Annotated in this window: 43 protein-coding genes, 1 pseudogene and 1 riboswitch; of the genes and pseudogenes, 40 read left to right on the forward strand and 4 right to left on the reverse strand. The window is 44.1% G+C overall.

Features of this window, described 5'->3' with window-relative positions:
• Positions 1-79 precede the first annotated feature (79 nt).
• The 14 genes from ACKX14_RS12145 (at position 80) to gyaR (ending at position 13,627) form a co-directional block, all read left to right on the forward strand.
• Positions 80-1,087, forward strand: coding sequence for a TRAP transporter substrate-binding protein (locus ACKX14_RS12145; RefSeq protein WP_422448001.1), 1,008 nt, complete (start codon positions 80-82; stop codon positions 1,085-1,087).
• 19 nt (positions 1,088-1,106) lie between these two features.
• Positions 1,107-1,583: a TRAP transporter small permease gene (locus ACKX14_RS12150; protein ID WP_422448002.1), complete on the forward strand. Its 477-nt coding sequence runs from the start codon at positions 1,107-1,109 to the stop codon at positions 1,581-1,583.
• A 4-nt stretch (positions 1,584-1,587) separates the two neighbouring features.
• On the forward strand, positions 1,588-2,868 hold the full coding sequence (locus tag ACKX14_RS12155; RefSeq protein WP_422448003.1) for a TRAP transporter large permease: 1,281 nt from the start codon (positions 1,588-1,590) through the stop codon (positions 2,866-2,868).
• Between the two features lie 23 nt (positions 2,869-2,891).
• A complete protein-coding gene (locus ACKX14_RS12160) occupies positions 2,892-3,920 on the forward strand; it encodes a TRAP transporter substrate-binding protein (protein ID WP_422448005.1) in 1,029 nt (342 codons plus the stop codon).
• Between the two features lie 66 nt (positions 3,921-3,986).
• Positions 3,987-4,454, forward strand: coding sequence for a TRAP transporter small permease (locus ACKX14_RS12165; RefSeq protein ID WP_422448007.1), 468 nt, complete (start codon positions 3,987-3,989; stop codon positions 4,452-4,454).
• Between the two features lie 12 nt (positions 4,455-4,466).
• Entirely contained in the window at positions 4,467-5,765 is a 1,299-nt protein-coding gene (locus ACKX14_RS12170) for a TRAP transporter large permease (RefSeq protein WP_422448009.1), read from the forward strand.
• Positions 5,766-5,803: 38 nt separating this feature from the next.
• Positions 5,804-6,553 (forward strand): SDR family NAD(P)-dependent oxidoreductase, encoded by a 750-nt coding sequence (locus ACKX14_RS12175; protein WP_422448011.1) that lies wholly within the window; start codon positions 5,804-5,806, stop codon positions 6,551-6,553.
• 45 nt (positions 6,554-6,598) lie between these two features.
• A complete protein-coding gene (locus ACKX14_RS12180; protein WP_422448013.1) occupies positions 6,599-7,381 on the forward strand; it encodes a 3-oxoacyl-ACP reductase family protein in 783 nt (260 codons plus the stop codon).
• A 132-nt stretch (positions 7,382-7,513) separates the two neighbouring features.
• Positions 7,514-8,209 carry an RraA family protein gene (locus ACKX14_RS12185; RefSeq protein ID WP_422448015.1) on the forward strand — a complete coding sequence of 232 codons (696 nt, stop codon included), beginning with the start codon at positions 7,514-7,516 and terminating at the stop codon, positions 8,207-8,209.
• Positions 8,196-9,263 carry an Ldh family oxidoreductase gene (locus ACKX14_RS12190; protein ID WP_422448017.1) on the forward strand — a complete coding sequence of 356 codons (1,068 nt, stop codon included), beginning with the start codon at positions 8,196-8,198 and terminating at the stop codon, positions 9,261-9,263. The genes ACKX14_RS12185 and ACKX14_RS12190 overlap by 14 nt, the downstream gene beginning before the upstream one ends.
• A 14-nt stretch (positions 9,264-9,277) precedes the next feature.
• Positions 9,278-9,556: a MoaD/ThiS family protein gene (locus ACKX14_RS12195; RefSeq protein WP_422448019.1), complete on the forward strand. Its 279-nt coding sequence runs from the start codon at positions 9,278-9,280 to the stop codon at positions 9,554-9,556.
• 5 nt (positions 9,557-9,561) lie between these two features.
• Positions 9,562-11,421, forward strand: a complete 1,860-nt coding sequence (locus ACKX14_RS12200) for an aldehyde ferredoxin oxidoreductase family protein (protein ID WP_422448021.1) — start codon at positions 9,562-9,564, stop codon at positions 11,419-11,421.
• A 30-nt stretch (positions 11,422-11,451) separates the two neighbouring features.
• Positions 11,452-12,615, forward strand: a complete 1,164-nt coding sequence (locus ACKX14_RS12205) for an iron-containing alcohol dehydrogenase (RefSeq protein WP_422448023.1) — start codon at positions 11,452-11,454, stop codon at positions 12,613-12,615.
• A gap of 25 nt (positions 12,616-12,640) precedes the next feature.
• On the forward strand, positions 12,641-13,627 hold the full coding sequence (gyaR, locus tag ACKX14_RS12210; RefSeq protein WP_422448025.1) for a glyoxylate reductase: 987 nt from the start codon (positions 12,641-12,643) through the stop codon (positions 13,625-13,627).
• Between the two features lie 54 nt (positions 13,628-13,681).
• Here the strand turns inward: gyaR and ACKX14_RS12215 are convergent, their stop codons facing one another.
• Positions 13,682-14,938, reverse strand: coding sequence for a CdaR family transcriptional regulator (locus ACKX14_RS12215; RefSeq protein WP_422448027.1), 1,257 nt, complete (start codon positions 14,936-14,938; stop codon positions 13,682-13,684).
• Between the two features lie 211 nt (positions 14,939-15,149).
• On the opposite strand from ACKX14_RS12215, the gene ACKX14_RS12220 reads away from it, so the two are divergent.
• The 14 genes and pseudogenes from ACKX14_RS12220 to ACKX14_RS12285 all read left to right on the forward strand — a co-directional run bounded on the left by ACKX14_RS12220 (position 15,150) and on the right by ACKX14_RS12285 (position 28,297).
• On the forward strand, positions 15,150-15,293 hold the full coding sequence (locus ACKX14_RS12220; protein ID WP_422448029.1) for a hypothetical protein: 144 nt from the start codon (positions 15,150-15,152) through the stop codon (positions 15,291-15,293).
• A gap of 70 nt (positions 15,294-15,363) precedes the next feature.
• Positions 15,364-15,789, forward strand: a complete 426-nt coding sequence (locus ACKX14_RS12225) for a nucleotidyltransferase domain-containing protein (RefSeq protein WP_422448031.1) — start codon at positions 15,364-15,366, stop codon at positions 15,787-15,789.
• A gap of 499 nt (positions 15,790-16,288) precedes the next feature.
• A pseudogene (locus tag ACKX14_RS12230) lies at positions 16,289-16,366 on the forward strand (hypothetical protein); the annotation flags it as partial.
• Positions 16,367-16,513 carry a hypothetical protein gene (locus tag ACKX14_RS12235; protein WP_422448033.1) on the forward strand — a complete coding sequence of 49 codons (147 nt, stop codon included), beginning with the start codon at positions 16,367-16,369 and terminating at the stop codon, positions 16,511-16,513.
• A 51-nt stretch (positions 16,514-16,564) separates the two neighbouring features.
• Entirely contained in the window at positions 16,565-18,466 is a 1,902-nt protein-coding gene (locus tag ACKX14_RS12240; protein WP_422448035.1) for a sigma 54-interacting transcriptional regulator, read from the forward strand.
• Between the two features lie 155 nt (positions 18,467-18,621).
• Positions 18,622-18,924 carry a UxaA family hydrolase gene (locus ACKX14_RS12245; protein WP_422448037.1) on the forward strand — a complete coding sequence of 101 codons (303 nt, stop codon included), beginning with the start codon at positions 18,622-18,624 and terminating at the stop codon, positions 18,922-18,924.
• On the forward strand, positions 18,921-20,078 hold the full coding sequence (locus tag ACKX14_RS12250) for a UxaA family hydrolase (RefSeq protein WP_422448039.1): 1,158 nt from the start codon (positions 18,921-18,923) through the stop codon (positions 20,076-20,078). Before ACKX14_RS12245 ends, ACKX14_RS12250 begins: the two co-directional genes overlap by 4 nt.
• A gap of 160 nt (positions 20,079-20,238) precedes the next feature.
• Positions 20,239-21,231: a 2-keto-3-deoxygluconate permease gene (locus tag ACKX14_RS12255; protein WP_422448041.1), complete on the forward strand. Its 993-nt coding sequence runs from the start codon at positions 20,239-20,241 to the stop codon at positions 21,229-21,231.
• Between the two features lie 105 nt (positions 21,232-21,336).
• Entirely contained in the window at positions 21,337-22,590 is a 1,254-nt protein-coding gene (locus ACKX14_RS12260; RefSeq protein ID WP_422448043.1) for a four-carbon acid sugar kinase family protein, read from the forward strand.
• A 2-nt stretch (positions 22,591-22,592) separates the two neighbouring features.
• Positions 22,593-23,588 carry a 4-hydroxythreonine-4-phosphate dehydrogenase PdxA gene (gene pdxA, locus ACKX14_RS12265; protein WP_422448045.1) on the forward strand — a complete coding sequence of 332 codons (996 nt, stop codon included), beginning with the start codon at positions 22,593-22,595 and terminating at the stop codon, positions 23,586-23,588.
• Positions 23,589-23,917: 329 nt separating this feature from the next.
• Complete coding sequence (locus tag ACKX14_RS12270; protein ID WP_422448046.1) at positions 23,918-25,015, forward strand: DUF362 domain-containing protein; 1,098 nt, start codon at positions 23,918-23,920, stop codon at positions 25,013-25,015.
• A gap of 73 nt (positions 25,016-25,088) precedes the next feature.
• Positions 25,089-25,511 (forward strand): type VII toxin-antitoxin system MntA family adenylyltransferase antitoxin, encoded by a 423-nt coding sequence (gene mntA / locus ACKX14_RS12275; protein ID WP_422448048.1) that lies wholly within the window; start codon positions 25,089-25,091, stop codon positions 25,509-25,511.
• A gap of 64 nt (positions 25,512-25,575) precedes the next feature.
• Positions 25,576-26,727 carry a pyridoxal-phosphate-dependent aminotransferase family protein gene (locus tag ACKX14_RS12280; protein ID WP_422448076.1) on the forward strand — a complete coding sequence of 384 codons (1,152 nt, stop codon included), beginning with the start codon at positions 25,576-25,578 and terminating at the stop codon, positions 26,725-26,727.
• A gap of 145 nt (positions 26,728-26,872) precedes the next feature.
• Positions 26,873-28,297 carry a S41 family peptidase gene (locus ACKX14_RS12285; RefSeq protein ID WP_422448050.1) on the forward strand — a complete coding sequence of 475 codons (1,425 nt, stop codon included), beginning with the start codon at positions 26,873-26,875 and terminating at the stop codon, positions 28,295-28,297.
• Here ACKX14_RS12285 and ACKX14_RS12290 read toward each other — a convergent pair.
• Positions 28,272-29,537, reverse strand: a complete 1,266-nt coding sequence (locus tag ACKX14_RS12290; RefSeq protein ID WP_422448052.1) for a glycosyltransferase — start codon at positions 29,535-29,537, stop codon at positions 28,272-28,274. The genes ACKX14_RS12285 and ACKX14_RS12290 overlap by 26 nt on opposite strands.
• Before the next feature lie 250 nt (positions 29,538-29,787).
• Between ACKX14_RS12290 and ACKX14_RS12295 the strand changes: the two genes are divergently transcribed.
• Both ACKX14_RS12295 and nth read left to right on the forward strand, forming a co-directional pair.
• Positions 29,788-30,615: a deoxyribonuclease IV gene (locus tag ACKX14_RS12295; RefSeq protein WP_422448054.1), complete on the forward strand. Its 828-nt coding sequence runs from the start codon at positions 29,788-29,790 to the stop codon at positions 30,613-30,615.
• 24 nt (positions 30,616-30,639) lie between these two features.
• Positions 30,640-31,275 (forward strand): endonuclease III, encoded by a 636-nt coding sequence (nth, locus tag ACKX14_RS12300; protein ID WP_422448056.1) that lies wholly within the window; start codon positions 30,640-30,642, stop codon positions 31,273-31,275.
• On the opposite strand, the gene ACKX14_RS12305 is transcribed toward nth, so the two are convergent.
• The gene (locus tag ACKX14_RS12305) at positions 31,272-31,859 is read right to left on the reverse strand and encodes a DUF1405 domain-containing protein (RefSeq protein WP_422448078.1); all 588 of its coding nucleotides are present in this window, start codon (positions 31,857-31,859) and stop codon (positions 31,272-31,274) included. The two genes, nth and ACKX14_RS12305, sit on opposite strands and share 4 nt — an antisense overlap.
• A 79-nt stretch (positions 31,860-31,938) precedes the next feature.
• Positions 31,939-32,784, reverse strand: coding sequence for a phosphatase PAP2 family protein (locus ACKX14_RS12310; protein WP_422448058.1), 846 nt, complete (start codon positions 32,782-32,784; stop codon positions 31,939-31,941).
• 219 nt (positions 32,785-33,003) lie between these two features.
• On the opposite strand from ACKX14_RS12310, the gene ACKX14_RS12315 reads away from it, so the two are divergent.
• From ACKX14_RS12315 to purD, 10 genes are all read left to right on the forward strand, one after another.
• Positions 33,004-34,173: a pyridoxal phosphate-dependent aminotransferase gene (locus tag ACKX14_RS12315; protein WP_422448080.1), complete on the forward strand. Its 1,170-nt coding sequence runs from the start codon at positions 33,004-33,006 to the stop codon at positions 34,171-34,173.
• 102 nt (positions 34,174-34,275) lie between these two features.
• A riboswitch (purine riboswitch) is annotated at positions 34,276-34,378 on the forward strand.
• A 121-nt stretch (positions 34,379-34,499) separates the two neighbouring features.
• Positions 34,500-35,204: a phosphoribosylaminoimidazolesuccinocarboxamide synthase gene (gene purC / locus ACKX14_RS12320; protein WP_422448060.1), complete on the forward strand. Its 705-nt coding sequence runs from the start codon at positions 34,500-34,502 to the stop codon at positions 35,202-35,204.
• A gap of 63 nt (positions 35,205-35,267) precedes the next feature.
• Positions 35,268-35,522 (forward strand): phosphoribosylformylglycinamidine synthase subunit PurS, encoded by a 255-nt coding sequence (purS, locus tag ACKX14_RS12325; protein ID WP_422448062.1) that lies wholly within the window; start codon positions 35,268-35,270, stop codon positions 35,520-35,522.
• The gene (purQ, locus tag ACKX14_RS12330) at positions 35,519-36,232 is read left to right on the forward strand and encodes a phosphoribosylformylglycinamidine synthase subunit PurQ (RefSeq protein ID WP_422448064.1); all 714 of its coding nucleotides are present in this window, start codon (positions 35,519-35,521) and stop codon (positions 36,230-36,232) included. Before purS ends, purQ begins: the two co-directional genes overlap by 4 nt.
• A complete protein-coding gene (gene purL, locus ACKX14_RS12335) occupies positions 36,222-38,435 on the forward strand; it encodes a phosphoribosylformylglycinamidine synthase subunit PurL (RefSeq protein ID WP_422448066.1) in 2,214 nt (737 codons plus the stop codon). The genes purQ and purL overlap by 11 nt, the downstream gene beginning before the upstream one ends.
• Before the next feature lie 5 nt (positions 38,436-38,440).
• A complete protein-coding gene (purF, locus tag ACKX14_RS12340) occupies positions 38,441-39,844 on the forward strand; it encodes an amidophosphoribosyltransferase (protein ID WP_422448082.1) in 1,404 nt (467 codons plus the stop codon).
• A gap of 11 nt (positions 39,845-39,855) precedes the next feature.
• The gene (purM, locus tag ACKX14_RS12345; protein WP_422448068.1) at positions 39,856-40,893 is read left to right on the forward strand and encodes a phosphoribosylformylglycinamidine cyclo-ligase; all 1,038 of its coding nucleotides are present in this window, start codon (positions 39,856-39,858) and stop codon (positions 40,891-40,893) included.
• Positions 40,881-41,522, forward strand: coding sequence for a phosphoribosylglycinamide formyltransferase (purN, locus tag ACKX14_RS12350; protein WP_422448070.1), 642 nt, complete (start codon positions 40,881-40,883; stop codon positions 41,520-41,522). Before purM ends, purN begins: the two co-directional genes overlap by 13 nt.
• A complete protein-coding gene (purH, locus tag ACKX14_RS12355) occupies positions 41,519-43,114 on the forward strand; it encodes a bifunctional phosphoribosylaminoimidazolecarboxamide formyltransferase/IMP cyclohydrolase (protein WP_422448072.1) in 1,596 nt (531 codons plus the stop codon). The genes purN and purH overlap by 4 nt, the downstream gene beginning before the upstream one ends.
• A gap of 46 nt (positions 43,115-43,160) precedes the next feature.
• Complete coding sequence (gene purD / locus ACKX14_RS12360; protein WP_422448074.1) at positions 43,161-44,414, forward strand: phosphoribosylamine--glycine ligase; 1,254 nt, start codon at positions 43,161-43,163, stop codon at positions 44,412-44,414.
• Positions 44,415-44,545 lie beyond the last annotated feature (131 nt).

Genomic DNA, 44,545 nt, shown 5'->3' on the forward strand with positions numbered 1-44,545 from the left:
TTAGTTTTTATTTTTCAAGCCGTATTTGGTTAAATATGGATTGGGGAAAAGGGGGAGTTTTTACACTGGAATCATGTCAATGAAAAATGTAAAAATATTAGCTGTTGTTACAATGATACTTATATTTTTAACTGCTTGTGGCTCAAAAAACTCCGCCACCAGTAAACGAACCTACACTATGAAAATTGGGCATGGTACCGCTGAATCCAGTCTTTATCATTTTGGAGCAGTAAAATTCAAAGAATTGGTTGAACAAAAATCTAATGGGAAAATAAAGGTTGAAATTTATCCAAACGGCCAAATAGGGCATGACAAGGAACTTTTGGAAAAAATGAAACTAGGAGCCATTGAAGGCGGTGTTATCGGTACAGAGCCTATAGCAGGATGGGCGCCTAAAATCCAGGTTATAAACCTCCCATACTTATTTAAAGACAGAGAAACAGCTTACAGAATTTTAGACGGAAATATCGGAGAAGAAATTTTTAAAGATCAGCCTAAGCAAAATGGAATAAGACTTTTAGCGTATTTCGAAAATGGATTTAGACAGGTTACAAACAATACTAGACCGATTAATGGTGTTGCGGATTTGAAAGGTATAAAGATAAGAGTTTCAAATAGCCCCGTATCCATAGCTATATTTAAGGCTTTAGGCGCAAACCCAACTCCAATGAGCTTTGGTGAAGTATATACTGCTCTTGAACAAAAAGTTGTGGATGGCCAGGAAAATCCGTTAGCCCTTATAGAAAGCTCAAAATTTTATGAAGTACAGAAATACCTTGCTATTACCAATCACATATATTCGCCGTGTGTGCTACTGGTCAGTGAGAAATTTTATCAGTCGCTGCCCGATGACTTGAAAAAAGCGGTAGTTGAAGCAGCAAAAGAAGCCAGGGACTTACAACGGAAAGAAAGCCAGAAAAGAGACCAGGAATTGCTTGAAATCTTAAAGCAAAAAGGAATGCAGGTTACAACACCTAATATTGAAGAATTTGCACAGGCTACTAAAGATGTTCACTTGGAATTTGATGACAAGTACGGCAAAGAATTTTATGAGAAGGTCATAAATGAGATAAATTCTGCAAAGTAATTTGGAGGTCAATATTTAAATGACTTTTCTTAAAAAGATTGATGAATTTTTTGAAAAAATAAATATAACAATTGGCAGCATTTTGGTCATAGCAATGGTTGTAGTCGTGGTATTACAAGTTTATTACCGGTACGTTCTGCATAATTCTTTAAGCTGGTCCGAAGAACTAGCAAGGTGTATATTTGCATGGGTGACTTTTTTGGGTGCAGATATAGCTTTGAGAAAGGGCGCCCACATAGGTTTGGATTTAATCGAAAAAAAATTAAACAATGGACAAAAAACGGTGCTAAAGTATATCAAAAACTTTATTATTGGTTTCTTTAGTGCAGCGATGATAAAAACAGGTATTGAAGTGGTCTCTATAACTATGAGCCAAAATCTGCCCGCATTACAGATACCAACGGGATATGTTTATGTAGCAATACCTTTTGCTGGAATGACAATGCTATTGCATGTGGTCTACGATACTTTTAAAGAGATTAAAGGAGTAGCTTAATAATATGGAAGCATTAATTTTGTTGGGTAGTTTTGTAATATTCTTTTTGCTGAATATACCTATATCTTTTGCAATAGGAATGTCGACAGTTTTAACAATCTTGTACAATGGAAAATTTCCGCTTTCCGTTGTTGCCCAGAGCATGGGAACTGGTGTCGACTCTTTCCCGCTAATGGCGATACCATTTTTCATGCTGGCTGGGATAATAATGTCGGAAGGGGGGATAGGTGTAAGGTTAATTGATTTTGCATCGTCACTAGTAGGCTTTGTTAAGGGCGGCCTCGCAATGGTAACGGTAGTTTCAAATATGATAATGGCAGGTATGTCGGGGTCATCTGTAGCAGACAGTTCTGCTACGGGATCAGTATTAATACCAGCGATGCAAAAGAAAGGTTATCCTTTACCGTTCGCAGTTGCAATTGTAGCAAGCGCATCGGTAATAGGAATTATAATTCCTCCCAGTATCCCAATGGTAATTTATGGTGTTATCAGTGGCGTATCTATTGGCCAAATGTTTCTAGCTGGAGCCATTCCGGGTGTTTTGGTAGGGTTAAGCCTTATGGGAGTATCATATTACTATGCAAATAAAGAAAACTACCCACGAGAAGAGTGGGGAGGGTTCAGGAAAATATGGCAGGAGTTTAAAAAATCATTTTTCGCTCTATTGATGCCGGTAATAATTTTGGGCGGCATAATCGGAGGTATTATGACACCTACTGAATCAGCTGCCGTGGCAGTGATATATGCAGTGATTGTCGGCGCTTTTGTCTATAAAGAACTAACAATTAAAAAGGTGCCAAAAATTCTTTTGGAATGCTTAGTGGGAACTGCATCTGTAATGTTTCTAGTGTCAGTAGCTTCAGGATTTGGCTGGCTCCTTGCTAGCGAGCAGATTCCTCAGTTGTTAGCTAAAACTATACTCAGTATTTCTACAAATAAATATATTGTGCTACTTTTGATAAATATACTCCTGTTGTTCACGGGAACTTTTATGGACTTGACTGCAGCATTGATTATTTTAGGCCCTGTATTGGTACCTCTTATCCAGAATGTAGGAATAGATCCAATTCATTTTGGTATAATCATGACAATGAATCTAGGCATAGGTCTTGTAACTCCACCTGTTGGTGTTTGTCTATTTGTTTGCTGTAACATTGCAAAAACAACTATCACTAAAGTTGGTAGAGCATTGCTCCCTGTCATAGCTGCCATGATTGTAGTGTTACTGATTGTCTCATATGTCCCTTCAATAACCATGTTTTTGCCAAAATTAATTATAAAATGAATAAACTAAGGAGGAACATTTCTATGAAAAAATGGTTAGCCTTGTTGTTAATCCCTGTTTTAGCAGTTTCGCTTGTTGTGGGTTGTGGCCAGCAAAAAGCTAGCAATGACTCTAGCAGTGGACAGCAACAAAAAGAAGAGAAGCCTATAGAAATAACATTTGCAATTCATACACCCCCGGGAACCATAGAAAATCAGGCTGCAGAAATGTTTAAGAAAACTGTAGAAGAAAAAACGAATAATGCCATAACCGTCAAATTATTCCCAGGAGCAGTACTTGGAGGCGAGAGAGACAACATTGAGCAAATAAAAACTGGTGAAATTCAGATGAGTATTTTCGGCGACATACTTACATCGATGTACGCACCGGAATATGATGCTACTGTTATTCCATATATTTTCCCTGACATGGAATCGGTATATAAATATTGGAATGGCCCATTTGGAGAAAAGATTGAACTGGCTTTAGAACAGAAAGGAAATGTTAAACTGATTGGTCTAGAAAAAAGAGGAGCCAGAAACTTAACCACCAATAAAGAAGTAAAGACGCCGGAAGATTTAAAAGGCATTAAGATAAGAGTCCCTGAAATTCCGACATGGATTACAGTATGGAAGTCTTTGGGGACACTCCCAACTCCTATAGCCTGGAATGAGGTTTACAGTGCATTACAGACAAAAGTAGTAGATGCACAGGAAAACCCATATGAAAATATTTATACAGCTAAATTGTATGAAGTTCAGAAGTATACCATTAAAACAGAGCATTTGTTTAATATGTTCCACTGGGTTGTGAACAAGGATTTCTTCAACAATCTCAAACCCGAGTATCAACAGATTATATTAGATGCAGTTAAAGAGGCTACGAAGTGGGGAGACGAACAGATGAGCAATAGGGATGCAGAGCTAGAGCAGAAGCTGAAAGAAGCAGGTATGAAAATAATTGAAGTTGATAAAGAAGCGTTCCGCAAGGCGGCTATTCCTGGAATTAAAGAGGTTGCAAAAGGTTGGGCCCCCGGCGTATGGGATGAAGTCAAGGGGTATATTGGCGAATAAAGAAAGCTTTTTGCAAGGAGGATTCAAAAAAGAATCCTCCTTGATGTAAAAAGGGAGTGAATAATTATGCTTAGAAAAAGGCTTCACGACATAGTTAAAATTATGGGAAATGCCCTTTTAATTTTACTAGTGTTTTGTGTTATACTACAGGTTATTTTTCGTTATGTCTTAAAAATTTCGGTACCCTGGACCGAGGAACTTGCGAGAGTAATTACCATATGGTTGACTATAATAGGACTTGCGGTGATAGAGAGCGAAAACACCCAGATTACCACAACATACTTCGTATCAAAAATGAAAGATAGTTATCAAAAGATATGGAAAATCGTCATTGCATTACTTACAATAATATTTTTGTGCACATTTTTTGTCGGCTCTCTTAAAATGTTGCCGCAAGCCAGCAATATAATGCTTGGCTCAATGCCGTTTTTGAAGACGAGCATCATTTATGTTCCGCCACTAATCGCTGTACCTTTGGCAATTATTTTCATTATATATCAAATAAGGGATTTTAAAGAATTTAAAGAAATTTAAGGGGGAACAACAATGGCAATAATGCTTTTAATATTTTTAGGGCTTCTGATATTTTTGTTCATCACGGGGTTTCCCGTCCCATATGCTATAGGCCTGACCTCGCTTGCTGTATTGATTTATGAAAGAGGTATCTTTGGAATACCTTACGAAATGATGGCTCAAAGAATAATTTACGGAGTAAATAATTTCACACTGCTGGCTATACCGTTTTTTTTGTTAGCGGGAAAATTAATGAATACCGGTGGTATAACCAAGAGGATTTTTAAATTTGCAAATACCATCATAGGTTATTTGCCTGGGGGCTTGGGGCACGCAAATATTGTAGCAAGTATAATTTTTGCAGGGATGAGCGGTTCTGCAGTGGCAGATGCTGCGGGATTGGGAACCATAGAAGTGCAAGCAATGCTTGATGAAGGATATGACAGAGAATTTAGTGCGGCCGTAACAGCAGCGTCGTCTACCATAGGCCCCATAATCCCGCCAAGCATACCGATGGTTATGTACGGGGTCATGGGCGATGTTTCCATTGCGGCACTTTTGGTAGCTGGCATTGTCCCAGGTTTATTAATGGGACTTTGCATGATGATAATGGTTTACTACTATGCCATAAAAAGAGGATACCCCAGGAGACCTTTTCCAAAGATAAAAGAAGTTTTACAAAGTTTTTATGAGGCTTTTTGGCCTTTATTGACGCCGGTAATTTTAATTGGTGGAATTTTACTGGGTATTTTCACTGCCACTGAAGCGGCAGCGGTAGCTTCACTTTATGCGTTTATTTTATCAGTTTTTATTTATCGCGAACTGAAAATAAAAGATGTCATGGGGATAGTATATGAAACAGTGAAAGAAACAGCTCTTATACTGTTTATAGTTGCTAACGCTTCTTTATACGGATGGCTGCTGATAAAGACGCAAATGCCCATGATGTTTATGGAGCAAGTATTTAATATCAGTAAAAATCCCCTTATTATATTATTCATTTTAAATATATTCTGGTTGATTGTAGGATGCTTCATGGAAACGAATGCTGCAATTACGATATTGACACCCATTATGATGCCGCTGGCATTGGCTATAGGGATAAATCCGGTTCATTTGGGAGTTGTTATGGTGTTAAATCTCATGATAGGTCTTCTAACGCCACCTATTGGAATGTGTCTATATGCGGTTGCAAGAGTGGCAAAGATAAGTTTTGATAAGATGGTCAAGGCGGTTGCTCCATTTTATATACCTCTGTTTGTCGCCTTAATTTTAGTTACTATATTCCCACAAATATCTTTGTGGCTACCTAATCTGCTTTTGGGTAAATAAATAAAAAACATGAAATAAAAAACATGGAGGGTAATGATATGTTTTCACTGGACGGGAGAATTGCCATAGTAACTGGAGGGGCCAAAGGTATAGGAAAAAGTATAGTATTAGCTTTGAGCAAAGTGGGAGCAATAACTGTAATAGCGGATATAGATGCTCTTAGTGGTCAAGAACTAGAAAGGAACTTGAAGCAAAAGGGATTAAAAGCCGAATTTATGCAGGTAGACGTTTCGGAGAGTGAAAGCGTCAATAAAATGATTGATGAGGTTGTGGAAAAATACGGCAAAATAGATATCCTTGTCAATAACGCCGGGATTCTTCATGACGCCCAAATCACAGATATAGATGATGCCACCTGGGACAGGGTAATAAAAGTCAATTTGACAGGGGTATTTTACTGCTGCCGCGCAGTTGTACCACATATGATTAGGCAAAAATACGGCAAGATAATAAATATTGCTTCAGCTGGAGGGAAATTGGGTTTTCCTTTTGCAGGGGTCGATTATTGTGCGACTAAAGGTGGAATAATGGCCTTGACAAGGCAACTCGCACTACAGATATCGAAGTATGGTATAAATGTAAACGCAGTAGCTCCCGGCACCACCGAGACAGAATTAATTAAAGATAGAAGTGAAGATCAGAAAAGATATATTATATCCCGGATACCGGTGGGAAGAATGGGAAGACCGGAAGATACGGCTGCGGCGGTGGTATTTCTGGCATCTTCAGGTTCAGACTATATAACCGGTGAAACAATCGATGTCAATGGCGGATTGTATATGGACTAATTTTTTAATCTGAATAAAATAAAATGTAATAAGAGGGCGATAGTCATGAATATCAATTATTTTGATAAAATGCGCGAACCTTTTCTAAAAGAAAAAGTTGCACTGATTACTGGCGCTTCAAAGGGTATTGGAAGGGATATAGCTTTGCTACTGGCGCAATTGGGGGCTAAAGTTGTCATAAATTACTCCAAAAATGAAGACAAGGCAATGGAAGTTTTAAAAGAAATACAAGATAAAGGGGGAGAGGCTATAATTTACAAAACTGATGTCAGTATTTCAAAGGAAGTTAACAGAATGGTGGAAGACACTATCGGCAAGTTTGGGAAAATAGACATTCTTGTTAACAACGCAGGGATTACCGATCCAAGGTTTTTCCTGGAGATTAAAGAAGAAGACTGGGATAGGATGATGGGTATCCATCTCAAGGGGGCGTTTAATTGCTGCAAATATATTGTGCCTCATATGATAGAAAGGAGATACGGCAGGATTATTAACATGTCTTCTGCAGTGGCAAAAAGCGGTTCTATTGGTGCAGGAGCTCACTATTGTGCAGCAAAGGCGGGAATTATAGGCTTTACAAAGGCTCTGGCAAACCAGCTTGCTCAGTATAACATCACCGTTAACGCTGTAGCACCGGCCATGATCGATACTGAAATGATTCGGTGGAGATCAGAAGAACTGCTAAAAGAACACATCGAACTAATACCTATGAAGAGGATTGGTACGTGCAGAGAGGTTTCCGAAGCGGTGGCGTATCTAGCATCAGATTTTGCAGAGTTTATAACCGGATATACTATTGACATCAATGGTGGACTTTATATGGACTAAATGTAGTCATTTTCAACAAAAAATATAGCATTTTGTTGGAGAACTTTATTTAAACTGCTGGTAGTTATATTAAGTCGAAGAAACTATAATCATTGTAGAAAAAAATAAAAAATTAAAGTAGGAGTGAATACTATGTCTAATGTGGGCTTTAAGGTTGTAATGAACATAAAAAGGCCCCCTAGAGAACTGGTAGAAAAGTTTAGGGAGTTTTCTACACCGAATATTGCTGACAATATGAACAGATTTTTTTGCGTTGCTTCAGAAATAAAAATGATAAATGAGAAAAAAGATCTGAAGATGGTTGGCACCGCCCTGACGGTTAAAACGCGAATGGCGGATAATCTGATGGTTCACAAAGCTCTGGAAATAGCAAAACCAGGGGATGTGATTGTGGTAGATGCGTCAGGTGATATGAACAATGCCATTCTAGGTGAAATAATGGTCAGGTTGGCTATCAAGAGAAGCCTCGCCGGTTATCTGATCGATGGATGCATAAGAGATTCCGGAGCAATCAAAGAGTTGGATTTTCCTGTTTTTGCAAGAGGTGCAAATCCTAAAGGACCCTATAAAGATGGCCCAGGAGAAATAAATGTTCCTATATCTTGTGGCGGAGTTGTTATAAGGCCCGGTGACATTTTGGTTGGTGATGCTGACGGAGTGGTGGTGATACCCCCGGAAGAAGCTGAAAACATATTAGAAAATACAATAAAGATTGTGGAAAAGGAAAAGTTGATGTTTGAACAGATTGAAAAAGGAACTCTAGATAGGAGTTGGATTGACAAAACACTTAGAGAAAGAGGATGTGAAGTAATCGATGGAATCGAATGAAAATGTAAGGTATATAAATCATAAGTTGATAAAAAAATTCGGAGTAGATCTTTTTGAGAGAGAAGGAGTTCCTACAAATGATGCTCAAATAATTGTCGACAACCTTGTAAAAGCCAATCTCCGCGGGGTCGATTCCCACGGGGTTAGTCGTATACCCATTTATATGAAGCGGTTAAAGCTTAAACTGGTTGAGCCAGTATGTAAGATAAAGTTTGAAAAAAAAGTAGGAAGCGTGGCAGTAATAAATGGTTGTAACAGTATGGGTGCAGTTGTGGGATATAATGCGATGAAATATGCCATTAACGCTGCCAGAGAAAAAGGAATTTTTTTCATTGCAGTTAATAATTCCAATCACTTTGGCACCGCTGCATTCTATTCGATGATGGCTTTGGATTATGATATGATAGGATTTGCCACATCCAATGCTCCTTCAACAATGGCACCATGGGGAGGAATTAAGCCTTTTATTGGGACAAACCCCTTTTCATTTGCCATACCAGCAGGTAAGAGAATGCCAATCGTCATTGATATGGCCACCAGTGTTGTAGCGAGAGGGAAAATAATATTGGCAGAAAAGAATAACCAAAGGATTCCTGAAGGTTGGGCAATTAATAAAGAAGGAGAAGTAACCACAGATGCAAAGGAAGCTCTAGAGGGTTCAGTGTTGCCCTTCGGCGGTCCTAAAGGGTACGCTATATCGCTGTTAATCGACATATTATGTGGGATTTTGTCTGGTGCCGCCTATGGCCCTTATATAGGCAATCTATATGAAAATTTTGTTGAAGCCCAAAATGTAGGGCATTGTTTTGCGGCTATAGATATCAGTAAATTTATAGATGTAGAAGTATTTAAATATCGCATTGATAAAATGATAGAAGAGATTAAAGACTCGCCTAAAGCAAAAAATGTTGAAGAAATATACCTGCCCGGAGAAATCGAGTATAGAACACAAAAAGAAAGACTTGAAAAAGGCATCCCGCTCACATTACCGGTAATTCAAGAACTAAAGGAATTAGGCAGGAGCTATAATGTAAATACAGAACTATTTGATTAAGGGTGCTAAAGCAAATGATTATAAAAATAAATTTATTTCCACCTTACTCAATTATAGTAAAACAAAAAAAGATAAATTTAGAAGTCAAGGGAACTTCGGCGAGTTTAAAAGATGTAATAAAAGAATTTATCAAAAAATACCCTGAGGTTAAGGATTTGGTGCCATGTGTTGAGGATAGGGATAGAGTTTATGGAAATTTAGTTCCGGTAAGAAATGGCAAGGTAGTATTTCTGAATGAAGAAATATTTGAAAACGATGTAATAGATTTTTACGGTTCTCTAAGTGGAGGCTAAATTTTTTGGAAGGGGATGTTAAGCTGATGTATGGTTACTGGAATAAAATAATAAGGATAAATTTGACCAACAAGACCTCCTCTTCAGAAAGTATTAAAGAAGAATTATGGAGAAAATACTTAGGTGGAAGCGGCCTTGGCGCAAAACTGCTTTATGACGAAATCAAGCCGGACACAGACCCCCTTGGGCCGGATAACAAGATATTCTTTTTAACAGGTCCCTTTTGTGGGACGAATATTCCTACCTCGGGGAGGCATGCTGCCGTTACAAAATCACCGCTGACCGGGATTTTTGCAGAATCGGACGTCGGAGGTTCATGGGGATATGAACTAAAGAGAGCGGGATATGATGGCATAATTATTGAAGGAAAAGCCGATAGCCCGGTTTACTTGTATATAGATGATTCAAAAATAGAGATAAAAGATGCTAGACATATATGGGGCAAAGATACTTATGAGACTGATGAATTATTAAAAAAAGAATTGTCACCAGATGTTCAGGTAATGAGCATAGGACCTGCTGGTGAAAATTTGGTAAAATTCGCTGCAATTATGACTGATGGTAAAGACGGTAGAGCCCTGGGCAGGTGCGGCATTGGAGCTGTAATGGGTTCAAAAAATCTAAAAGCTATTGCGGTTAAAGGGGCCAGAAGCGTTAGTGTATTCGATAGAGAGAGATTGAGTAAAACTATCAGGGATATAGCACCGGGAATAAAAGAAGCTACAGTTAATATGACAAAGTTTGGGACCAGCGGTGGGGTTATTGGTCATGAAAGTTACGGAAACTTCCCCTTGGGTAATTGGAAAGTTGGACGTTGGCCGGAGGGAGCTGAAAAAATTTCCGGCCAAAAAATGGCAGAAACCATTCTAGTTAAAAATTACCGTTGTAAAGGATGTATAATAGGATGCGGACGGGTGGTGAAAATTGAAGAAGGACCTTACAAAGGAGTTGATGGGGCCGGACCTGAATATGAGACCATTGGTACTCTAGGCGGTTTATGCCTTATAGATAATCTTGAAGCCATAGCTTATGCTAATGAACTTTGCAACCGTTATGGCATGGATACTATAACCACTGGTGGTGTTATAGCCTTTGCAATGGAGCTTTATGAGAGGGGAATAATAACAAAACAGGATACTGATGGGCTGGATGTAAAATTTGGCAATGCCGAAGCAATGGTGGAATTGGTAAAAATGATAGCAGAAAGGCGTGGTATAGGTAAAATTTTAGCTGAAGGGGTTAGACAGGCTGCAAGAGAAATTGGTGGGCTTGCCGGAGAGTATGCATTACATGTTAAGGGGCTAGAACCTCCTGCACATGATCCCAGAGCGTATAATGGAGTTGCTCTTTCATATGCTACATCAAATAGGGGAGCATGTCACTTGGCAGGATTTACCCATGGTTTTGAGAGAGTGTTTGCTATGCCAGAATTGGGATACGACAAACCCCATGATAGGCTTTTAATTGAGGGAAAAGCCGAGTTTGTGGCAAAGATGCAAAATCTTATGGGTGTTTTCGATTCAATAAAACTTTGTAAATTCATGTTACAAGGAGGTTTAAGAATAAGTACAATAGTTGAATGGATAAAATCTGTAATAGGTTGGGAAGATTATTCCTTTGAAGAGTTAATGATTACGGGGGAGAGAATTTTCAATATAAAAAGGATGTTTAATGTAAAATGCGGTATTTCCAGAAAAGAAGATACACTCCCAATGCGATTCCTTACATTAAAGAGAAAAGGTCCCGGCATTATGGTAAATTTGCCCCATTTAGGTAAAATGCTAAGCGATTATTATGAGTATCGCGGTTGGAGTGAAGAAGGAATTCCAGAAGAGTCTAAACTCAAAGAATTAGATTTAATATAAATAATAATTAATTTTAGGGGGTTTTCGAATATGGATTTAAAGGTATATAAAATGCCTACTGAAATTATAATGGGAAGAGGCGCTTCAGGAAAGGTAGGCGAAAAAGTAAAAGAGTTAAATGCAAAAAAAGCTTTTGTAGTCACAGATAAAGGTGTTATTAATGCAGGTTTATTAAACGGTATTGTAGAATCATTAAAAAGAGAAAATATAGAATACGTATTGTTTGATGAAGTAGAATCCGATCCAGGCATTGATATGATTGAAAGAGCAACAGAGATTGCAAAAAAGTCAGGTTGTGAAATAACCATAGGTGTCGGCGGCGGGAGTTCCATGGATTCTGCAAAAGCTGTAGCTGCAATGGTTACAAATGAAGGAAAGATTTTCGATTATATCGGGATAGGAAAAATTAAAAAACCTGCATTGCCCATCATTGCTATACCCACTACAGCGGGTACCGGGAGTGAAGCTACTTACTGGTCAGTATTAACTGATAAAAAAACAAAATTTAAAACCGGTGTAGGAAGCTGGTACCTGATGCCCACAGTGGCAATAATTGATCCTCTTCTGACTAAGTCAGTACCACCTAAGGTGACTGCATTTACTGGTATGGATGCGTTAACCCATGCCATGGAATCTTACGTCTGCAAAGCGACACAGCCCATCTCCGAGGCCCTGGCGTTACATTCGATGAAGTTAATAGCTCGTAGCTTGAGAAAAGCAGTGGCAAACGGTGATGATCTTGATGCAAGAGAAGATATGATTATGGCGAGCAATATAGCAGCTTTGGCTTTTAACGTTACAAGGTTAGGTCTTGCCCATGCATTTGCATCACCGCTAGGTGCTCATTTCAACATACCGCACGGCCTGGCGAATGCCATTGTTCTACCGCATGTAATGGAATTTAATGTTATGGCTGTGCCTGAAAAATTTGCTGAAATAGCTACAATTTTTGAAGAAAATATTGCTGGCCTTTCGAGGATGGAAGCGGGGATGAAAGCTGTAGAGGCCATTAAAAAATTGATGAGAGACATAGGTATAGTAGAGGGTTTAAAGGATTTTGGCGTGAAAGAAGAAGATTTAAAACCGATTGCGGAAGAAGCCTATACCAGCGGAAATGTGGCAGTAAATCCAAGGAAGTCTACTGTAAACGACCTTATAAAAATACTTGAAAAGGCTATGAATGGTTTGAAATAATATTGAAGAAAGAAGGTTATAAAACATGAAACCAAAAGTTTATGTTACAAGGATTATCCCCGAAGAGGGCCTAAACATCATACGGGAAATTGCCGATATCAAGGTTTGGCAAGAAGAATTGCCACCTCCAAGGGAAGTTTTAATGAAAGAAATTGAAGAAGTTGACGGTTTATTGTCGCTTCTTACTGACAAAATTGATGCAGAATTAATGGATAGGGCAAAAAATTTAAAAATTGTAAGTAATTATGCGGTAGGATTTGATAATATCGACTTAGAAGCAGCTACAAAGCGAGGTATAATGGCGACAAACACTCCCGGAGTTTTGACAGAGACCACCGCGGATTTGGCTTTTGCCCTCTTAATGGCCACTGCCAGGAGAATTGTAGAAGGAGACAAATTTGTGAGAGCTGGCAAGTGGAAAACGTGGGGGCCAATGCTGATGCTGGGGCAGGATATACATGGTGCCACTCTGGGGCTGGTAGGCTTAGGCAGAATCGGATATGCTATGGCAAAAAGGGCAAAAGGATTCGACATGAAGGTTATGTATTATGATCTGGTGAGAAACGAAAAAGCCGAACAAGAATTAGGATTGGAGTTTGTAAATCTTGAAGAACTAATGAAAGAATCGGATTTTGTAAGTGTACACGTCCCACTGACCCCACAAACAAGACATCTCATCAATAAAAAGACCTTAAATCTTATGAAGAAGAACGCCATTCTGGTTAATACCTCAAGAGGGCCCATAGTGGATGAAGAAGCACTTTATGAGGCGCTTGTAAACAATAGAATTGCGGGAGCGGGCCTGGATGTGATGGACCCTGAACCGCCCAGTATGGATAATCCGTTGCTAAAACTTGACAATGTAATACTGTTGCCACACATAGCCAGCGCCAGCGTAACCACAAGGACAAAGATGGCTACTATGGCCGCCGAAAATTTGGTTGCGGGGTTAAAAGGAGAGATACCACCAAATTTGTTGAATGAAGAAGTGTTAAAAAATAGAAAACAGTAAAGAATGATAAGTATAAAGTCTGGTATTCATCCAGACTTTATACTTTATTTAAAATCAATTTATTTGTTTTAATACATTAATTAATAGACCGATTGTTAAGTCAATGGCATCACTAAAGATCCGTGGATCTCGGTTAGTAAGACTATAAATTTTATCAAGCCTGTACAGTAAAGTATTTCGATGAATATAAAGTTCTCTTGAAGCTTTACTGACATTAAGGTTGCATTCGAAAAACTTAAATAATGTTTCTTTTAATGTAGGGTCTAACAGGTCGTTTAAATTATGATTTACTCCTAAATATTTTTCCATAAATTTGTTACAAATTTCTTTAGGAATACTGTCTATTAAAAGGTATAAACCCAAATTATCAATATAAAACACGTTGGTTTTTTGAGAATTAATATAAATTCCCGAATTATTTATAACTTTCCCGATTTGAATTGCTTTTATAGCTTCTTTAAATGACTTTGTCAACTCTCTAACCGAAGGATAATTAGATCCAATGCCAGCATATATTTCAACGCTAGACTTTATTTTTATTTCTCTAATAATGTTTTCACAGGAGCGGATAATTTGTTTTACTTCATGTTTGTAGTTTTTGGAATTTTTTAAGGCAAAAAGGATAGCAAAATTATTATTGCTGAGAGTTACGATAATATCATGCTGGTTATTAATATATTTTTGAATAATGTTCTCAAACTTTTTATTTAGAGATTGGTCAAATTGACCGGAATATGCAGATATATTAGTTTTATCTTCAGTTTTTTCATTATTAGTTACTTTTTCTTTAAAACTATCGATTTCAAAAACAGCGCATACCCGGGGTATGGTTAGATCAAATCCCAAGACCTTTCCGCGCATAATAATTTGCTCATCATCGGTATTATAGAAGTTTTCATGCAGTAGATCATATAAAAAACGCTCTTTTGCACTTAATTCCATGTGTATTTGTTGTATCAGAAAGGTTTGATGTAGCATTAATTCTACCATAGCTTTAACTACTTCACCAAATTGTCTAACTATTACTGGTTCTCCAGTTATGCCTACTACCCCAACTATTTTATCATTAAAGGAAATTGGAAGATTTACCCCAGGCTTAATCCCTTCAGAAAATTTTGCATTCTCTTCAGTTATCTCTATGCTCTTGCCTGTCTTAATAACTTCTTCAGCACCTTTATGGTAAGAATTTACCCTTTTTGGATTTGTACTTGCAATAATAATTCCCATATTATTCATGATATTGATGTCATATCCAATTATTTGTTTTATTTTTTCAACTATATCGGTTGCTAAGGAAGATGTTAAAATCATATAATCTCCTCCTTGTAAATTCCAGACTTTGACTTTCGTGTAGGGGTTCATAGAAAAATGTGCTTTTTGTAGGAGCAATATTTTTTTATTTTATGTTAACTTGGGGTCTTAACATAATAGCGCTGCTCTCAAGAATTAATGACAACAGATTTGTTTTTATATAATTTCTATAAAGCCTGATAAAATCCTGTTTTTTATGTATAAGATTATATTGACAAATTGCACAAATACCCTGCACGAGAGATTTGCAAAATACGGAACGGAATTTGTTGCAGGAGTGGGTTCGCTCTATGATGGGATAGCGGGTTTGAAAAGGTCCTATGATGAAGCCGTCAAGGCCATTGTTAATATATAGTCAATTAATGTTGAATAATTATGAAATTTAACTATAATATAAGTAAGACATTAATTATGGGGTAGATACCATGCCGCTTGAATTAATTACGATTGATCTTGAAAAATTAAAGATCCATATATCCTCAAAATTAATGGGGTTTCCTGAAATACAGGGTGCTTATTTATTTGGCTCTTGCTTGGAAAAAATGAGGCCCGATAGCGATATAGATCTCGGGATTATTTTTGTAGAAAGTCCAAGACAAAAAGTAGATTTACTGATTGAAAAAGTATACTCCTTACTAGGTCGTTTCGATGGTCATCCCTTTGATATAGTTTCGGTACGTGATGTTAATATTATATTGGCTTTTAAAATTTTTCGCCATGGCATACCCGTATATATTTCTGACAATGATAAAGTTACCGATCTAATTGAACAGATTAGCAGAAAACATTCCGATATATATCCTCGTTACAGAAGAGCACTGGAGATTGTAAGCGGGATGAGGAGTGAGTAGCTTGACCGTTGATGTTGAAAGAGCCGTTCTATCCCCATTCTTCATCCAGAAGCCACCAATATGGCACCCACGGCTATAAGCCCAGCGCCTAACCGTTCACAGGACTTACCTTTTCTCCCGGGAAAACCGCCGCCAGAATGGTCAAAGACTAAGTGAGCTTATCAATAGGTGCAACCCGGGCCACTTCGACGAATTTTAATGCGAGAATTTAAGGCCAGAAAATAAAACAGCCATGAAGAAGCACCGGCAATTCCACTTAAGATAATATATATAAAAGTTTTTCTATCGGCTATCACAAAGGTATTTTATTGAGATTCCCCTGAAAAAAGACACCGTATACCAGGAAATAGCCATTATTGGTACATACTGCTGCGGCTGAACATCCCCGTGCTTAAAGCATACTGCCAGACTTTGCTTACATGCACACTGAAAAACTTGAAGAGGTGCATCACGGATAGTGAAATAAAGAAGATTTCATTCACTGGGGCTAAACAAGCTAATTGTTTATCTCGGCAAAGCCGTTAAGTACAGAATTATAATTGTTGACGCAATTGCATGGGATCTGGGGGGAAACCCCGTGCGGATGGAAAGAATAATAGTCGGCAAAGATCCGGTACTGGTGGATACCTACGGGGTGTGGCTTTTGGGTTACTCCAAAGATGAGACTGTCCCCCGGCAAAAGGATATATTAAATTTCTTGGAGAAGATTATTGAGGGAAAATAGTGCTTGCCCGAATTTTGCCATAAGAGTTATTAAAGAGAAAGAGGGTTAACAATGAAAATTGTTTTGATTGCACCTTATAACAACCTTCTGGAGACCGCTGTAGAAGTCAAAAAGGATTTAAATGTGGAGTTTGAAGTCGAATTGGGGGATTTGAGTGAAGGTGCAAAAATTGCTGTGGAATGGGAGAAAAAAGGCGCCGACATAATTATCAGCCGTGGAGGCACTTATAAAATGATAAAAGAAGCGGTGTCTGTCCCTGTGGTAGAAATTAAAGTGAGCCCCTACGACATATTGAGGCAATTTCAAGGCTTGATAGGTTATAGCGGTCTGATCGGTGTGGCGGGGTACTGGAATGTTATATACGGCTGTGAAGTTATCGGAGAAGTACTCGGTTTAAATTTGATAAAGGTGGTTATCGAAAAAGAAGAGGAAGGTCCATTACAGGTGGCAAAGGCGGCGGAAGAGGGTGTCGGCTTGTTTATAGGCGATACCATTGGAGCTCGAAGCGCCGCAAGTCTGGGTTTAAAAAGCCGCCTCATAACATCAGGCAAAGAAGCTCTGGCAAATGCTGTAAATGAGGCTTTCAGACTGGCCGAAGCCATTAGAGCGGAAAAGACAAAAGCCGAGCAGATCAAGACTATAGTTGATTTTGTGCACGATGGAATTATAGCCGTAGATAAGCAGGGGTATATTTCCATCTACAATAAAATGGCTGAAAAAATTTTTAAAAAGTCAGCCCAAAATGCCGTCGGGCAAAAGGTTGAAAAAGTTGTTCCCAATACTAAACTCTATGAAGTTATTAAATCGGGCAAACCTCAATTGGGAGAACTCCAGAAGATTTCGGACATTATGATAGCTACAAACAGGGTGCCGATAATTGTGGATAATGAAGTGTTGGGAGCTGTTGCCACCTTTCAGGATGTAACTTTGCTACAGAGCACCGAACAAAAGATCAGAAGGCAGATGGCTGATAGGGGGCTTGTGGCAGACTACAAATTTGAGGATTTATTGTTTAAAAGCCATGTGATGGAGGAAGTTGTAAAACAGGCAAAACAGTATGCTAAATTGGAGTCTACTGTCCTTATAAATGGAGAAACAGGTACCGGCAAAGAGCTCTTTGCCCAGAGCATTCACAATGAAAGTAAAAGAAAGTTTGGCCCGTTTGTGGCGGTAAACTGCGCCGCATTGCCGGAGAATTTGCTGGAAAGCGAATTGTTCGGATATGCGGAAGGAGCATTCACAGGGGCGAGAAAAGGCGGTAAAATAGGTTTATTTGAACTGGCGCACAGAGGAACCATTTTTCTCGACGAAATCGGTGAGATGCCTCTAAACCTCCAATCCAGGTTGCTTAGGGTAATCCAGGATAAGAGGGTTATGCGAATAGGTGATGATAGACTTATACCCGTAGATGTCAGAATTATCTGCGCCACAAACAGGAATTTATTGGAGATGGTTCGGGAAGGCAGATTCAGGGAAGACCTCTATTACCGTATAAGCGTCTTGACGATAAATCTACCTGCTCTGAGAGAGAGGAAAGAGGATATTGAAATTCTGGTTCAAAATTTCATAAGACATTTTTCATTGAAAAATAATAAGAGTATTTTGGGGATAACGCCGGAGGCCATGAAAATATTAAAATCCTTAGATTATCCGGGGAACGTGCGGGAACTGGAAAACATAATCGAAAGAGCCTGTGCGTTGTGCGAAGGGCAATTTATTACGGGTGAAAATTTAAGATTTTATAATCAAATAAAAAAATCTAACGGTCAATCTTCACCTAAATCGGTTTTTGAGGACAGCCATGATATCAAACCATTGAGAGAAATGGAAAATGAATATATTAAAAATGTGTTAATACATTTTAATGGGAATATCACGAAGACCGCGGAAAAACTGGGTATTGACAGAACTACTTTGTGGCGAAAATTAAAAAATATGAAGTTGCACCATTAATTGATGCAAAACACAATAGAGGTTTTATTTTGCAACAGTAAAATGTTGCAAAATAAAACCTCTTGTTTTATCTATAATTTCTAAATCAATAAAAAGCGCTTTTTAAAGCCTGGCATAGATATTGCAATTTAATGACAGATGGAGGTGATTTTATAATGAAGAAGTTGGCAGTGGTGGCTCACCGCAACGATAACGTAGCCACTACGGTAAAAGACTTAAGCAAGGGGCAGGAAGTAATAGTGGATGTCGATGGCAGGGAGGTTAAAGTAATCTTATTAAACGATGTTCCGTTTGGCCACAAATTCGCGATAAAAGACATCCAGGAAGGTGGAGATGTGGTTAAGTACGGTGAAGTCATTGGGCGGGCGACTAAAACAATTAAAGCGGGCGAGTATGTTCATGTGCACAACATTGAAAGTGTAAGAGGCCGGGGCGATTGGGAGGTTGATAGAAAATGAAGATACAAGGATATGTTAGGCCAGATGGGAAAGTTGGTATAAGGAATCATATCGCGGTAATTCCCTGTTCGGTTTGTGCCAGTGAGGTGGCTATGCGGATTGCAGCCAGTGTGGAAGGCGCTGTAGCACTTCCTAACCAGCACGGCTGTTGCCAGATAGGCGCAGATTTAGAGCTGACTGCAAGGACACTGATTGGATTGGGCAAAAACCCCAATGTGGCAGCAGTTTTAGTGGTAGGATTAGGTTGTGAGGGTGTGCCAGCTGAGAGAGTAGCTAAAGAAATAGCGGCAACAGGCAAAAAAGTAGAATACATTATAATACAGGATTGTGGAGGAACGTTGAAAGCGGAAGAAAAGGGAACTCGTATTGTACGCCAGTTTGCCCAGAAGGTTGCCGAATTAAAGAGAGAAGAGGTTGATATTTCAAATCTCATACTGGCCGTGGAATGCGGCGGCTCCGATACCACATCCGGGCTTGCATCAAATCCAGCTGCAGGATATGTCTCGGATAAACTTATCGAATTAGGCGGGACTTCCATGTTTTCAGAAACTACGGAGATCATAGGTGCCGAGCACCTGCTGGCAAAGAGGGCAGTATCGAAGGAGGTGGGAGATAAACTGATACAAATTGTTCGGAATTGCGAGGAAAAGGCAAAAACAATGGGTGTGGATATGCGGGGTGGCCAGCCTACTCCGGGCAATATTGAGGGCGGTATAAGCACAATAGAAGAAAAATCTCTTGGCTGTATATATAAAGGCGGCACCAAACCGGTTCAGGGGGTTTTGGATTACGGGGAAGCCCCCACGGGTAAGGGGCTTTACATTATGGATACACCTGGCCAGGATATAGAATCAATTACCGGTATGACGGCCGGTGGGGCCCAAATAGTGATTTTCACCACCGGTAGAGGAACTCCGACGGGGTCTCCCATCGCTCCTGTAATTAAAGTCACCGGCAACCCCAACACCTTTAAAAAAATGGAAGACAATATTGATATCAATGCGGGCACTATAGTAGAGGGCGATGAAACAATTAGAGAAGTAGGGGAGAAACTGTTCAGCGAAATGATTGATGTGGTTAACGGAAAACTTACAAAAGCGGAGGCTTTGAAGCACAGGGAATTTGGAATGTATAAACTTATATCGACGTTTTAAGGTTGGCAGTTCTGACGGCTGCCGGCTGTTAACAGCGTATGATGGAGGGTGGGGAGAAGCAGGTCTTTTTTCCAGGTAGTAAAGGAATTCTCCCCCTCAGAACCTTTAGTTTACAAATTAGGAATGAAAATTTCGAAAAAAGACTGGAGGGATAGAATTAATGGGAAGAGTTCCTATTTTAAAGACTATTGAAAAAGTACCTGGTGGTTTAATGGTCGTTTTTTTAATATTGGGTGCCGTTATAAATACATTTGCTCCAGAAGCCTTAAAAATAGGCAGCTTTACGACAGCTTTATTCAAAAATGGTGCTCTACCCCTTATCGCTGTGCTGCTTGTATGCAGTGGTGCTCAAATAACCATTACGACCGCAGGTGTCGCCCTGTGGAAGGGGATAGTAATAAATACTTCAAAGGTAGTATTGGGATGTATAATAGGTATCCTGGTTGGTAAATTGTTGGGCCCCCAAGCGACCTTATTTGGTTTGACTCCACTCGCATTAATCGCTGCTATGGCGAATTCAAACGGAGGGCTTTATACTGCTCTTGCTTCAAAATATGGTGATGAAACCGATATAGGTGCTGTGGCTATAATTTCTACCAATGATGGTCCTTTTTTCACTATGCTGGCGATGGGTATGACCGGTTTGGCGAACATACCCTGGGTTGCGCTTATAGCTGTTATCATACCTATAATTGTGGGAATGATTTTGGGAAACCTGGATGAGGATATGCGTAAATTTTTGGCTCCCGGCGTTATGCTGTCAATACCATTCTTTTCTTTCCCTTTAGGGGCGTCGCTGAATCTCATCGATATAGTGAAGGCTGGGGCTCCAGGAGTGTTGCTTGGCTTATTGACCCTGGTTGTGACGGGTGTAGGTGGGTACTTTGCATATAAATATCTTGTTCCTCAAAATTATCGAAAGAGTAATGCAGTTGGAGCAGCCATAGGGACAGCTGCCGGGAATGCTGTTGCTACTCCCGCTGCTGTAGCTGCAGTTGATCCATCGTGGGTCCCCTATGTTTCAACTGCTACGGTTCAGGTCGGTGCTGCGGTGGTCATCACTGCCATTCTCTGCCCATTGCTGGTCGATTTCCTCGACAAGATGCAGCAAAGGCGAAAAAACAATACGGAAAGTAAAGTGAAATCGCTTTAATTTTGTCTCCTCAAAGTGATTTTGTAAGAATTAATGTGACCAATCTATTTTTAATATATACTTGAATATATACTTGAATCACCACATTTTGGGGAGGAGAAAAAATTGTTCAAGATTATAGTGATAGCCGACGATTTTACCGGGGCCAACGATACGGGAGTACAGGTAACAAAGCACCGTTACTCGGCGGTTACCATAATGAATGAAAAACTTATGACAAAATACAAAGATGTGGTTGATGTTTTGGTGATAGATACAGAAACTAGAAGCGTTCCACCCCCCAGCGCATATCAGAGGCTCAGGGAAGTATCTCAAGCCATAAAATCATATGAGAATGCCGTTATATATAAAAAAGTAGATTCCACTTTGAGGGGAAATATAGGAATAGAAATCAAAGCCATGAGGGAAATTCTGGAGCCGGAGCTTACCGTGTTTGCTCCGGCTTTTCCAAAAAATGGCCGTACTACGGAAAAGGGCATTCATTATGTGAAAGGAGTGCCGGTAGACAGAACCGAATTTGCCAAAGATCCAAAAAATCCCGTAACCACCTCAGATCTAAAACTGATGCTTGAAAGCCAATTAAATACGCCCGTAAGACACAAGACCAGGGAAGAAATAAGGCATGACCTGGAAAAAGGATTGCAAATTGAACTCCGGGATTACAATACTTTTTCCTTCGATGCTCTGTGCGATGAAGACCTACGAACCATTGCTGGGAGTATATTAAACCTGGGAAGAAAAACCCTATGGGTGGGTTCTGCGGGGCTGGCAGAAGCCCTCACTGTTATCCTAAAGGAAAAATCGGGTAAAAGACCGATTTTGGTAATAGCCGGCAGTGTCAGTGAGGTAACTCGAAGCCAGATCTTCAAAGCTGTGGAAGATGGAAATATAGAACTTGTAAGATTGGATGTAAAAAAGGCGTTGACGTCTCCGGCTGACGAGATAAAAAAAGTCACAAAAAAATGTTATGAACACATGGATAAAGGGAAAGATGTTATAATATCATCAGCGACCGATGAGGAATCCATAAAACTGGCGCTTGAAACAGGAAGGCGAAAAAATCTTTCTTTGCCGGAGGTAAGCGAAGCTCTGGCTCAGGTTCTGGGAGATATTACCATCTCGGTAATTGGTGAAAAAATGCCTGGAGGCCTGATTTTGACAGGTGGAGATACGGCTATTCATGTAGTCGGTAAGTTTTCTGTTGACGGCTGCAGGATAAACTCCGAACTTGAACCTGGCATTCCTGAACTGGTGCTCGACGGCGGACCTTATGATGGACTCAGAATCGTGACAAAAGCCGGGGCTTTTGGAAATGAAGATTCCATTCTAAATGCCATAAGATTTTTGAGAGGAGAATAGAAATGAAACCCTTAGTGGGCATAACCATGGGTGACCCGGCGGGAGTTGGGCCGGAAATAAGTTTGAAGTCCGCCGTTTCTGCCCAACTTTCCGGGATTGCGAGGATAGTAATTTTGGGGTCAAGATCGATATTGGATTACTATAAAGACCTGTTAAAAATCCAGGTTCCAATTAAGGAAATAAGTACGCCCGAGGAATTTGAGGAAGGGGTTATAAATCTCCTGGCCGTGAAAGATCTTGATTTGAATGACTTTAAAATAGGCAGGGTATCGCCGCACTGCGGGCGTGCCGCGTACGATTACCTGGAAGCTGGAATAAAACTTGCTCTGGAAGGGAAAATCTCCGCCATAACCACCGCACCCTTAAACAAAGAAGCACTGCACCGCGCTGGGTTGAATTTTGCCGGCCATACGGAAATACTGGCTAAGCTCACTGAAACTCCTGACTATGCCATGATGCTGGTATGTGAAAACTTCAGGGTGATTCATGTTACCACCCACGTCCCTCTTCGAAAAGCCTGTGATATGATAAAAAAAGAGAGAGTATACAGGACAATAAAGCTAGCCCATGAAGCGGTCAAAATGATGGGGATATCACATCCCGCGACGGCCGTAGCCGGATTAAACCCCCATGCGGGGGAGTCAGGGATTTTCGGCAGTGAAGATCAGGAGGAGATATTGCCTGCCGTCCAAAAGGCGAGAGAGGAAGGATTGAAAGTTTTCGGCCCGCTGCCCCCTGACACCGTATTTTTGAAAGCTCTAAAAGGAGAATATGATGCAGTGGTAGCCATGTATCATGATCAGGGTCATATACCGATAAAGCTTTTAGGATTTGAAACGGGTGTAAACATTACAGTTGGTCTGCCGATTATACGGACCTCGGTGGATCATGGGACGGCTTTCGACATAGCAGGGAAGGGTGTGGCCAGCGAAAGGAGCATGGTGGAAGCCGTTAAAATCGCTGCGAAGATGGCTGCTGCAAAAATTAAAAAATATTAAAAAGGGCCCTCAAAGGGCTCTTTTTTTTATGTCATAGTATCCATAGTATCCAGCGAAGCTGTGATTTCTTTGTCGATGAGAGACCGGTATTACTTTATAAGGAATGGTCAAAGCAATAGATTCCAAACTCTAACATAAGCAGGCTGCAGCGCTGTAAGAAAAGCTCATAATATAAGAGCAGAAGAAACCTTTTTTTGTTTATATTATAGTATACCATCATAAAGTTTATGCTGAAGGGATAAAAATGGTGTAAAATATAATCTGCAGGGAAAATTAAAACATATTCTTTTCTACTGAAGATTTCTCATTAAAGAAAAGGAGATATAATAATGGATATCAATCAAATATATGTCACATATGGAGATAAACCTTTCGAGATGGTAAACGAAGTTCTGGAAAAAATAAATATAGAAGGGGAGATTAAAAAAGATTATCTGATAGGAATAAAACCCAACCTTGTGGTGGCCAAACCGGCGGACCAGGGGGCTACCACCTCTCCGGAACTGGTGGAGGGCATCATCTGTTATCTGAAGAAAAAGGGGTTTGACAGAATAGCCATTCTGGAAAGTTCGTGGGTCGGTGAGAATACAAAGAGGGCTTTTAAAATATGCGGATATGAACAGATATCCAGAAAATACAATGTGCCATTATGGGATTTGAAAGAAGACCCCTGGGAAGTAAGGAGGGTGGGAGATGAAGATATAAAAATTTGCAAGAGGGCCCTTGAAGTCGATTATCTTATAAATGTCCCCGTGCTGAAAGCTCACTGCCAGACTTTAATTACGTGCGCGTTAAAAAACCTGAAAGGGTGTATACCGGATAGTGAAAAGAGACGATTTCATTCGATGGGGCTGAATAAACCCATCGCGTATCTCGGCAAGGCCTTAAGATGCGGTATGATAATTGTCGATGCCATCAGGGGAGATCTTACCTTTGAGGAAGGCGGGAACCCGGTGAGAATGGACAGGATAATAGTCGGCAAAGACCCGGTGCTGGTGGATACTTACGGGGCGTCACTCTTGGGCTATTCCAGGGATGAAATAAAATATTTGGATGTCGCCGAAAAAATTGGAGCGGGTTCGTCAGACCTCAAAAGGGCCAGAATAATAGAGCTGAACCAGAACCTCAAGAATGCAGGCAAATTTACACCGTCCCCTGAAGTAAAAAAATTGTCGGAAAAGATAATAGAAAAAAATGCCTGCTCCGCGTGTTACGGCAGCCTCATCCACGCTCTCCAGCGGTTGAAAGAAAGTGGAAGGCTCGGAATGATAAAGGACGGCATATACATAGGCCAGGGCTTCAGGGGGAAATCTCTCGACGGCATAGGAGTGGGCAGCTGTACAGCCGGATGTACCGAAAATATAAAGGGTTGCCCTCCCTCTGCCAGGGATATTTTAAATTTCCTGGAAAAAACCCTGAGAGCTTGAAAGATTAAAAAAGCGTTCTGCCGGAGTAAAATCGGCCGGTAATTTGTGGTATAATTATAAAGGTGAGAAATTAATGGATAAAAATGTTATTATTCCAAAACTGAAGGAGTTCTTCCTTTTAAAAGACAATATTGTTTTTGCCTATCTTTTTGGTTCCTATGCGGAAAATAAGGCTGCAAGGGGTAGCGACATCGATATTGGTATTTATTTAGTCGGTGTTGAAATGGATGATTTTTTTAGATACAAATTGAGATACAAGCACGAATTGGAAGAAATACTTAAAACTTCGGTGGATTTGATTATAATGAACACCGCTCCCCCTTTATTGAACCATGAAATATTTAAAAACGGCATAATTATAAAGAATAATGCTCCTTCCATCCTTTCTCAATTTCGTATGAGAAATTTTTATTTTTACATCGATCAAATGTATATAATTAACAGGTATCTGGATGCGACTAAGAGAAGAATTAAGGAAGTGCTCAGCGATGGTTAAAAGAGAGATCCTTTCAAGACGGCACAAATCCATAATGAGATTTTGGAGGTAAAAATTCATGGTTATAAAATCCGGTCTTATAATGACGCCAGGTCCCACGGAAATCAGCGAGAGGGTGAGGAACGCCATGGCAAGGCCCATCACCAACCCCGATCTGGACCCGGCCTTTTTTGACTTCTATGATGAAACCTGTGATAAACTCAAAAAAATTATCAATACCCGAGAAGACGTGCTGATTTTGAGCGGGGAGGGAATCCTGGGGCTGGAAGCGGCCATGGCTTCCCTGGTGGAACCCGGCGACAGGGTGCTGTGCCTGGCCAACGGTGTCTTCGGCGAGGGTTTCAATGATTTTGCCACACTCTACGGCGGGCAGGTGGTGTTTCTTAAAAAGGAATACGACGAACCCATCACCGCCGGTGACGTCAGGAAATTTCTCTCAAAAAACGGCGGGTTTAAAGTGGCGACGGTGGTTCACTGCGAAACCCCGGCGGGCTTGATAAATCCCATAGATGAAATATGCCCTGTTTTAAAAGAAGCCGGTGCAATAACGGTGGTGGATGCGGTTTCCTCTATTGCCGGTCATGAGATCAGGCCCGACGACTGGGGCATAGATGTGGTTTTGGGAGGGTCGCAGAAGTGTCTTTCGGCTCCCCCGGGGCTTACTTTCCTCTCTGTAAGCCGGGAAGCGTGGCGCAAAATTGAAGAGAGGAAAAGTCCCATTTCAAGTTTTTATGCCAATCTCTTGAAATGGAAGCAAATGTGGTACAAAGATAGAATCTTTCCCTATACTCCGCCCATCGCGGATATTTTTGCCCTATCCGAAGCGGCGGATGCGGTGCTGGAAGAGGGGGATGGGATATATGAGCGCCATGAAAAAGTGGGAAGGGCTGTAAGGGACACTTTAAGAGAGTCGGGATTCAAAATCTTTCCCAAAATAGGGGCTGAAGCCAACACGGTGACCGCTTTCTATATACCCGAAGGGATAAATGACGAGGGTTTCAGGAAACATCTCTGGGACAAATACAATGTCATGATAGCCGGCAGCTGGGGAAAACTTGCCGGAAAGGTGTGGCGCATAGGCCACATGGGTGAAAATGCCCGGGAATACAAGCTTTTCCAGTTTTTCAGCGCTTTTGAAAAAGCATTAAAGGATTTCGGCGTGTCCGCAGGGAAAAGGCTGACTGAAATATATGCCGGTAAAATGGATGCTGACTGATCCGGCACCGGCGAAGGCAAAGCCGTCTTGGGGGAGAATACGAAAAAAAGATTACAAAATAAACTTGATGCAGGGGGGAATAAATTGTGCTAAAATGAAAATACAGCACAGCTCAAGATAGAGGTCATTTGAAAGGAGAATATCCATGAGAAAACGCTATACCGCTTTTATCGCACTTTTGCTTGTGGCCTTTTTATTATTCAGTCCCCTTACATACAGACAGCTGAAAGCCCAGGACAGCACTTCCCAGAACATTCCTCCGGAAATAAATTTTCTGATGCAGCTGGAAGAATTCTTAAAGCAAAACTATGTAAATGATGTGCGGGACCTGGACCTGATAAAAGGCGCGGTCAAGGGAATGGTGGAATCGCTGAACGATCCTTATTCCGAATACTTTTCTCCCGAGGACTTTAAAAACTTTAACGAGTCCACCAGCGGGAATTTTGGCGGAATAGGAGTTGTGATTACATCGAAAGATAAATATATTACCATTGTTTCAGTGCTGGCGGGAACTCCGGCGGAAAAGGCGGGACTCAAAGCCGGTGACAGGATTGTGGGAGTAGATGGAAAAGATGTGTCCAATCTTTCTACTGCAGAAGTTTCTAATCTCATAAAAGGCGAAAAAGGGACGAAGGTCACCCTGGGTGTGATGAGAGAGGGTGAAAAACAGATACTGAAAATGGATATAATCCGGGATGTCATCAAGGTCAATCCCATAGAATATAAGATTCTCGGCCAGGGCATAGGATACTTGAAGATAAGCGAATTCAATGAGAACACCGCTGAAAATATAGACAGGGCTCTTGATGTCTTTAAAAAGGGCGGAGTTCAGGGCATAGTCCTGGATTTAAGGGATAACCCGGGAGGCCTGCTGGACCAGGCTGTCGAAGTGGCCAGGCGCTTTGTGCCGGAAGGCCCCATAGTCCATGTGGTTTCCAGGGATGGAAAGGTACAGACATTTTCGTCGGCCTCCCCACCTTCTCCTTTTAAACTGGTGGTCCTGGTGAATGGCGGCACCGCCAGCGCATCCGAAGTGCTGGCCGGCGCCATCAAAGACAGGCAGGCCGGGATACTGGTGGGGGAAAAGACCTTTGGAAAAGCCACGGTCCAGCGGACTTTGAACCTGGGAGTGCTTGGCGGCATTAAGCTGACGGTAGCACACTATACTACTCCCAATGGGACGGACATAAATAAGACGGGGATAACGCCGGATATAATTGTCGCAGCAGACAGGACAAATCCTTTGAAAGACTTTGTAGCCCTAAAGGGTGATAAAACACTTAAATACGGCAGCATAGGTCTTGAGGTAATGGGAATTCAGCAAAGACTGGCGCTTTTAAATCTCCTCAAAGCCGAGCCCAACGGTATATTTGGGCCCAGGACGCGGGAAGCGGTAAAAGCCCTGCAAAAGAAAATGGGTCTGCCGGCTACGGGTGTGGTTGACGCTAATTTTTACAGGGCTCTTGATAAAGCCGTTGGCGAATTTTTGAATTCACGGGAGGATGTCCAGCTCAAAAAAGCCATAGAGGTTCTCAAGAGAAAAATCATGGAGAGCCAGAAGGCGGCCTGACGGATTTAAAATTGACGCTTTTATCTTCTGACACCACCTCCAAAAACACTTTTTCTATGCTGTCCACCATGTTCTTCACTGAGAAGCTTTCGACAACCTTTTTAAAGCCTTTCTCCGCCATTTTGTGCGCTTCCCGCGGGTTGTCAAGAATGTATAAAATGGCATCTGCCAGGGCCTCCGGGTTGCCGGGCGGCACCAGGAGACCTGTCTCGCCATGAGCTATAATTTCGGGGATTCCTCCGACGCAGGTACCTATGACCGGCTTTCTGAAAGCCATAGCCTCCAGCAGAGATATCCCAAAACCCTCTCTGCGGGAAGAGAGCACAACGGCATTTGCGGCTTTTATCAAAGAATGTATGTCTTTGCGGTAACCGAGAAAGCGCACTCTTTTTTCGACGCCCAGCTCCAGGGCCATTTTTTTTAGATCGTGTTCCATGGGGCCGTCTCCGGCAATCAAAAAAAGGGGTTTTACCGGCTCATAATTACCCCGCTCTCTGCTTTCCAACTTTTTTAATACAATGGCGGAGGCCTCTATAAACACATCCACGCCCTTTTCTGGAGCCAGGCGGGCTATGTTTAGGATTGCGCAGGGCCGACCTGTGATTTCTTCTTGAACAATGTTGAGTTCGGAGATATCTTCACATATAAAGGGCTCCTTTTCTCCCATATGCGCACCTGATTCCGGCTTTTCCTGATGGTATTTCACACCGACATCCACGCCGTTGTAAATCACCCTGATTTTTTCCTCCGGTATTTTCCAGAGGGAACAGATGCATGAGCCCAGGGCTTTGGAAACTACTACGACCCTTTTGCAAAGGCGAAGGGATAATCCCGCAAGAAAGTTGGAAATGCGCTGCTTTATTCCGGCGTCTTTTGTGGCGGGGAAATTGTGGACGGTAGTTATTATCGCCGGCCTTCCGGCCAAAAGGGCGCACGCGGTGCTCACAGTGGCGCAGGCCATGCCGTGGGCATGGATAATGGCGGGCTTTTCCTTTTTTATGATATGGGTTAAATCTAAAAAGGATTTAATCACAGCCGCAGGGTTTCGCCGGTCTCCGAGATTGATTTCATAATAGGTTATATCCCGGTCCTGCAGCTTTTTCCTGTCAAACTGCCCCTTTGAACCGGCAAGGATTATTTCGAATCTATCCCTATCTATGCGGGATACCAGCACATCTACATGCTTCCTCATGCCTCCTTCGGCGTCCCGCAAAACTTCCAGGACACGTATTTTTTTCATATAATGAAGCCCTCCTGAATTATATTCCGGCTTTGAAAGCTTGCAGACTTTACCGATTATTATTTGCCCCAAGCTCCATTTTATAACAGGTATGTATAAAGTCAACAGACAGGAAGGAATTTAAACTTTTAATATAGAACTTAAATATCCTAATAAAACTCTGGAGTCAATTAATAAAAGAGGCCTTTATCTGCCTAAACTAAATGAAGACGCGAGCAAAACGAATTTATAAATAGAAAGGAAGTTAAACATGCTTTTTGGCGCCCATATATCCATATCAAAGGGCTATGAACACGCGGTAAAAGAAGCCCTTTCCATCGGAGCAAATACTCTGCAGTTTTTCACCCGGAACCCCCGGGGCAGCGCTGCAAAAGCCCTTGATCCCGCCGACATCAAGAAGATGCTGGAGCTTTGCGGCGAAAAGGGTTTTGGCCCGCTGGTGGCCCACGCACCATACACGCTGAATCTGGCCTCGCCGAAAGAAGAAACCAGCGATTTCGCCAGGTTGGTGCTGAGGGACGACATTGAAAGGCTTGAGCAACTAAAAGTGCCTTATATTGTCCTTCACCCGGGCAGTCACCTGGGTGAAGGAATTGAAGCGGGAATTCTAAAAATTTCTTCCGCGCTCAAGGAAATTGTAACCGGAAAAGAGAAGGTTACGGTGCTCCTGGAGACCATGGCTGGGGCCGGCAGCGAGGTGGGATACACCTTCGAACAGCTGTACGACATAATGGACGGGACGGGAATGCCGGAAAAATTCGGGGTCTGCATAGATACATGTCATCTTTTTGGAGCCGGATATGATGTGGTAATGCGCCTGGATGAGGTGCTGGCTGAATTTGACAGCATCCTTGGCCTGGGGAAAATAAAGGCGGTTCACCTCAACGACAGCAAATTTCCGCTGGCCAGTCGCAAAGACCGCCATGCCAACCTGGGGGAAGGGGAACTGGGGATGGAGTGCATAAAAAACGTCATAACCCATCCGGTTTTGAAAGACAGGCCTTTCTTGCTGGAAACCCCGGGGGGCTTAGAAAATTACCGGAAAGAAATTGGGTTGCTAAAGCAAATGACCGACTGATACTGGCTGGGAAGTGATGGGAAAATGAGCGAAAGAGACCGAATATCAAAGATCCTCTCTATCCTTCATCAAACATATCCCGACGCAGCCACCGCCCTTCATTACGAAAATCCGTTCCAGCTCATGGTAGCCACTATTCTGGCGGCTCAATGCACCGACCAGAGGGTCAATAAAGTGACGGCCAGGCTTTTCAAAAAATACAGAAACGTTGAAGATTTTGCCCGGGCTGATATAAAGGAACTGGAGGAAGATATTAAAGAGTGCGGCCTTTTCAGAAATAAGAGCAGAAACATCATCCAAGCCTCCAGGGCACTGTTGGAGAAATACGGCGGCGAAGTGCCGCAGGAATTTGAAGAACTGGTAAAGCTGCCCGGAGTGGGGCGGAAGACCGCCAATGTAATCCTCGCCAACGCCTTCGGCAAACCGGCCTTTGCGGTGGATACCCATGTGTTCAGGCTTTCACGCCGTCTGGGGTTTTCCGACAGGAATGATGTCCTTGGAGTGGAAAAAGACCTCATGGAAAAAATTCCCCGGGACCTCTGGATAAAGGCCCATCACTGGCTGATTTACCACGGCCGCAAGGTTTGCCGGGCCAGGAGGCCGAAATGTGGCGAGTGCCCTCTGAAGGAACTGTGCCCGGAAGGGCTGAAGCGCCCTTAAGGGTCCGGGTCCATCGCCGCTGTATGCTCTTTTTGTCGGACATATAAACAATAGCTGTAAACGCTTATCCCCGCCGTCATAGCCGCCGCCGAAACGAGTCCTGCCAACCACTGACTTTCGTCGAAAAACCATGGATGAATATCAAGGCCGTAATCCAGGAGGTCGCTTCCAGCCATTAATAAAAACATGAGCGGGATATAGCCTTTTTTAAGTGGAATGTCGTTTATAAAAAGCGCCCCCTCCACCGCCATGCCTAGGTGCGACAGCGTAAGGTGAAAATTGGTGAAGGTATAGTTACCGCCGATAAGTAAATAATGGGTGTTTATTATTGCAGCCCAGAGGCCGTATTTAATAAGCCAGGCGCAGGCAAGCAAAGTGAAAAAAGGTTGGGGCTTTTTAATTATATAAAAATAGAGCGCGATGGTAAAAAGGGCCGTGGCCGTGGGGCTATCCGGCACGAAAAGCCACAGCGTTTTAGGGGTTTGGATAAGCTGATAACGGTACCAGTAAAAACCGTACAGTGACCCGGAAAAATTAATAAAAAAAAGTAGGCGGAGAAAAAAGGGTTCCTTCAAAAAAGCCATAATGTTTGTATAAAGTTTATGCAGACGAAACAAAACCAGCTCACCTCAAATTTAAGGTTTGTATATGTGGTATGTCATGTCACAGTTCGAACTTCTTAAAAATAAACGGCGCGCCCGCCACCAGCCAGAGGCCCAGAAGGAAATATCTCAGCATAGAAAAAATATCCAGCGGGGGAAGCAAAATTTTAAGGCCCAAATACACCGCCAGAAATCCTGTGAGACCCGCTGTATATTTTAACGCGGTTTTAAAAAAATTCCTGTTTTCAGGTTGAAAGTCGATAAATTTATTTTCAAATATGGCCCCAAGCCATATCCCCATGAGCATCCCCGTGTATTTATAAACATCGTGATGGGGGAAAATTTTGAGCAACACCAGAGGAAAGGCAACGGAAAATACCAGCTGCAGGGCCGCATTTGAGGGAATTTTGGTTTTTTCGATCCTGAGAAAAATAAATGCCGTGAAAACCCCCAGGATTATACCTCCAATTACATCCAGCGGCCAGTGCAGGCCAAGGTATAGCCGGGACAGACTCACAATGAAGATTATACCAGTTCCCAGGACATAAGCCCGGCAGGTGTTATAGCGCCTCATAAGTATGCTCCATAGCGTTGCGGAGCCCTGGGCGTGGCCGCTTGGGAAAGAAAAACCGCCGGCGGAAAGGGTGTATAGGGAGCGTATGCCCGGATATCCTATGGGCCGCGGTATTGCGGTTATCTCTTTCAATACCACATTGGTATACATAGATATTATTAAAGCGCTTCCGAGGCCAAGACCCAGTTTTTTATCCCTGCTCCAGTATATTACCGGAATAAGCGCGAAATAAAAGGCTTCGCTGCCGAGGTTGGTTATTAATATGAAGAAGCCGTCCAGCAACGGGGTATGGAAAGACTGGATGACTTTTAAGATTTCCGCCTGGAATTCCATGAAATCATCTCCCGAGATTGCCCTGTATTATATTTTCTTTTAATGTAGCCTGTTTTCCTTCTTATTTTTTCAATGATATAAACATATATTTATGGCTTGCCGTATTTCCAACATGGAGTTATAATTTTTTTAAGTTTTGTCAAAAACTCAAATAACCGAGTTTTGAAAAAATGGCAGGGTTAATAATTGATTAATAATTTTGAGGAAAGGAATGTTTTTATGGACTACGGGAAATACGTATCAAATAGAGCCAGATCCATTGAGATCTCCACAATTCGTTACTTTTTTAATATGGTAAACGAAGTAAAAGGCGCCGTTTCGCTCTGTATCGGCGAGCCGGATTTTACAACTCCGGCCCACATTAATGAAGCGGCTGTAAAAGCGCTGGAAGAAGGAAAAACCTTTTACACTCCCAATGCGGGCCTGCCGGAACTCCGGCAGGAGATATCAAAATACCTGAAACGGCGCTTCGGAGTGGAATACAGAGCCGAATCGGAGATAATCGTGACCATAGGGGCCAGCCAGGCCATCGATGTGGCCATAAGGACGCTGGTGGAGCCCGGCGATGAGGTGCTGATACCCCAGCCATCTTTTGTGGCATATACACCGTGCACCGTCCTGGCGGGAGGGAAGCCGGTTTTTGTACCCACATACATTGAAGATGATTTTGCCCTCAGGCCGGATGTACTGGAAAACTATATTACCGAAAAATCCAAGGTGCTCATACTTCCCTACCCCAACAATCCTACCGGTGCGGTCATGAGCAGGGATCAGCTGGAAGACCTGGCGGGAGTGATTAAAAAGTACGACCTCATAGTCGTATCCGATGAGATATACTGTGAGCTCACGTACGGTATGGAACATACGGCCTTTGCAAGCATACCGGGCATGTGGGAGAGAACCGTTACCGTCAACGGTTTTTCCAAATCATATGCCATGACCGGCTGGAGGCTGGGATACATTGCCGCACCGGCCGGGCTTGCTGCCGATATGTTAAAGGTGCACCAGTACAATGTTACCTGCGCCGCCACCATGGGGCAATACGCAGCCATTGAAGCCGTGAGAAACGGCGACGGAGACATTCAGAATATGCGCCGGGAATACGACAGGAGGAGGGTTTTCCTGCTGAACAGCCTGCGCGAAATGGGTTTCGAATGCTTTGAGCCAAGAGGAGCATTCTATTTGTTCCCCTCAATTAAAAACACCGGCCTTACTTCCGAGGAATTTGCCGAAAGGCTGCTGCGGGAAGCAAAAGTGGCGGTGGTGCCGGGGAGCGCCTTTGGGGAAAACGGCCGGGGCTTTGTAAGGCTGGCCTACGCCACATCCATGGAAAACCTGGAAGAGGCGGTAAAACGGATAAGATGGTTTATGAAAACAAAATTACAATAAAAAACGGATAAATCCGTATATTTAATTATAATTAATAAAAAATGTTCGGAAGTAGTATTGCAAAAAAATCCACCTTATGTTAGGATATCGGTGTAAACAAAAATAAACATCGAATTTTAGCCTTATATAATTCCGGGAATATGGCCCGGAAGTCTCTACCGGGTGGCCGTTAACCACCCTGGCTATAAGGCTGGTATTTATTTTATTGTTTTTTCCGGCTTTTAAATTAAGGTAGAGACGTTGCTCTGCCTTATTATTTTTTGATGTGCCGCCTTCATTTTATAGTATTATCCTATCGCCGGAAATTATAAAAATGAGGTGAAAAAATGCAAAAAAAAGAAATGATTTACGAAGGCAAGGCCAAAAGGGTTTATCGCACGGATGACGAAAGGTTTTACATTATCGAATTCAAAGACGATGCAACGGCCTTTAACGGCCAGAAAAAGGGCACCATCTGCGAAAAGGGTAAAATGAACAACAGAATTTCCGCCAGCCTGTTCGAATTGCTGGAAAATCATGGCGTCAAAACCCACTTTGTCCGGATTTTGAACGACCGGGAAATGATGGTTAAAGCCGTGAAAATACTACCTCTGGAGGTTATCGTGCGCAACATAGCCGCCGGCAGCCTGGCCAAAAGGCTGGGGCTGAAAGAGGGTACGAAGCTCAAAAGGCCTGTTCTGGAGTTTTGCTACAAAAACGACGAACTGCAAGATCCCATGATAAACAACCACCACGCACTGGCACTGGGACTTGCTTCGGAAGAAGAGATTGAATTTATAGAAAAGACTTCTTTTAAAGTGAATGAAATTTTGACGGATCACCTTATTGGAAAGGGCATAATACTGGTGGATTTCAAACTGGAATTCGGGCGATTTAACGATGAAATTCTCCTGGCCGATGAAATTTCCCCGGACACCTGCCGCTTCTGGGATGCAAAGACATTAGAGATCCTCGACAAAGACCGCTTCCGCAGGGATCTGGGAAATGTCGAGGAAGCGTATAAAGAGATATTGATGAGAATAAGCAAATGATCGTGGAAACACGGCAGAGGAATGGCGGCGTTTTAAATAAAAGTTTACGGAGGGAAACGTAAAATGTATCTTGCAAAAATATACGTGCGTTTCAAGGCCGGCGTCCTGGACCCCCAGGGTACCGCCATAAAAGGCGCTTTAAAGCACCTGGGGTTTGAGACGGTCGAGGACGTGCGGGTGGGCAAGCTCATAGAAATAAAATTGCGAACCGGCGACAGGCGGGAGGCCGAATTTCAAATAAAGGACATGTGTGAAAAACTGCTGGCAAATCCGGTTATAGAGGATTACCACTTCGAAATTACGGAGGATTTGTTATGAGATGTGCTGTGATAGTATTTCCAGGCTCTAACTGCGACGTGGACTGTTATCACGCCTGTAGAAACGTCCTGGGGCAACCCACCGAATATGTCTTTCACAAGGAAAGATTTTCCCCCGGCGATTTCGATCTGATAGTGCTTCCCGGCGGTTTTTCCTACGGCGATTATTTAAGGGCCGGTGCCATCGCCAGGTTTTCTCCAGCCATGGATTCTGTTATGAAAGCCGCAGAAGCCGGAAAGCTCATCCTGGGGATATGCAACGGGTTTCAAATATTACTGGAAGCCGGGCTTCTGCCGGGGGCGATGAAGCGCAATAAAGACCTGAAATTCCACTGCCATGACGTTTATCTGAAAGTCGAAAATAATAATACCCCCTTTACGGGGCTTTATAAAAAAGGTGAAATAATCAGAATGCCCATTGCCCACGGCGAGGGGAATTATTTTGTGGACAGCGGCAGCCTGGAAAGGTTAAAAGCCGCGGGCAAAATAGTATTTACTTACTGCGACAGCGACGGGAATGTTACGGAAGAGTCCAATCCCAACGGTTCCGTGGGAAATATAGCCGGCATAATCAACGAACAGGGAAACATTCTCGGCATGATGCCCCACCCGGAACGTTGTTCCGAAGAGATACTGGGCAATACTGACGGCAAGAGGATTTTTGATTCAATACTGGATTACGTCGAGGGGAGGGTGAGCCATGGCAGGTAAAGAAGACGCAAGAAAACTCGGCCTTACCGATTATGAGTACGACGAAATTGTGAAAACCCTGGGCCGGGAGCCGAATCATCTGGAGCTGGGCATGTACAGCGTCATGTGGTCCGAGCACTGCAGCTATAAAAATTCCAAACGTGTGTTGAAGCGATTCCCCACCGACGGACCGCAGGTGTTGCAGGGGCCGGGGGAAAACGCGGGCATAGTGGATATAGGAGATAATCTGGCGGTCGTCATGAAGGTGGAAAGCCACAACCACCCTTCGGCGGTCGAACCCTACCAGGGAGCCGCCACAGGGGTGGGAGGCATAATACGCGACATTTTCACCATGGGCGCAAGGCCGGTAGCCCTCCTGGATTCTCTCAGGTTCGGCGATCTCGACGACCCCAGGGTAAAATACCTGTTCGGAGGTGTGGTTTCCGGGATTGCCGATTACGGCAACTGCATGGGCATTCCTACGGTGGGAGGAGAAGTGTATTTCGATGAATCGTATAAAGACAATCCCCTGGTGAATGCCATGTGTGTGGGGCTGATCCGCCATGATGGCATAGTGAGGGGCAGGGCGGCAGGGATCGGGAATTCCGTCATGCTGGTGGGTTCCGCCACCGGGCGGGACGGCATGCATGGTGCGAGTTTCGCCTCGGAAGAGCTTTCCGAGGATTCGGTGGCCAAAAGGCCGTCTGTACAGGTGGGAGATCCGTTCATGGAAAAACTGCTGCTGGAAGCCTGCCTGGAACTTTTGAAGAATGAATGGGTGGTGGGCATCCAGGACCTTGGGGCCGCCGGACTTACTTCTTCTTCCTGTGAGACAGCAGCCAGAGCGGGCAGCGGCATAGAGCTGGATGTGGCTCTGGTCCCTCGCCGGGAGGAGGGAATGACCCCCTATGAAGTCATGATATCCGAATCCCAGGAGCGCATGCTGGTGATTGTTGAAAAAGGGCATGAAGAAGAAGTAAGGAAGATCTTTGAAAAATGGGACCTGAACGCGGTTAAAATAGGCACCGTCACTGACGACGGCATGCTCAGGGTCCTGGAAAACGGACGCGTGGTGGCCGAAGTGCCGGCCAGATCCCTTGCCGAAGGTGCGCCAACCGTAAAACGTGAAAGCAGAAGACCGGCATATATGGATAAAATTGATTTTGACATATCGAAGATAACACTACCGGGGGATTTAAACGGGGTATTGCTCAGACTTTTGTCATCTCCGAATATAGCCCGCAAGGAATGGGTGTACCGTCAGTATGACCACACCGTGCGCACCGATACGGTGGTGCCTCCGGGCTCGGATGCGGCGGTGCTGCGCATAAAGGGCACCAAAAAAGGCATAGCCCTCACCGCCGATTGCAACGGACTTTACTGCTATCTGGACCCTTATGAAGGGGGCAAGCAGGCGGTGGCCGAAGCCGCCAGGAACCTGGTGGTGAGCGGTGCAAGACCGCTGGCCATTACCGACTGCCTCAATTTCGGCAACCCCGAGAAGCCCGAAGTTTATTACCAGTTTGAAAAGTGTGTGGACGGCATGGCGGAAGCCGCGAGATTTCTGGGAACACCGGTCATAAGCGGCAATGTGAGTTTTTACAACGAAACAAAGGACAGCGCCATATTCCCCACGCCGGTGGTGGGAATGGTAGGAGTTTTGGAAGATGTGGAAAAATGCTGCACCATGGCATTCAAAAACGAAGGGGACATTGTGGTGCTTCTGGGAGAAAATACCGATGAACTGGGAGGTTCCGAGTATCTGAAGGAGGTTTTTGGAATAAAAGGAGGCAGGCCTCCCAGGGTAGACCTCCGAAAGGAAAAAAAGGTCCAGGAATGCTGTCTGAAAGCCATAGAATTGGGCATAGTCCATTCGGCTCATGACATCTCCGAAGGAGGTCTGGCGGTGGCCCTGGCGGAAAGCTGCATTGCAGGGAATCTGGGATTTTCCGGCGATATCGATGATGATGTCCGGAGCGACGCCCTTTTATTCGGGGAAGGTCAGTCGCGGATAATTGTGAGCCTGCCGGAAGAGAACCTTTCTATACTTCAGAAGCTCGCCGCCGAAATCGGCGTAAAAACCAGGGTGCTTGGATTTGTAAAAAAGGACCGCCTGAAAATAGAAGTTAAACGGCAGGGCCGGGTTGTTGGCCGGGTCGATGTTTCTGTGGAGAAAATAGCCGATGTATGGAGGAACGCCATAAGATGGAAGATCGAGAAATAATGATTATGGACGACAAGTTGAAGGAGGCCTGCGGTATCCTGGGGATATACAGTGACCGCATCGATCCGCACTTAAGCCGCACGGTATACTATGGTCTTTACGCCCTCCAGCACCGGGGTCAGGAAAGCGCCGGCATCGCCGTAACTTCGGGTGAAGGCATAAACTACCACAAGGGCCTGGGGCTCGTATCGGAAGTTTTTAACGATAACATACTGGACAACCTTAAAGGCCATATAGCCGTGGGGCATGTCCGGTATTCCACCACCGGTTCCAATACGCTGATTAATTCTCAGCCGCTGGTAGTGAAATACAAAAAGGGGGCCCTTGCGGTGGCCCACAACGGCAACCTGGTAAATGCCAAGGAAATCAGAAGGGAACTGGAAGAAGACGGGGCCGTATTCCAGACCACCGTGGACAGTGAAGTGATAGCCTTTCTGATAGCCAGGGAGCCCTCTGGTGACATTGTAAATGCTGCCCGGGCATGTATGGAAAAAATCCGCGGTTCCTATGCCCTTGTTATAATGACCGAAGACAGCCTCATCGGCATCCGGGACCCCAGAGGCATTAGGCCCCTCTGTCTTGGAAAATACAACGGCTGCTATGTGCTTTCATCGGAAACATGCGCGCTTGATACCATTGGAGCTGAATTCATACGGGACCTTGAGCCCGGAGAAATCGTAGTGATAAATGAGAAAGGCATGAGGAGCATTAAAACATCGAACAACCCCACTTATTCCCTGTGCATTTTTGAGTTTGTTTATTTTGCACGGCCCGACAGCACCATTGACGGCAGTAACATTCATCTGGCCCGGTGGGAGGCAGGGAAGCAGCTGGCTCTGGAGCATCCCGCCGATGCGGACCTTGTCATAGGGGTGCCGGACTCCGGCACCGTTTCGGCCATGGGCTATGCCGAGGCATCCGGCATCCCCTTTGGAATAGGCCTTATAAAAAACAGGTATATCGGCAGGACATTTATCCAGCCCAGCCAGGCATCCAGAGTTATCGGGGTAAAGCTCAAGCTGAATGCCGTGAAGGAAGTAATCAGGGGCAAGCGCCTGGTGATGGTGGACGACTCCATCGTCAGGGGCACCACCAGCGGCCAGATAGTAAAAATGCTGAAGGATGCCGGAGCCAGAGAGGTTCACGTCAGGATAAGCTCACCTCCGGTAAGGTATTCCTGCTATTTCGGCATAGATACATCCTCCCAAAAGGAGCTTATCGGGGCCAGGCAGCAGGTGGAGGAGATAAGAAAATTCATCGGTGCCGACAGCCTCGGGTATCTGAGTCTGGAAGGGCTCATAAAATCCACCGGCCTCCCGGCGGAAAGGTTCTGCACCGGGTGTTTTTGCGGAGTGTATCCTGTGGAGGTGCCCAGGGAGGGGAAGAAGTATTTATTTGAGAAGTGTTAGGAGAGGGTTTTATGGAAAGAAAAATGACTTATAAAGATGCCGGGGTGGATGTAGATGCAGGTAACAGGGCCGTAGAGCTTATGAAGGCGTATGTTAAGTCCACTTACCGGCCGGAGGTTTTGGGGGACATAGGCGGGTTCGGCGGTTTTTTTCAGATGGATATTACAAAATATAAAGAGCCGGTGCTGGTTTCCGGTGCCGACGGCGTGGGGACAAAACTCAAGCTGGCTTTTTTGATGGACAAACACGATACCGTCGGAATCGACTGCGTGGCCATGTGCGTGAATGATATTCTGGTCCACGGCGCACAGCCCCTCTTTTTTCTCGATTATATTGCTGTGGGGAAGATGAAACCTGAAAAAGTCGCCGAAATAGTTAAGGGCGTTGCGGCTGGATGCAAAGAAGCGGGATGTGCGCTCATAGGGGGGGAAACCGCAGAGATGCCGGGGTTGTACGAGGAAGACGAATATGACATGGCGGGTTTTGCAGTGGGAGCGGTGGATAAGGACAGGATAGTTGACGGCTCCAAGATCAGGGAAGGCGATGTGGTGGTGGGCCTTGGCTCCTCGGGGCTTCACAGTAACGGCTATTCGCTGGCCAGGAAAGTGCTGCTGGAGAGGGCGGGGTTTTCTCCTTCGGATTATATAGGAGAATTGGGGAAAACTCTCGGTGAAGAAATGCTAACTCCTACGAGGATATATGTAAAAACCATCCAAAGTCTCGAAGGTTTTCAAATCCACGGGATGGCCCATATCACCGGCGGAGGCATCATTGAAAATCTCCCCCGTATATTGCCCAAAGGGCTGGAGTTTAAAATAAACAGCAAGTCATGGGAAATCCCGCCGGTATTTGACCTTATTCAAAAAAGCGGCCATGTGGAGGATGCTGAAATGTACCGCACCTTTAACATGGGGATCGGCTATGCGATTGTAACTCCTGAAGAGGATGTGGATGGAATCATTAATACTTTAAAATCCAGAGGCGAAAAAGCGTGGGTGATCGGCCGGGTGACAAAAGGAGCGGGCGGGGTGGTATTTTGTCAGGGCTGAGGCTGGGTGTGCTGGTTTCCGGCGGCGGAACAAACCTGCAGTCTATTATAGATCACATCCAATCGGGGTACCTGCCTGCCGAAGTCGCCGTTGTTATTTCCAGTAGGGAGGGCGCCTACGCCCTGGAACGGGCGAGGAGACATGGCATTCCCCGTTATGTGGTGAAGCGGGCGGATTTTGACAGCCAGCAGGAATTCGAGGATGAAATGATAAAAATTCTCGGCCGCTACGAAGTGGAGCTGGTGGCGCTGGCCGGATTTATAAAAGTTCTGTCACCGCATTTTGTGCGGGCGTTTCCAAACAGGATAATGAATATTCACCCATCTCTGATACCGGCTTTTTGCGGCAGGGGATTTTACGGAGAAAAAGTCCACAGGGCTGTTTTGGATTACGGCGTAAAGGTTACCGGTGTCACAGTGCATTTTGTGGACGAGGGAACCGACACCGGCCCCATCATCCTGCAGAAGGCGGTTACCGTCGAAGACGATGACACTCCCGAAACGCTGGCTGCAAGGGTGTTAAAAGAAGAACACAAACTGTATCCCCGCGCCATTAAACTTTACGCAGAAGGTCGCCTGGAGATTAAAGGCAGGCGGGTTTTTATAAAGAACGAGGAGGAATCTTCATGATTAAAAGAGCGCTTCTTTCGGTTTCGGACAAGACCGGGCTGATAGAATTTGCCCGGGGCCTTTATGAACTTGGGGTTGAGATCATTTCTACCGGCGGCACTGCCATGGCTTTACAGGAAGCGGGCATTAAAGTGACGGCAGTATCGGATATCACCGGCTTTCCCGAAATTTTAGACGGCCGCGTAAAAACCCTCCATCCCAAAATTCACGGGGGGCTTTTGGCACTGCGCAGGAAAGAAGAACACATGCAACAGATAAAAGAACTTGGCATAGAGCCCATAGACCTGGTGGCCATAAACCTCTACCCCTTCAAAAGAACCATTGAAAAGCCGGGCGTAACCTTTGAAGAGGCCATTGAAAACATCGACATAGGCGGGCCGTCAATGCTCCGTTCGGCTGCAAAAAACCACCGGTATGTAATTGTGTTGTCCGACCCGCAGGATTACATCCCGGTCCTGGAACAGCTTAGGACAAAAGGAGATGTGGATTACGCATATCGAAGGAGGCTGGCGCTGAAGGTCTTTGAGCACACATCTCACTATGACGCGCTGATTGCCGATTATTTTAGAAGGGTTTCAAAACAGGATTCTCCCGGAGCTGAGGGAAAACTTGAAGCAGGCGAGGTGGGTTTAATCGAGACGAAGGAGTTTCCGGAAAATCTCACCCTGGCTTTTGAAAAAGTCCAGGATTTGAGATACGGGGAAAATCCGCACCAGAAGGCGGCTTTTTACAGGGAAATCGGGTCGGCCGCCGGGACCATCGCAGGGGCGAGGCAGCTTCACGGCAAGGAATTATCCTTTAATAATATTAACGACGCCGATGCCGCGCTCAAAGCGGTGCTGGAATTCGATATGCCCGCGGCCGCTGGAGTAAAACACACCAATCCCTGCGGCGTTGCCTGCGGTCGGGATATCCACGAGGCGTATCTAAAGGCCTACGCCGCCGATCCCGTTTCCATTTTCGGCGGGATTGTAGCCCTTAACCGGCCGGTGGACAGGGCTACAGCCGAAGAACTGGTGAAAATATTTTTGGAGATCGTTATAGCGCCGGGCTATGAACCGGAGGCCCTGGAAGTTTTAAAAACAAAAAAGAACCTGAGACTGCTGGAAGTGGATTTATCTCCGGGGACCCATTCCGGCTGGGATATGAAGAGGGTATCCGGCGGCCTGCTGGTGCAGGAACCCGATGTGAAAGATTTCGAAGAAAAGGACCTTAAGGTTGTCACAAAGAGGGCTCCGTCTGGTAAGGAAATGGAGGACCTGCTTTTCGGCTGGAAAGTGGTAAAACACGTGAAGTCCAATGCCATTGTGCTGGCAAAAGACCTGGTCACCGTGGGCATAGGTGCGGGTCAGGTGAATCGAATCTGGCCTGCGGAACAGAGCATAGCCCACGCCGGGGAAAAAGCCAGAGGGGCCGTGCTTTGTTCCGATGCCTTCTTCCCCTTCTCCGATGTGGTGGAAGCGGCGGCCAGAGCCGGGATTACCGCCATCATCCAGCCGGGAGGCGCTTTAAGGGACGAAGAATCGATAAAGGCCGCAGACGAACATGGCATCGCCATGGTGTTTACCGGCTGGCGTCACTTTAAGCATTAAAAATTTAAACATAAAAAAATGAAGTTAAAAAGTAGGGGTGTTGCAGGTGAAGGTTCTGGTGGTTGGCGGCGGCGGGCGGGAGCACGCGCTGGTATGGAAAATAGCGCAGAGCCCAAAAGTAAGAAAAATTTACTGCGCCCCGGGCAACGCGGGCATAGCAAAACTCGCCGCGTGTGTGAATATACCGGCCGAAAGCGTGCGTGAACTTGCCGATTTTGCGGAAAAAAACGCCGTAGACCTTACGGTGGTGGGCCCCGAAGCGCCGCTGGTAAAAGGCATTGTGGATGAGTTTGAAGCCCGGGGGCTGAGGATTTTCGGTCCGTGTAAAGCCGCGGCTCAGATCGAGGGCAGCAAGGTGTTTGCCAAAAGCCTCATGGAAAAGTACGGCATACCCACGGCAGCCTTCAGGGTATTTGACGATTCCAGAGAAGCCGTGGAGTATATAGAAGAAGCGCGAGCGCCTCTGGTGGTTAAGGCCGAGGGCCTGGCCGCCGGTAAAGGCGTGGTGGTGGCCAGGGAAAAGAAAACCGCTCTGTCGGCGGTAAAAAGCATCATGGAGGATAAAGTTTTCGGTGACGCCGGGGCGCGGGTGGTAATAGAGGAGTACATGGAGGGGCCGGAGGTTACGGTGCTGTCATTCTGCGATGGAAAAATAGCCGTTCCGATGGTAAGCAGCAGGGACCACAAGAGGGCCTTTGACTGCGACAAAGGGCCCAATACAGGCGGCATGGGAGCCGTTTCACCGGCGCCGGGATACACCACGGAAGTGGCCGGAGTAGTGGAAAAGGAAATAATCCAGCGGACCGTCGAAGCCATGGCTAGGGAGGGCATGCCCTATAAGGGTGTGCTTTATACGGGCCTTATGCTTACGCAAAAGGGACCGCGAGTGCTGGAGTTCAATTGCCGGTTCGGAGACCCGGAAACTCAGGTGGTCATTCCCAGACTGGAGACCGATTTAATCGACATAATGGAAGCGGCCGTAGAAGGCAATCTTGATGACATTAAGATAAAGTGGAGAGATGAAAAAGCCGTCTGTGTGGTGCTGGCCTCCGCGGGTTATCCCGGGCCTTACGAGAAGGGCAGGCAGATCACGGGCCTTTCTGAAGCCGAAAAACGGGGTGCGATAGTATTTCATGCGGGTACCGTTGAAAAGGACGGAAAAATCTATACCTCCGGAGGCCGGGTGCTGGGGGTCACCGCTCTGGGCGAAACCGTGGATGAAGCGAGGGGAAAAGCTTACGACGCTGTTTCAAAAATACACTTTGACGGGATGCACTATAGAAAAGACATTGCACGATAAGACCCGTAAATTTAAAACACTATCATGAAGGTAGCGTCAAATAAGAATATGGGGATTCCCTAAAAAATGGAAATCGTAGGTAGTAGCTGGCAAATCAATCAGTAATTGTTAAATCAATAACCCAAAGTAAC

The sequence above is a fragment of the Thermorhabdus hydrogeniformans genome (assembly GCF_049310025.1).
GTDB lineage: Bacteria > Bacillota > Thermosediminibacteria > Thermosediminibacterales > Tepidanaerobacteraceae > JBJYKD01.

Coding starts and splice junctions, on each gene's coding strand:
- ACKX14_RS12295 (WP_422448054.1), top strand. CDS start 29,788: ATGCTTTTTGGCGCCCATATATCCATATCAAAGGGCTATGAACACGCG.
- ACKX14_RS12155 (WP_422448003.1), top strand. CDS start 1,588: ATGGAAGCATTAATTTTGTTGGGTAGTTTTGTAATATTCTTTTTGCTG.
- purH (WP_422448072.1), top strand. CDS start 41,519: ATGATTAAAAGAGCGCTTCTTTCGGTTTCGGACAAGACCGGGCTGATA.
- ACKX14_RS12160 (WP_422448005.1), top strand. CDS start 2,892: ATGAAAAAATGGTTAGCCTTGTTGTTAATCCCTGTTTTAGCAGTTTCG.
- ACKX14_RS12290 (WP_422448052.1), bottom strand. CDS start 29,537: ATGAAAAAAATACGTGTCCTGGAAGTTTTGCGGGACGCCGAAGGAGGC.
- ACKX14_RS12315 (WP_422448080.1), top strand. CDS start 33,004: ATGGACTACGGGAAATACGTATCAAATAGAGCCAGATCCATTGAGATC.
- ACKX14_RS12145 (WP_422448001.1), top strand. CDS start 80: ATGAAAAATGTAAAAATATTAGCTGTTGTTACAATGATACTTATATTT.
- ACKX14_RS12285 (WP_422448050.1), top strand. CDS start 26,873: ATGAGAAAACGCTATACCGCTTTTATCGCACTTTTGCTTGTGGCCTTT.
- ACKX14_RS12270 (WP_422448046.1), top strand. CDS start 23,918: ATGGATATCAATCAAATATATGTCACATATGGAGATAAACCTTTCGAG.
- ACKX14_RS12305 (WP_422448078.1), bottom strand. CDS start 31,859: ATGGCTTTTTTGAAGGAACCCTTTTTTCTCCGCCTACTTTTTTTTATT.
- ACKX14_RS12310 (WP_422448058.1), bottom strand. CDS start 32,784: ATGGAATTCCAGGCGGAAATCTTAAAAGTCATCCAGTCTTTCCATACC.
- pdxA (WP_422448045.1), top strand. CDS start 22,593: ATGAAACCCTTAGTGGGCATAACCATGGGTGACCCGGCGGGAGTTGGG.
- purF (WP_422448082.1), top strand. CDS start 38,441: ATGGACGACAAGTTGAAGGAGGCCTGCGGTATCCTGGGGATATACAGT.
- ACKX14_RS12190 (WP_422448017.1), top strand. CDS start 8,196: ATGGAATCGAATGAAAATGTAAGGTATATAAATCATAAGTTGATAAAA.
- ACKX14_RS12150 (WP_422448002.1), top strand. CDS start 1,107: ATGACTTTTCTTAAAAAGATTGATGAATTTTTTGAAAAAATAAATATA.
- ACKX14_RS12165 (WP_422448007.1), top strand. CDS start 3,987: ATGCTTAGAAAAAGGCTTCACGACATAGTTAAAATTATGGGAAATGCC.
- purS (WP_422448062.1), top strand. CDS start 35,268: ATGTATCTTGCAAAAATATACGTGCGTTTCAAGGCCGGCGTCCTGGAC.
- ACKX14_RS12215 (WP_422448027.1), bottom strand. CDS start 14,938: ATGATTTTAACATCTTCCTTAGCAACCGATATAGTTGAAAAAATAAAA.
- ACKX14_RS12245 (WP_422448037.1), top strand. CDS start 18,622: ATGAAGAAGTTGGCAGTGGTGGCTCACCGCAACGATAACGTAGCCACT.
- ACKX14_RS12195 (WP_422448019.1), top strand. CDS start 9,278: ATGATTATAAAAATAAATTTATTTCCACCTTACTCAATTATAGTAAAA.
- ACKX14_RS12205 (WP_422448023.1), top strand. CDS start 11,452: ATGGATTTAAAGGTATATAAAATGCCTACTGAAATTATAATGGGAAGA.
- ACKX14_RS12240 (WP_422448035.1), top strand. CDS start 16,565: ATGAAAATTGTTTTGATTGCACCTTATAACAACCTTCTGGAGACCGCT.
- ACKX14_RS12180 (WP_422448013.1), top strand. CDS start 6,599: ATGAATATCAATTATTTTGATAAAATGCGCGAACCTTTTCTAAAAGAA.
- purQ (WP_422448064.1), top strand. CDS start 35,519: ATGAGATGTGCTGTGATAGTATTTCCAGGCTCTAACTGCGACGTGGAC.
- purL (WP_422448066.1), top strand. CDS start 36,222: ATGGCAGGTAAAGAAGACGCAAGAAAACTCGGCCTTACCGATTATGAG.
- ACKX14_RS12170 (WP_422448009.1), top strand. CDS start 4,467: ATGGCAATAATGCTTTTAATATTTTTAGGGCTTCTGATATTTTTGTTC.
- ACKX14_RS12255 (WP_422448041.1), top strand. CDS start 20,239: ATGGGAAGAGTTCCTATTTTAAAGACTATTGAAAAAGTACCTGGTGGT.
- ACKX14_RS12225 (WP_422448031.1), top strand. CDS start 15,364: ATGCCGCTTGAATTAATTACGATTGATCTTGAAAAATTAAAGATCCAT.
- nth (WP_422448056.1), top strand. CDS start 30,640: ATGAGCGAAAGAGACCGAATATCAAAGATCCTCTCTATCCTTCATCAA.
- purC (WP_422448060.1), top strand. CDS start 34,500: ATGCAAAAAAAAGAAATGATTTACGAAGGCAAGGCCAAAAGGGTTTAT.
- gyaR (WP_422448025.1), top strand. CDS start 12,641: ATGAAACCAAAAGTTTATGTTACAAGGATTATCCCCGAAGAGGGCCTA.
- ACKX14_RS12175 (WP_422448011.1), top strand. CDS start 5,804: ATGTTTTCACTGGACGGGAGAATTGCCATAGTAACTGGAGGGGCCAAA.
- ACKX14_RS12185 (WP_422448015.1), top strand. CDS start 7,514: ATGTCTAATGTGGGCTTTAAGGTTGTAATGAACATAAAAAGGCCCCCT.
- purM (WP_422448068.1), top strand. CDS start 39,856: ATGGAAAGAAAAATGACTTATAAAGATGCCGGGGTGGATGTAGATGCA.
- mntA (WP_422448048.1), top strand. CDS start 25,089: ATGGATAAAAATGTTATTATTCCAAAACTGAAGGAGTTCTTCCTTTTA.
- ACKX14_RS12250 (WP_422448039.1), top strand. CDS start 18,921: ATGAAGATACAAGGATATGTTAGGCCAGATGGGAAAGTTGGTATAAGG.